General features: G+C 58.2%; 50 protein-coding genes, 1 tRNA gene and 2 pseudogenes (2 of these 53 running past the window's edge). 27 read left to right on the forward strand and 26 right to left on the reverse strand.

Annotation, left to right across the window (positions count from 1 at the left end):
• The 5 genes from topA to H8274_RS01625 form a co-directional block, all read left to right on the forward strand.
• On the forward strand, positions 1–1,977 hold the 3' portion of the coding sequence (topA, locus tag H8274_RS01605) for a type I DNA topoisomerase (RefSeq protein ID WP_185933659.1). It extends 840 nt beyond the left edge of the window; 1,977 of the gene's 2,817 nt are visible here — the last part of the coding sequence; its start codon lies off the left edge, out of view; its stop codon occupies positions 1,975–1,977.
• A 2-nt stretch (positions 1,978–1,979) separates the two neighbouring features.
• A complete protein-coding gene (gene tmk, locus H8274_RS01610) occupies positions 1,980–2,684 on the forward strand; it encodes a dTMP kinase (RefSeq protein WP_185933660.1) in 705 nt (234 codons plus the stop codon).
• On the forward strand, positions 2,681–4,120 hold the full coding sequence (locus H8274_RS01615) for a DNA polymerase III subunit delta' (RefSeq protein WP_244924490.1): 1,440 nt from the start codon (positions 2,681–2,683) through the stop codon (positions 4,118–4,120). The genes tmk and H8274_RS01615 overlap by 4 nt, the downstream gene beginning before the upstream one ends.
• 210 nt (positions 4,121–4,330) lie before the next feature.
• A complete protein-coding gene (locus H8274_RS01620; RefSeq protein ID WP_185933661.1) occupies positions 4,331–5,893 on the forward strand; it encodes an alpha/beta hydrolase in 1,563 nt (520 codons plus the stop codon).
• Between the two features lie 214 nt (positions 5,894–6,107).
• Positions 6,108–6,183 (forward strand) — tRNA-Thr (locus H8274_RS01625).
• A gap of 804 nt (positions 6,184–6,987) precedes the next feature.
• Here the strand turns inward: H8274_RS01625 and H8274_RS01630 are convergent.
• Entirely contained in the window at positions 6,988–7,230 is a 243-nt protein-coding gene (locus tag H8274_RS01630) for an IS30 family transposase (RefSeq protein ID WP_049618913.1), read from the reverse strand.
• A gap of 164 nt (positions 7,231–7,394) precedes the next feature.
• Here H8274_RS01630 and H8274_RS01635 point away from each other — a divergent pair, with 164 nt between their 5' ends.
• Positions 7,395–7,994: a 6-phosphofructokinase gene (locus H8274_RS01635; protein ID WP_185933662.1), complete on the forward strand. Its 600-nt coding sequence runs from the start codon at positions 7,395–7,397 to the stop codon at positions 7,992–7,994.
• Positions 7,995–8,298: 304 nt separating this feature from the next.
• On the opposite strand, the gene purH is transcribed toward H8274_RS01635, so the two are convergent.
• Genes purH through H8274_RS01650 form a run of 3 tightly spaced genes read right to left on the reverse strand, consistent with a single transcriptional unit; the run spans position 8,299 to position 13,137 of the window.
• Positions 8,299–9,867 (reverse strand): bifunctional phosphoribosylaminoimidazolecarboxamide formyltransferase/IMP cyclohydrolase, encoded by a 1,569-nt coding sequence (gene purH, locus H8274_RS01640; protein ID WP_185933663.1) that lies wholly within the window; start codon positions 9,865–9,867, stop codon positions 8,299–8,301.
• Between the two features lie 48 nt (positions 9,868–9,915).
• Positions 9,916–12,438 (reverse strand): ABC transporter permease, encoded by a 2,523-nt coding sequence (locus H8274_RS01645; RefSeq protein WP_185933664.1) that lies wholly within the window; start codon positions 12,436–12,438, stop codon positions 9,916–9,918.
• Positions 12,439–12,441: 3 nt separating this feature from the next.
• A complete protein-coding gene (locus H8274_RS01650; RefSeq protein WP_244924491.1) occupies positions 12,442–13,137 on the reverse strand; it encodes an ABC transporter ATP-binding protein in 696 nt (231 codons plus the stop codon).
• A gap of 462 nt (positions 13,138–13,599) precedes the next feature.
• On the opposite strand from H8274_RS01650, the gene H8274_RS01655 reads away from it, so the two are divergent.
• Together H8274_RS01655 and H8274_RS01660 are read left to right on the forward strand one after the other, a co-directional pair.
• Positions 13,600–15,132, forward strand: a complete 1,533-nt coding sequence (locus H8274_RS01655; protein ID WP_141670423.1) for a TFIIB-type zinc ribbon-containing protein — start codon at positions 13,600–13,602, stop codon at positions 15,130–15,132.
• Between the two features lie 98 nt (positions 15,133–15,230).
• The gene (locus tag H8274_RS01660; RefSeq protein WP_065419396.1) at positions 15,231–16,484 is read left to right on the forward strand and encodes an SPFH domain-containing protein; all 1,254 of its coding nucleotides are present in this window, start codon (positions 15,231–15,233) and stop codon (positions 16,482–16,484) included.
• A 196-nt stretch (positions 16,485–16,680) separates the two neighbouring features.
• Here the strand turns inward: H8274_RS01660 and H8274_RS01665 are convergent, their stop codons facing one another.
• The 3 genes from H8274_RS01665 to H8274_RS09845 all read right to left on the reverse strand — a co-directional run bounded on the left by H8274_RS01665 (position 16,681) and on the right by H8274_RS09845 (position 18,924).
• Positions 16,681–17,046: a DUF2207 family protein gene (locus H8274_RS01665; RefSeq protein WP_074662639.1), complete on the reverse strand. Its 366-nt coding sequence runs from the start codon at positions 17,044–17,046 to the stop codon at positions 16,681–16,683.
• The gene (locus H8274_RS01670; protein WP_185933665.1) at positions 16,947–18,425 is read right to left on the reverse strand and encodes a DUF2207 domain-containing protein; all 1,479 of its coding nucleotides are present in this window, start codon (positions 18,423–18,425) and stop codon (positions 16,947–16,949) included. Before H8274_RS01670 ends, H8274_RS01665 begins: the two co-directional genes overlap by 100 nt.
• A 121-nt stretch (positions 18,426–18,546) precedes the next feature.
• A complete protein-coding gene (locus H8274_RS09845) occupies positions 18,547–18,924 on the reverse strand; it encodes a LemA family protein (RefSeq protein ID WP_083078472.1) in 378 nt (125 codons plus the stop codon).
• Between H8274_RS09845 and H8274_RS01680 the strand changes: the two genes are divergently transcribed.
• Together H8274_RS01680 and H8274_RS09850 are read left to right on the forward strand one after the other, a co-directional pair.
• Positions 18,923–19,204, forward strand: coding sequence for a transposase (locus H8274_RS01680; RefSeq protein WP_049618923.1), 282 nt, complete (start codon positions 18,923–18,925; stop codon positions 19,202–19,204). The two genes, H8274_RS09845 and H8274_RS01680, sit on opposite strands and share 2 nt — an antisense overlap.
• 195 nt (positions 19,205–19,399) lie before the next feature.
• Complete coding sequence (locus H8274_RS09850) at positions 19,400–19,636, forward strand: integrase core domain-containing protein (protein WP_176700759.1); 237 nt, start codon at positions 19,400–19,402, stop codon at positions 19,634–19,636.
• On the opposite strand, the gene H8274_RS01690 is transcribed toward H8274_RS09850, so the two are convergent.
• Both H8274_RS01690 and H8274_RS09855 read right to left on the reverse strand, forming a co-directional pair.
• Positions 19,633–20,490 carry an IS3 family transposase gene (locus tag H8274_RS01690; protein ID WP_276330069.1) on the reverse strand — a complete coding sequence of 286 codons (858 nt, stop codon included), beginning with the start codon at positions 20,488–20,490 and terminating at the stop codon, positions 19,633–19,635. The two genes, H8274_RS09850 and H8274_RS01690, sit on opposite strands and share 4 nt — an antisense overlap.
• An 18-nt stretch (positions 20,491–20,508) precedes the next feature.
• A complete protein-coding gene (locus tag H8274_RS09855; protein ID WP_276330070.1) occupies positions 20,509–20,823 on the reverse strand; it encodes a transposase in 315 nt (104 codons plus the stop codon).
• 150 nt (positions 20,824–20,973) lie between these two features.
• Between H8274_RS09855 and H8274_RS01695 the strand changes: the two genes are divergently transcribed.
• The gene (locus H8274_RS01695; RefSeq protein ID WP_185933666.1) at positions 20,974–21,138 is read left to right on the forward strand and encodes a transposase; all 165 of its coding nucleotides are present in this window, start codon (positions 20,974–20,976) and stop codon (positions 21,136–21,138) included.
• Positions 21,139–21,285: 147 nt separating this feature from the next.
• Positions 21,286–22,063 (forward strand): annotated as a pseudogene (locus tag H8274_RS01700) (IS3 family transposase); the annotation flags it as partial.
• A gap of 31 nt (positions 22,064–22,094) precedes the next feature.
• On the opposite strand, the pseudogene H8274_RS01705 reads toward H8274_RS01700, so the two are convergent.
• From H8274_RS01705 to H8274_RS01765, 12 genes and pseudogenes are all read right to left on the reverse strand, one after another.
• Positions 22,095–22,667 (reverse strand): annotated as a pseudogene (locus H8274_RS01705) (transposase); the annotation flags it as partial.
• 21 nt (positions 22,668–22,688) lie between these two features.
• Positions 22,689–23,003 (reverse strand): integrase core domain-containing protein, encoded by a 315-nt coding sequence (locus H8274_RS01710; RefSeq protein ID WP_176764513.1) that lies wholly within the window; start codon positions 23,001–23,003, stop codon positions 22,689–22,691.
• Between the two features lie 36 nt (positions 23,004–23,039).
• Positions 23,040–24,196, reverse strand: a protein-coding gene (locus H8274_RS01715; protein WP_420807975.1) for an IS3 family transposase whose coding sequence is annotated in 2 segments (ribosomal slippage) — positions 23,040–23,917 and positions 23,917–24,196 — 1,158 coding nt in all. Because the reading frame shifts where the segments join, the coding sequence is not laid out codon by codon here.
• A 571-nt stretch (positions 24,197–24,767) separates the two neighbouring features.
• A complete protein-coding gene (locus H8274_RS01725; RefSeq protein ID WP_065415529.1) occupies positions 24,768–25,016 on the reverse strand; it encodes a hypothetical protein in 249 nt (82 codons plus the stop codon).
• Positions 25,017–25,688: 672 nt separating this feature from the next.
• Positions 25,689–26,842, reverse strand: a protein-coding gene (locus tag H8274_RS01730) for an IS3 family transposase (protein ID WP_185933668.1) whose coding sequence is annotated in 2 segments (ribosomal slippage) — positions 25,689–26,566 and positions 26,566–26,842 — 1,155 coding nt in all. Because the reading frame shifts where the segments join, the coding sequence is not laid out codon by codon here.
• 64 nt (positions 26,843–26,906) lie between these two features.
• Positions 26,907–27,263, reverse strand: coding sequence for an IS3 family transposase (locus H8274_RS01735; protein WP_185933669.1), 357 nt, complete (start codon positions 27,261–27,263; stop codon positions 26,907–26,909).
• A 41-nt stretch (positions 27,264–27,304) separates the two neighbouring features.
• Positions 27,305–27,586 carry a transposase gene (locus H8274_RS01740; RefSeq protein ID WP_049618923.1) on the reverse strand — a complete coding sequence of 94 codons (282 nt, stop codon included), beginning with the start codon at positions 27,584–27,586 and terminating at the stop codon, positions 27,305–27,307.
• 621 nt (positions 27,587–28,207) lie between these two features.
• The gene (locus H8274_RS01745; protein WP_065414615.1) at positions 28,208–28,963 is read right to left on the reverse strand and encodes a hypothetical protein; all 756 of its coding nucleotides are present in this window, start codon (positions 28,961–28,963) and stop codon (positions 28,208–28,210) included.
• Positions 28,963–29,631: a hypothetical protein gene (locus tag H8274_RS01750; protein ID WP_049619670.1), complete on the reverse strand. Its 669-nt coding sequence runs from the start codon at positions 29,629–29,631 to the stop codon at positions 28,963–28,965. Before H8274_RS01750 ends, H8274_RS01745 begins: the two co-directional genes overlap by 1 nt.
• A 47-nt stretch (positions 29,632–29,678) precedes the next feature.
• Positions 29,679–30,851, reverse strand: coding sequence for an ABC transporter substrate-binding protein (locus H8274_RS01755; protein WP_065414614.1), 1,173 nt, complete (start codon positions 30,849–30,851; stop codon positions 29,679–29,681).
• A 28-nt stretch (positions 30,852–30,879) separates the two neighbouring features.
• The gene (locus H8274_RS01760) at positions 30,880–31,644 is read right to left on the reverse strand and encodes an ABC transporter ATP-binding protein (protein WP_049619668.1); all 765 of its coding nucleotides are present in this window, start codon (positions 31,642–31,644) and stop codon (positions 30,880–30,882) included.
• On the reverse strand, positions 31,637–32,827 hold the full coding sequence (locus tag H8274_RS01765; protein WP_185933670.1) for a FecCD family ABC transporter permease: 1,191 nt from the start codon (positions 32,825–32,827) through the stop codon (positions 31,637–31,639). The genes H8274_RS01760 and H8274_RS01765 overlap by 8 nt, the downstream gene beginning before the upstream one ends.
• Positions 32,828–33,267: 440 nt before the next feature.
• On the opposite strand from H8274_RS01765, the gene H8274_RS01770 reads away from it, so the two are divergent.
• The 4 genes from H8274_RS01770 to H8274_RS01785 all read left to right on the forward strand — a co-directional run bounded on the left by H8274_RS01770 (position 33,268) and on the right by H8274_RS01785 (position 35,228).
• Complete coding sequence (locus H8274_RS01770) at positions 33,268–33,462, forward strand: hypothetical protein (protein ID WP_049619667.1); 195 nt, start codon at positions 33,268–33,270, stop codon at positions 33,460–33,462.
• A gap of 170 nt (positions 33,463–33,632) precedes the next feature.
• On the forward strand, positions 33,633–33,986 hold the full coding sequence (locus H8274_RS01775) for a hypothetical protein (protein ID WP_049619666.1): 354 nt from the start codon (positions 33,633–33,635) through the stop codon (positions 33,984–33,986).
• 219 nt (positions 33,987–34,205) lie between these two features.
• Positions 34,206–34,367, forward strand: coding sequence for a hypothetical protein (locus H8274_RS01780; RefSeq protein ID WP_156181431.1), 162 nt, complete (start codon positions 34,206–34,208; stop codon positions 34,365–34,367).
• Between the two features lie 123 nt (positions 34,368–34,490).
• Positions 34,491–35,228 carry a phosphoglyceromutase gene (locus tag H8274_RS01785; protein WP_049619665.1) on the forward strand — a complete coding sequence of 246 codons (738 nt, stop codon included), beginning with the start codon at positions 34,491–34,493 and terminating at the stop codon, positions 35,226–35,228.
• A 288-nt stretch (positions 35,229–35,516) separates the two neighbouring features.
• Here the strand turns inward: H8274_RS01785 and phoU are convergent, their stop codons facing one another.
• Positions 35,517–36,200, reverse strand: coding sequence for a phosphate signaling complex protein PhoU (phoU, locus tag H8274_RS01790; RefSeq protein WP_049619664.1), 684 nt, complete (start codon positions 36,198–36,200; stop codon positions 35,517–35,519).
• Between the two features lie 185 nt (positions 36,201–36,385).
• Here phoU and H8274_RS01795 point away from each other — a divergent pair, with 185 nt between their 5' ends.
• From H8274_RS01795 to H8274_RS01805, 3 genes are all read left to right on the forward strand, one after another.
• Complete coding sequence (locus H8274_RS01795; protein ID WP_185933671.1) at positions 36,386–37,855, forward strand: sensor histidine kinase; 1,470 nt, start codon at positions 36,386–36,388, stop codon at positions 37,853–37,855.
• Between the two features lie 70 nt (positions 37,856–37,925).
• Positions 37,926–38,618: a response regulator transcription factor gene (locus H8274_RS01800; RefSeq protein WP_185933672.1), complete on the forward strand. Its 693-nt coding sequence runs from the start codon at positions 37,926–37,928 to the stop codon at positions 38,616–38,618.
• A gap of 347 nt (positions 38,619–38,965) precedes the next feature.
• A complete protein-coding gene (locus H8274_RS01805; protein ID WP_049619661.1) occupies positions 38,966–39,517 on the forward strand; it encodes a CarD family transcriptional regulator in 552 nt (183 codons plus the stop codon).
• A gap of 99 nt (positions 39,518–39,616) precedes the next feature.
• On the opposite strand, the gene H8274_RS01810 is transcribed toward H8274_RS01805, so the two are convergent.
• Positions 39,617–40,969 (reverse strand): MFS transporter, encoded by a 1,353-nt coding sequence (locus H8274_RS01810; RefSeq protein ID WP_185933673.1) that lies wholly within the window; start codon positions 40,967–40,969, stop codon positions 39,617–39,619.
• A gap of 124 nt (positions 40,970–41,093) precedes the next feature.
• On the opposite strand from H8274_RS01810, the gene cysS reads away from it, so the two are divergent.
• From cysS to H8274_RS01830, 4 genes are all read left to right on the forward strand, one after another.
• A complete protein-coding gene (gene cysS / locus H8274_RS01815) occupies positions 41,094–42,521 on the forward strand; it encodes a cysteine--tRNA ligase (protein WP_065414612.1) in 1,428 nt (475 codons plus the stop codon).
• An 83-nt stretch (positions 42,522–42,604) separates the two neighbouring features.
• Positions 42,605–43,603: a 23S rRNA (guanosine(2251)-2'-O)-methyltransferase RlmB gene (rlmB, locus tag H8274_RS01820; protein WP_185933674.1), complete on the forward strand. Its 999-nt coding sequence runs from the start codon at positions 42,605–42,607 to the stop codon at positions 43,601–43,603.
• Positions 43,604–43,912: 309 nt separating this feature from the next.
• Positions 43,913–45,517, forward strand: a complete 1,605-nt coding sequence (locus tag H8274_RS01825; protein WP_185933675.1) for a hypothetical protein — start codon at positions 43,913–43,915, stop codon at positions 45,515–45,517.
• Positions 45,518–45,533: 16 nt separating this feature from the next.
• Positions 45,534–46,283 carry an ASCH domain-containing protein gene (locus tag H8274_RS01830; RefSeq protein WP_244924604.1) on the forward strand — a complete coding sequence of 250 codons (750 nt, stop codon included), beginning with the start codon at positions 45,534–45,536 and terminating at the stop codon, positions 46,281–46,283.
• A 136-nt stretch (positions 46,284–46,419) separates the two neighbouring features.
• On the opposite strand, the gene H8274_RS01835 is transcribed toward H8274_RS01830, so the two are convergent.
• On the reverse strand, positions 46,420–47,040 hold the full coding sequence (locus H8274_RS01835) for a LytR C-terminal domain-containing protein (protein WP_074663645.1): 621 nt from the start codon (positions 47,038–47,040) through the stop codon (positions 46,420–46,422).
• 200 nt (positions 47,041–47,240) lie between these two features.
• On the opposite strand from H8274_RS01835, the gene H8274_RS01840 reads away from it, so the two are divergent.
• Both H8274_RS01840 and H8274_RS01845 read left to right on the forward strand, forming a co-directional pair.
• Complete coding sequence (locus H8274_RS01840; protein ID WP_185933676.1) at positions 47,241–48,743, forward strand: uracil-xanthine permease family protein; 1,503 nt, start codon at positions 47,241–47,243, stop codon at positions 48,741–48,743.
• A 187-nt stretch (positions 48,744–48,930) separates the two neighbouring features.
• Positions 48,931–50,931, forward strand: coding sequence for an ATP-dependent DNA helicase UvrD2 (locus H8274_RS01845; RefSeq protein WP_244924494.1), 2,001 nt, complete (start codon positions 48,931–48,933; stop codon positions 50,929–50,931).
• Between the two features lie 141 nt (positions 50,932–51,072).
• On the opposite strand, the gene H8274_RS01850 is transcribed toward H8274_RS01845, so the two are convergent.
• Together H8274_RS01850 and H8274_RS01855 are read right to left on the reverse strand one after the other, a co-directional pair.
• Positions 51,073–52,356: a hypothetical protein gene (locus H8274_RS01850; RefSeq protein ID WP_185933677.1), complete on the reverse strand. Its 1,284-nt coding sequence runs from the start codon at positions 52,354–52,356 to the stop codon at positions 51,073–51,075.
• A gap of 279 nt (positions 52,357–52,635) precedes the next feature.
• Positions 52,636–54,360: a zinc-dependent metalloprotease gene (locus tag H8274_RS01855; RefSeq protein ID WP_083078477.1), complete on the reverse strand. Its 1,725-nt coding sequence runs from the start codon at positions 54,358–54,360 to the stop codon at positions 52,636–52,638.
• A 309-nt stretch (positions 54,361–54,669) separates the two neighbouring features.
• Between H8274_RS01855 and H8274_RS01860 the strand changes: the two genes are divergently transcribed.
• Both H8274_RS01860 and H8274_RS01865 read left to right on the forward strand, forming a co-directional pair.
• Positions 54,670–55,905: a YlbL family protein gene (locus H8274_RS01860; RefSeq protein WP_185933678.1), complete on the forward strand. Its 1,236-nt coding sequence runs from the start codon at positions 54,670–54,672 to the stop codon at positions 55,903–55,905.
• Between the two features lie 240 nt (positions 55,906–56,145).
• Positions 56,146–57,671 carry the start of a UPF0182 family membrane protein gene (locus tag H8274_RS01865; RefSeq protein ID WP_185933679.1) on the forward strand. It continues 1,576 nt past the right edge of the window, so the window shows 1,526 of its 3,102 coding nt (coding positions 1–1,526); the start codon lies at positions 56,146–56,148; its stop codon lies beyond the right edge, outside the window.

A 57,671-nucleotide genomic window follows, 5' to 3' on the forward strand; every position in this document is an offset into this window, starting at 1 on the left:
CGGCCTGCGGCACCGTTTACGACGTCGAGCCTGCAACAAGAAGCGGGACGTAAGTTGCGAATGTCCTCCCGGGAAACCATGCGCACCGCGCAGCGTCTCTACGAATCCGGGTACATCACGTATATGCGTACCGATTCTACGAACCTTTCCACGCAAGCGGTTTCGGCGGCGCGCAAGCAAGTCAAGGAACTGTACGGGCAAAACTATTTGCCGGAAAAGCCGCGTATGTATGCTTCGAAACAGAAGGGCGCGCAGGAAGCGCACGAAGCTATTCGCCCGGCCGGTGACCATTTCCGCACTCCTGAACAAGTACGCCGGGAACTGCGCGGGCAAGAATTTGCGCTTTATGAACTGATTTGGAAACGCACGGTAGCCTCGCAAATGGCAGACGCTACCGGGCACACCGATTCTTTGCGGATCGAAACCCCGCTGGGCGGGGCTGCCGGTGCACAAACCGCGGTTTTCGCCGCTTCTGGCACGGTGATTACCTTCCGCGGGTTCTTGGCTGCTTACGAAGAAGGTCGCGATAAAACACGGTACGACGACGGTAAAGAAACCCGCTTGCCCGAAGTCACGCAGGGTGAAGAGTTGGCCGTTTCGGAACCGCAACCTACCGGCCACGAAACTTTGCCGCCGCCGCGCTATACCGAAGCTTCCCTGGTGAAGAAGATGGAAGAGTTGGGGATTGGCCGGCCTTCTACCTATGCTTCTACGATTTCGACGATCACTGATCGGGGTTATGTGGAGCATCGCGGGCAAGCTTTGGTTCCTACCTGGACGGCTTTTGCGGTAATCCGTTTGCTGGAAGAAAACCTGCCGGAACTGGTGGATTATGATTTCACCGCCAAGATGGAAGAAGATTTGGATCTGATCGCGGCCGGGAAAGAAGACCGCGTGGATTATCTTTCCGCTTTTTGGCGCGGCGATGGGGAAAATAAGGGCCTGGAAGGCCGCGTGGAATCCCTGGGAGATATTGATGCGCGGGCGGTAAATACCACGCCGATTGGGGAAGGTATTAACCTGCGCAATGGCCGGTATGGTCCTTACCTGGAAGTGGAAGAAAGTGGCCAGCGGGCTTCGGTACCGCAAGGTATGGCTCCCGATGAGCTTACGGTAGAAGCCGCGCAGGAAATTTTGGAGAAGGCTGCGGCCGGGGATCGGGAACTGGGAATCGACCCGGAAACGAACCACGAAATTGTGGTGAAAACCGGGCGTTTCGGCCCCTATGTTTCGGAGATTATTCCGGAAGGGGAGGTGGCTTATACGCCTACCGGCCGGGTTTCGAAGAAGGCTCCCAAGCCGCGCACGGCTTCGCTACTGAAGAGTATGCAACCGGAAACGGTGACTTTGGAGCAGGCGCTGATGCTTTTGCGCCTCCCGCGGGAAGTTGGGAAAACTGCGGAAGGCGAACCGATTATGGCTACCAATGGCCGCTACGGGCCGTACATTAAGGCAGGTTCGGAGAGCCGTTCTTTGGAAAGCGAAGAACAGATTTTCTCCCTCACGGAAGAAGAAGCGCGGGCGTTGCTCGCCCAGCCCAAGCAGCGCCGCGGCCGGCAAGCTGCACCTCCGCTCAAAGAATTTGGGAACGATCCGGTAACGGGTAAACCCGTGGTCCTCAAAGACGGCCGGTTCGGCCCCTACGTAACGGATGGTTCCGTAAACGCTTCTTTGCGTAAGGAAGACAGCGTGGAGGATATAACCGCGGACCGTGCTTTCACTTTGTTGGTGGAGCGGCGTGAACGCATTGCCGCAACGAAGAAAACCCCGCGCGGCAAAGCCAAAAAGCCCGCCGCCAAGAAGACCACCGCGAAGAAGACCACCGCGAAGAAGAGTACGGCTAAGAAGAGTACGGCTAAGAAGACTGCTACCACGAAGGCGGCTACGGCAAAAGCAAGTACCACCAAGGAAACGGCAGCTAAGAAGCCCGCTGCGAAGAAGAGTACGGCAACGAAGAGCACCGCGAAGAAGGCATAACTATGGGGCAGGGCATCTTTATTTCTTTTGAAGGTGGGGATGGCGCCGGGAAGACCACGCAGGCCGCACTATTGGGCCAGTGGTTGGAAGCGGAAGGCTATAAAACGCTGGTGACCCGCGAACCGGGCGGTACCCCGCTGGGTAAAAGAGTGCGGCAGATGCTCTTGCATGGCGGGGAAGTGGCACCGCGGGCGGAAGCCTTGCTGTATGCGGCAGACCGCGCCCAACATGTGGCAACTTTGATCCGCCCGGCCTTAGCCGATGGTGCGATTGTGATCACGGATCGCTATATCGATTCTTCCATCGCCTACCAAGGGGCCGGCCGGGAGCTCAGCGGCATTCGCGAGATTTCCGAATGGGCTACCGGCGGGCTGTGGCCGGATATAACCGTGCTGTTGGATATGCCGGCAGATATTGGTTTGCGGCGCGCGAGCAAACATACCGGAGCAGACCGGATTGAAGCAGAAGGCTGCCAGTTCCACCAGGAAGTGCGCGATAAATTCTTGGAAATGGCGAAGGCCGAATCCGCCCGTTACCAGGTTGTGGATGCGGCTGGTACGCCCGAAGAAATCGCGCAAAAAGTACGTGAAGTGATCGCCCCCAAACTCGCCGGCTTGCGGCTTACCGGGACGCCAGGCCCCGCCGGTGCGGCGGGCCTAGGCGGCGCGGCGCGCCCGGCCGGGGCGGCAGAAAGCGGCCAGCTGTGAGCGTGTGGCAAAGCTTGATCGGCCAAGATGCGGCGGCACGCGAACTGTATAAAGCCGCGTGGGCGGCCCGGCTTACCGACGCCGCGGCAGGTACGACGTCGTACGCCACGCCCGCCGCGCCTACCGCTGGCCCCATCTCCACTACCGCTGGCCCCACCTCCGCTACCGGAGGCTCCGCCACCGCAATTTCTAGCGCGGCGCCCACCGCAACACCAACCCCGGCTTCCTCTGCCACCGCTGCGGTGCAGATTCCGGAGCAGGTGCGAGCCGCGTTCGGGGAGATTTCCCCGCAAGCTATGGCACAGGCCTGGCTGATTACCGGGCCACCTGGTTCGGGGCGTTCGCAAGCCGCCCGCGCTTTTGCTGCCGCCCTGCAATGTACCGGCACCGCGCCCGGATGCGGAACCTGCCGGGCTTGCCAAATGGTAATGGCCGGCACCCATCCGGACGTGGAATGGCTCTCCACCTCCGGCGTCACTATCACCGTGGAAGAAACCCGCAAACTGGTAGCTAGCTCGTACGACTATCCCACGGCGGGCCGGCGGCGCATTATCGTGATCGAAGACGCCGACCGCATGCTCGTACGCACCACCAATGTGATGCTCAAAGCCATCGAAGAACCGCCGCGCGATACGGTGTGGATCCTCATCGCGCCCTCACCGGAAGACATGCTTCCCACAATCCGTTCGCGCTGCCGCCACGTTTCCCTCGTAGTACCGCACGTGGAAGATGTTGCCCGCCTGCTTACCGAACGCTACGGTACCGACCCGGAAAGTGCGCTGCAGTATGCCCGCGCCGCCCAGTCGCATATCGGGCGCGCCACCGGGCTCGCTACGGACGCGAAAACCCGCACCAACCGGGAGCTTACTTTGCGGGGTGTGTTTTCCATGAAAACCGTGGGCGACGCCGTGCTCGCCGCCCAGCGCTTATATAACGACTACAAAGATTCTGCGGAAGAAAAACAGCGGGAAAACGAGCTTGCAGCGTACGCGAAAAAACATCCGGAAGATGAAGAAGCCCAAGTCAAAAATCCGTGGCTTACCGAACTGGAAAAACGCGAACGCAAAGAACTCAAACGCCAACTTGGTGTTACCCACAGCCGGGAACTGAAACCGGCGCAACGCGGCATGTGGACGGACCTGTGCCGCCGGCAAAAACAGCGGCAAACCCGCACCACGCGGGACCGGCTCGATATGGCACTCCTAGATCTGCTTTCCGTTTACCGGGACGTACTCACCGTGCAGGTGGGGGCCGGCGTGCCGCTCGTCAATGCCGATTTTTCTGCCCAGATCACCCAGATCGCGGCCAGCACCACGCCGATTTTGACCGTTAACCGGATGGACGCGCTCACGGAAGCCCGGCAAAGACTAAAAGCTAATGTGGCACCCCAGCTCGCCCTCGAAGCGGCCTACGTGACTTTGCGCCCACCGAAATAGGAAATAGTACGGCAGCGGGCGCGGGCGCCCGGTTGGCTGGTTAATGGCGGGAGGCTGGTGGTGGGCACCCGGTCGATCTGCTGGATGCAGTGAGAAGTTACGAGGCGCGAACGCTACCCGGGTGGTAAGGGCCGCGCGGAAACGGCCTTGTGGAAACGACGCTTTGTGGAGAACTACGCGGCGGGAACGAAAGTCTAATATCGTCTACGTATGAGGAAAAAAGCCGCCGCAGTAACCGCCCTTGTGTCCCTGGTTATGCCCCTCGCGCTCGCGGGTTGTGGCACGGGAGCCCTGTACGGGAAAGATAAGCAGGAAACGAGCGCTTCGGCGCCCGGCCCGCAAGCCGGAGCTGAATCGCCACAGATACCCGCCGGGCCGATCCCGGAAGGTCTCGAAGAGTTTTATAACCAGCCCGTGGAGTGGAAAGACTGCGGGCCTGCGGCACAGTGCACCGATATCCAAGTGCCGCTCGATTACGCCCAGCCGGAAGGTAAAACTATTACCGTGGCCATGAAGAAACGCGTGGCCTCCGGCAAGAAAATTGGCACTTTGTTCGTGAACCCGGGAGGTCCGGGTGGTTCCGGGATCGAAATGGTAGACGGGATCAACGCTTTCTTCTCGGATAAAGTATTGGCGGCGTACGACGTCGTGGGCTTCGACCCGCGCGGGGTGGGCAAATCTACCCCGGTGAAGTGCTTGAGCGATGCCGAACTAGACCGCGTACTTACCGCAAGCTACCCGGATGACGATCCGGAAACCCCGCAAAAACTTGACGCTGATCTGCAAACTCTCAGCAAGGGATGCGATGCGCAATCCGGGGAACTGCTACCTTATGTGGGCACTAACCAAGCCGCCCGCGATCTGGACGTGATGCGCGCGCTCACTGGCGAGGAGCAGCTCACTTACGTGGGGTACTCGTATGGTACTTTGCTCGGCACGCAGTACATGGAGTACTACCCGCAAAATGTGGGGCGGATGATTCTCGACGGCGCGGTGGATCCCAGTTTGGGCATTCAGGAAATGTCGGTGGAGCAAACCGCGGCATTTGAAACCGTCTTCCGGCGGTTCATGGCAGATTGTTTGACGCGAGAAGATTGCCCCTTCCACGGCACTGTGGATGAAGGCATCGCGCAAATGCAGGAACTTTTGGCCCGCGCGCAAACCCAACCCTATGAAGGTGAACCGGGCCGGCCAGTAAACGAAGGGCAAGTCATGACCGGGCTGGTCACTACCATGTATGACCCGGACTATTGGGCGATCGCGCGTACTGCTTTCGGCGCGATGCAAAAACACAATGACGCCTCCACTTTCCAGCTGATGAGCGATTTGACTGTTGGGCGTAAACCGGACGGCAGCTACGACAATTCTTCGGAAGCAAACTTTGCGATCAACTGCGCGGACTACCCGGCTGTTACCGAAGCAGAGTTAGCCGCGGGAGTAGAGAAAGCTAAAGACTTCCCAATTCTGGGGGCCATGTACGTGGGTAGTGACTCGTGCAAATTCTGGTCTTACCATCCGGATGCTGTGCCCGGGCCTTTCACCGGGAAGGGGGCTCCGCCAGTTGTGGTAGTAGGAACCCGTTACGATCCGGCCACGCCTTATCAGTGGTCGGAAAACCTGGCGAAGGCCTTGGAATCGGCAGTGCTCGTAACCTATGAAGGGGACGGCCACACCGCCTATAACCCGGACAACCAGTGCATTGCCGCGCCGCTCGATAAGTATTTGCTCGAGGGCACCGTGCCCCAAGACGGCCTAACCTGCCCGGCGCAGTAATGGCGCGGTAAGCACAAAGCACAGTAAGTGCAGTAAGGCAGTGAAGTTCGTGCCGCCCGCGCGGAAGGTGTCCATTGCGCGGGCGGCGGCTTCCCGCGTGGAGTTGTGAATACCACTCCAAAATATTTGCGGGAAGGGTGAACCTATCGCTAAGGTTATACGCGTGCTTTCGTCTAACCAACGGTATCTAGCCAACAGGTAAACGAGGCAACAGGCCACCTTAGCTCAGTCGGCAGAGCGATTCACTCGTAATGAATAGGTCGAGAGTTCGATTCTCTCAGGTGGCTCCATTTTCTTTTTGATATGAGCGCGTTTGTTGTGAGCACGTTCTGTTACAACCGCTTATATCTACCCCGCTTTTTGATATAACCCGCGTTGAAAATGGCGGATTTTGGGCGGTAATACTGCTGGGTCGTTACCATGCGTGGGCGCCGGTTTTACCAGTTATGTTCTCGGTACCAGTTTTATCCTCAGGCATCGGCTGCGCGGTTGTGCGGAAGCCGGCAGGAACATCCAGGTGTAGATCCGCAAGATAGCGCCGGCAATGCATGGGACGAAAGTTCTAAATGGGTGCGTACGGGCCCGTGCCTGAAATCTTGCAGTTTGAAAACCTCGCGCGAGGGGTCCGTCACACTTTTAGGATTGCGGTCTAGTGCTTTAGTCCGGGGTGAGGGCGCCGGAAAATCCTTGAGTATTCGCCAAACTTTGCATCGCTGAGAAGATGAATTGCAAGTTACTGTGCGCCAATTTGTGGCGCTAAAAAGGCAATTGCGAAAAATGTTCACAACCGCGATTGTTATGCTGAGGCAGCTGAATCATGCACAGTTTCGTCGGGAATGGATTCGCTACATGCTTGCAAATCTCTCCACTGTTCTGCGGCGTCCTCAGCGTGGGCGCCTTAACCACCCTGGCAAGCGAGCTTCACAAAAATTATGTGCTGCCGGATTAGCGGTAGCCGTGGCCAGCATGGCGCTGGTACCGGCCGCGATACCGCAAGCCGTTGCGGGGGAGGAGAGTACTAAAGCTTCCATAGTCAATATCTCTATGGGTACCGATGGCAGTGGGTAGGTTCAGGCGGTCAATGCATCATTTATTTATTCTGTTAGTTTCTCGTGTGGTGTCATGCCGTTGAGGACGACACGGGGTCGGTTGTTGATTTCGTCTTTTGCTTGTTGGACTTCTTCGTCGGTGATGCAGGTGAAGACGGTTCCTTTGGGGAAGTGCTCACGGATGAAGCGGTTGTAGCGTTCGTTTGGTCCGTGTTCCCATGGTGAATTCGGGTGAGCGAGGTACGCCTTGACTCTGGAGTCGATCTCGAAGTCATGAACTTCAGCCATTTACGCTCCTTGATCCCAGGTCAAGGTAACCATTTTCGCTGGCAGGTCTTTGATCATCACCTTCAACGCTTCGATCACGGTAGGTGAATCGCGACGGGCGGGAAGCCGGTAGATTAAACCGATGCTGCATTCACCCCGCGAACCTACCCACGGCGGCCTACGAGATGCAACGCGAACAAGACCGCTACCCGGCGTTCAAAATCCCGATGATGCTGGTACCCACGTCGATCGATAACAATCTGCCCGGCGCCGAACAGGTTTATCTTTACGAAGACGGCGTGACGCTCAGCCAGCTGACACGCGACACGAAGAAGATGATCAGCTCGTTTGAATCCGGACGCCAACTCTATCTTGTGGTCCGTAACGAGAACGCGTCAGAGCATTACAACGCGAACGTCATGGGCAACATTTTCGAACAGGAAGGCAACCAGCTGTTTGATGTGCGTTCGGTTGTGCTTGGGCACGCCCAGCAAGGCGGGAACCCTTCACCGTTCGATCGCACGCTAGCGGTGCGGCTCGTGGACGCGGCGATGACGAAACTTCAGGAGCTTCTTGACGCCGGCCGGCACGTGTCCTACCACGTGGGCATGATCGACGGCGAAATCGAAGCGCGGCCAATCGCGCACATGAGCGAACTGATCGACATGGACGACCGCCTGCCCTCCGACCCGCGGTATCTACCGCTGAAAGACATCGTCTACGTCGTCTCCGATTCAGCGGCTGATCTCGACTTGCGCCAGCTGCACCTCGTGGTGGACTACTAGCCGGCTACACCGGCAAAGTGTTTCCCAGCTGCCAAGCACAAACAGGAGCGCCGCGAAAACGAGGGCGATCCCGGCGTCGTTAATCTTCGAGAACGCACGCGTGGGATGGCTCCCGTCGGCAAGATTGCCCGAGCACCGGCGTAGGCGATAAGGGAGCCGCCCAGCACGTAGGCCGCGGTTTTCACGTCGACAGCAAACGCAAGCGCGACAATGATGCCCAACTACAGCAGACCGAGCGCGTAGACGCCCGCTGGCGGGAACTTGTTCGGTGTACGCGAATCTGAATCCATCGGGTCCCCGCTCATCAGTGCGCGAAATGCCTGGTGTGCGTGAGGTACATGGTCATGCCGGCCTCCTGTGCGAGGGCGATAACCTCGCCGTCGCGGATCGACCCGCCTGGTTGCACCACAGCTCGCACGCCATAGTCAGCCAGCGCTTTCACCCCGTCTGGGAATGGGAAGAACGCATCCGATGCTGCCACGCTTCCCCGAGCACGCTCGTGGTCGGTGAGAGTGTTCGCGCGCATGGCAGCAAGTAGGCAGGCGTCCACACGGCTTACTTGCCCCATCCCGATACCGACTGTTGCGCCGCCGTCGGCAAGCAAGATCGCGTTCGACTTCACGCACCGCACTGCCCGCCAGGCAAACTCGAGGTCAGCTCGCATAGCAGGATCAGCGGGTTGGCCGGCCACGAGCTCCCAGTCGTCCAGGTTCGCGTACGCCATGTCGCGTTCCTGGATGAGCGCGCCGCCGCTAATCGGCACGACGCCGTACCGCTCATAATTCGGGCCCGTCTGAACGATCCGCAGATTCTTCTTCGTGCGCAAGATCGCGAGCGCGTCGTCGTCAAAACTTGGTGCGACAATCACTTCGGTGAAGATGGGCGCGAGCTGCTCGGCCAGTGCTGCTGTGACGGGGCGGTTCGCGGCGACGACGCCGCCGTAGGCCGACACAGGATCGCAGGCGTGGGCGCGCTCGTGTGCCTCGCGAACGTCAGCACCGATCGCAACTCCGCACGGGTTTGCGTGTTTGACGATGGCGACGGCGGGCTGCTCGTGGTCGAAGACCGCGTCGACAGCTGCCTGCGTGTCCTGATAATTGTTGAAACTCATGGCTTTACCGCCCAACAGTTGGGCGTGCGCGAGCCCGACCCCGGAGGCGTCCCGATACAGCGCTGCCGGCTGATGCGGGTTTTCGCCATAGCGCAGGTCGGTTTCTTTGTGCCATGTGGTTGTAAGCGTCTGAGGAAGCGCGCATTCGTCGCCACCGGCTGCTTCACTATCGGCCACGTCTGGGTCTGCGAACCAGCGAGCGATCTGCTCGTCGTAGCTGGCCGTGAGCGCGAATGCTGCAGCGGCCAATTCGGCACGCAGGCCATCGCTGACCGTGCCGGACGCTTCCAGCTCCGCTGCCACTTGATCGTATTGACGAGGATCAGTGACGACGGCGACGTCGCGATAATTCTTCGCCGCCCCGCGAATGAGCGCCGGCCCGCCGATGTCAATCTGTTCAATACACTCGGCGTGGCTTGCCCCGCTCGCCACTGCCCCGGCGAACGGATACAGGTTGACGACGACGATATCGATCGGCTCAATACCAAGTTCGGTCATCTGCTCGCCGTGCACGTCACGCCGAGCGAGGATCCCGCCGTGAATGTGCGGATGCAAAGTCTTGACCCGCCCGTCGAAAGACTCCGGAAATCCCGTCACGTCTTCCACGAGCGTCACGTCGAGTCCTGCAGATTCGATCACGCCAGCCGTTGAGCCGGTCGAGACGAGCTCGTACCCCGCGCCGGCTAACACCCGGGCGAACTCGGTGATGCCCGTCTTGTCGAATACCGAAATTAGCGCACGTTTCGCCACAATAACCTCCAACGATCACTGCGCCCAGTCTATGCCCTCGCCACCAACACAACTGCGAGGCTAGTCCTCGGCAATCGCGTCCAACACGTCCAGTTTGGCGGCCTTGCGGGCCGGCAAGAACGCGGCCAGCGCGCCCACGATCAGAGCAACCACGATCACTACTCCGATCGCCTGCCACGGAATGACGTAGGTGGTGGCGACGTCGTCGGCCATAAACCGGGTGAGCCCAAGCCCTAGCGCCGTGCCGAACACGACCCCGACCAAAGTGCCAAGCAAGGTAATAATCACCGATTCTTGTAACACCATGCGCCGCACGCCCGAACGCTGCATGCCAACGGCGCGGAGCAGCCCGATTTCGTGTGTGCGATCCACCACCGACAGCGTGAGCGTATTGACGACGCCGATCACGGCGATCACCACCGACAGCGCAAGAAGCGCATACAACATGGTGAGCAGCATAGTGACCTGGCCGCCGGCAATATTCTTCATATCGCCCCGATCTGAGACAAGCCACACGTACTGGTCTTTCACCAGATCGTTAATCTCAGCTTTGATAGCTGAAACGTCAGCGCCGTCTTCGACGAACACGGCAATGAGCGGATTATGTGACTGGGCAGGCTGCAGATCTTGTGCAAGGCGCGCAGGCAACACGATCTGTGGCTGGCCGAAGGTGAGCGTGCCGGTTTCGATAATGGCACCCACCTTCACGACGACCATCCCATCTGGAGAGGTCAGCGCGATGTCGTCACCGACGCCGACGCCGATGCTCGCGGCCGTGTTATCGAACACCGCAGCTTGACCGGATTCCAACACGTCCGGTTCGCCCTCCACGAACTTCATACCCAATGACCCGATGGCCTTGGCCGACGACGCGCCCGCCATCACCGTCGCGGTACTTGGCTCCTGTGCGCTGACCGGGCTAGCTACGGCCCATCCGTTCGTCATCGACGCATCCACGGTTGCCACACCGGGGATCTTCTCGAATTCTTTCGCGATCTCCGGACCGTTTTGCACCTGCATGTGTGTGGTCACCAAAATGTCAGCAGAAATCTCCGTGTCGACGTTCTCGAAGATCGTCTCTTCCAGCGAGGCAGCCACCGAACTTCCCGCACACACGAGAGCCACGCCGATCGCGAGCGCCACCGACGTCGTGGCTGTCTTGCGCGGACTGGCAGTGAGCGAACGCGAAGCCAGAACACCAGTTGCCGGTGCGATCCTGCGAGCAATCCAGCCTGTCGCACCCGCAATCGGGTGGACGAGCGCAGGCATAACACCGATGATGCCGACAAACATAGCCGCCACACCCGGACCAAACAGCGCCGCTGTTCCGTTGACCGCACCGATGACCATGGCCACGGTGCCAGCCACGAGTAGGACGGCCGAGATAATCGTCCGCGTGGCAAGCGGTTTTTCTTTTTGTCCGCTACCTTCGCGCATCGCTTCAATTGCGGGCGTGAGCGCGGCACGCCGCGAAGGAAGCAGCGTTGCAAGCAAAGTGACAACAGTGCCAGCGATAATCGAGATGATGGCAGTTTTGCCGGTGACGAGCACCGAGCCACCCAGGGGCATGCCGACCGATTCCAGCCCGGATTTGATGAGTAGTAACAGACCTTGCCCGACAACCGCACCGATGATCGATCCGATGAGGCCAATGAGCAACGCCTGTAACATGACCGCCTGGAACACTTGCCTTGGCGAGGCACCGATCGCACGGAGCAACGCGAACTGGCGTTGGCGTTGACGCACTGAAATCGTGAACGTGTTCGTGATGATGAACGTGGAAATCGTAATCGCGATCACCACAAACACCAGCAAGAAAGTGTTGACCATGTCCAAGATTTCACCGACCGCCTCGTCGGTATCTGCCCGCGTCTGCTCTACGGTTTGGACGACGTAGTCGGCGGGTAGTTGGGCGGCGAGCCGGTCCTTGACAATCTCCCTTGTTTCCCCATCCTCAATCTTCACCGCGACCTCGGAAAACTCCTTGCCTATCCGGGCGACGAGATCGGCGTCGTCCATCAAGATCACGGAGGCGCCGGCCATCGGGGTGCCGTATTCGATAATGCCGACGACTCTTACCGCTGTCGGTTCGTCAATGACGAGGTGAACCTGGTCGCCCACTTCAATGCCTGCTCGCGTTGCGGCGGAACGTTCAATAATAATCTCACCGGATGTTGGGGCGCGCCCGTCCACAATTAGGGCGTCGTCCGTGTCTGGCTGATACGAGTATCCCAGCCCGGGTGCCCCCGGTATGTTCGCTTGGTTCCCGTCGTCGTCATAAATGTAGGCCATCGTCTGACGCACCGGATAGGCCACTCGCACCCCATCAACGCCCGTGATCGTCTCCAGATCAGCGGAGGTTAGGTTGCCGTGAATCGGCATTGGATCGGTTGCGATCTGCGGGCCAGACACGTAGACGTCGTCGCGGAATGTAGACGTCGTCAAGTTAGAAAACGACGCCGATAGCAAGTCGCGTAACGAGAGCGTGCCGCAGAGGAATGCCACGCCGATCGTCACGGCGATGACGGACATGAGGAACCTGCCGACATGCTCCTTCGCATCACGAAGGGTAACTTTCCACACGTCTTATTCGCCTTCCTTCAACGCGTCCAAGATCTGTTCCTTCGTGGGGTTCACAATCTCGCCAGAGATCTGGCCATCGGCAAGAAAAATCACGCGATCAGCGATCGCCGCGGATTCAGGTTCGTGGGTGACCATGATGACCGTCTGCCCGTCTTCATCAACCGAGCGGCGCAAGAACTCGAGCACCTGCTGGGTAGCCGTCGAGTCGAGGTTTCCGGTGGGTTCGTCGGCGAGCACGACGGCAGGCTTGCCTACCATCGCCCTCGCGCAGGCTACGCGCTGCTGCTGACCACCCGACAGCTCGGAGGGCCGGTGGGTGAGCCGATCTTCAATTCCTAGAGAGCGCACGACGTGGTCGAAAGCTGCTTGGTCTACTTTGCGCCCGGCGATCGTTGCCGGCAGTTCGATGTTTTCCCGCGCGTTAAGAGTGGGAACCAAGTTGAACGACTGGAAGATGAATCCCACTTCGTCGCGCCGAAGTGCGGTGAGCCCCTTTTCGTTCAGATCCGTGACCCGCTTGCCTGCAAGATCAACGGTTCCCGAGGTGGCCTCTTCGAGGCCGACCACACAGTGCATGAGCGTCGATTTTCCAGAGCCAGATGGTCCCATAACAGCGGTGAGCTGGCCTTGAGCAAAATCGACGTCGACCCCGCGTAGCGCACGGACCTGCGCCTGCCCGGTGCCGAATGTTTTCGTCAAGCCGCGAACGCTAATAATTGGGTTGGTGATGGGGGAGACCTCAGTTATCGCCGCAGTTGAAAGCATGAATAGCTTCAATGATGTAGCCAATGTGTGTTTTTAAGGTTACAGTTGGTTGGTTCAGGCGGTCAATACGTCATTTATTTATTCTGCTAGTTTCTCAGGTGGTGTCATGCCGTTGAGGATGGCACGGGGTCGGTTGTTGATTTCGTCTTGTGCTTGTTGGACTTCTTCGTCGGGAAGCCGGTAGATCAAACCGATGTTGCATTCACCCCGCGAACCTACTGCAGCAAACCCTAAATCCTTAATTATTAGCTCCGCGCTTGGTGCCGGGCCCAGTCAAACCCGCCCATCCGGCAAACTGTTCACCTGCCGTTTACCGAAATATTGCCGACTCTCCTCCTTGCGTTGCTAAATTAAAAGAAAAGGTTCGGCAACGGTAACGATGAGCTAAGGGAGACTGTGGCCTCTACTCCGCGATATATTGACTCGTTCTCGGGCCGCGATCACGGACTGAACAAGTGCCCGCGATGTGGTTCGGCTGAGGTCAAGGTCGACGCCGGCACGTTCACCTGCGCATACTGCAAGAACGCGTGGACCACCCGAACGGTCGCCGAACACTCATCCACCGACGTGCGGGAACTTACCGGCATGCACATCGGGCTGGGCGCCTCCGATATTGACAAGCACGCTTCCGACCTCGTTACGGTTAAATGCCAAGGCTGCGGCGGCGAGATCGTGCTCCACACCGACAATACTCTGCAAGCCCAATGTCACTGGTGCCGCCAAACCCTGTCGATTAACCGGCAGATCCCCAACGGCATCGTGCCCGACCTCATCCTGCCCTTCCAAGTCAGCCGCAAAGATGCAATCAAGTCGATGAAACGCCACCTGCGCAGCGGTGGCATCTGGGTCGATGGGCGTTTTCGCCGCCAATTCAACAAGGACGCCGTGCGGGCAGTGTACTTGCCGTATGTCGTGGTTGATGCGAATGCAACGATCACGCTCGAAGGACGCGGGGAACGTCAGCAAGGACGCGGGATGGAAGGGTCGCGGAGGTCATACGACGTCGATAGCTATCAGGTTGGGAGAAAGTTCAACATCGCAGTCGACGATCTGGCTGTCGAATCGTCTGCCGACTACAGCGTGTACTCAGAGGGCTACCACGAAAAGCGCCCGAGCCGGTTCAACATCCTGGCCACGTCTTTTAAGACGCTCGCCGCAGCCGTAGGCGTGGGAGCCAAGGGCGCCGTCAATATTCTCAACACGCTCCAACCGTTCGATACCGAGAACGCCGTCGCTTTCGACGCGAACCTCATGCGCGGCTACACGTCCGAACGGCGCACGCGCGACGTCGACGACCTCACCGACGTCGTCCTCTGGCAAGTCAGCACCATCGGCCGCCAGCGCATCCGCCCAACCCTCGCAAACTACGACCGGGGTGTAAGTTGGGACAAGCAGCACATCGACCTCGTGGGCTCGCGCTGGTTCGCCATCTACCTGCCCGTATGGCTCTATAGCGCGCGGTTCGCCAGCTCGAAGAAAGAGCCGGAGTTGGACTACCACGTGGCCGTCAACGGACGGACCGGCAAGGTCAACGGCTCGCTGCCGGTGTCCTATCGGACCCTCATGGCGTTCAGCGGCGGCCTCACGCTGCTCGCTTTCCTGCTCGGCCTGTTCCTCACCTACCTCGGATTCTTCCGCATGCCAGGCGAAACAAAGATCCTCGGCCTGGCCGCACTGTTGTTCACGCTAGCCGCACCGCTGCTCACCATGCTGACCTCGATCACGTGGGTGTATCGGCGGACCGTGAAACTCGAAGACACACACCCATTCGAAGACGAGGCCAACGCCCAGCTGTGGGACGTCACGCACCTCGACGAATTCGACTACAACGATCCGGACGTGTGGGAAAGCAAGATCAAAGATCGCAACGACCACCAACCCCGCATGCGTATCGAAGGCACAACAATCACCAGGCACACTCCCACATGACCCATCGCGTGTGAGCCCACGAAGGCGCTAGGCGCGAACCGACAACAGAACCTCAACCAGAATTTCAACCACTACCGACACCACGAAGAGGAAAGCACATGGGATTCATCAAAGCATTCGCCGGCGCGATTGGCGGCGCGTTCGCCGACCAGTGGCTCGACTTCCTCACCCTTCCCGCCGATCTTCTGCCGACGGCGGCGCTCGCCCCGGCCGTCATGCAGGAGCAGAACGCGGGGCGTGGCTCGAACACGCGGCACTCACGCGCGATCGTGAGTAACGGCTCGCGCGTAGTGGTCCCACAGGGCTACGGCCTGGTCACGCTTATCGACGGGCGGATCACCAGCTTCATCGCCGAGCCCGGCGGATACGTGTGGAATCCCGGCGACCAAAACGCGAAGACGCTATTCGTTGACGGCCTGATCTCACCCACGCTGACGACGTCGTGGCAGCGCTTCAAGTTCGGCGGCCAGCCCGGCGCACAGCACGTGGCAATCTTCGTGAACCTCAAGGAAATCACCGGGAATCGGTTTGGTACCCAGTCGCAGATCCATTGGGACGACGCCTTCCTAGGCACGCAAGTAGGCGCGGTGGCACGCGGCACGTATACGCTGCGCATCTCCGACCCATTCCTGTTCATCACAAACCTTGTGCCGGCCACCTACCTGCAGCCCGACGCGCCGGTTTTCGATTTCACCGATTCCGACAACCCGGTGGGCGAGCAGCTCTTCACCGAGCTGGTCGGTTCCTTGGCCGCTGCTTTCTCGCGCTACTCCAACGATTCAGAACGTGCCGGGCGGATCGCGAACCTGCAGGCTGACTCTGTTGGATTTGCCCGTTCGTTGTCTGCCGCGGTTGAGGAGAACTACCACTGGACGAGCCGGTTTGGCCTTATCATCCCGTCGGTCGCGATCGCTGCTATTGAGTACGACGCCGACACGACCAAGCTACTGTCCGACGTGCGCAAGGCCGACGCTCTAGCCGGTCAACGTGGCAATGCATTCTTGCAACAGTCTGCGGCTCGGGGCGTGCAGGCCGCCGGCGAGGCCGGCGGCGGCGGGTTGGCCATGTTTGGCATGGGCGCCGGAATGGCAGGCGGGCTCGCGGCGTTGCAACAGCCCGTTGGCGGCGCTGGTGCAGCTGGTACGGCTGCTGCTGCGGCCGGTCACTCTGGTGCCGGCGCTGGTGCAGGTGGCACTGCAGGCGGCGGTGCGGGCGGCACTGCTGGTGGTACTGCGGACGGCGAAGCAACCGATCCTGTGGCCGCTTTGACCCAGGCTAAGAAGATGCTCGAGATGGAGCTCATCACCGAAGCCGACTACGAGGCCCTCAAGAAGAGGATGCTCGGGCTCTAACGCGCTGGCGCGGCGCGGGCCGCCCGGAAAGCGTGGAGGTAAGAGCACCCATGCACAAAGCGGCACCAACACAAGCAAGGTGGAGGGTAGGTTCAGGCGGTCAATGCGCTATTCATTTATTTGGGCTTTGACCTGCGTAAACGCCGCTGTGCGAGCGCTCATAAGCGAGCACCCGCACAGCGATTCTGCTGGCGCATTATCGGATGCCGCCGCCTGAGCCGCCGCCGGACGAGCCGCTTCCGCCGCCAACCGACGACGATCCGCCGCGGCCCGACGAGGAACTACTACTCGAGCTGGAGCTGCTGGTGGTGGCGTCGGTGTAGACGCTGTCCATCCTGTTGGAGAAGTAGGTTCCTGTGGCGACGGCAGTGGGCGAGATGCTGGTTTGTTGCGCGTATGCGGGGTCCGTGATGTTGAACTGTTTGGCGACTTCTTCGGCGATGCCGAGGTAGCCTGCCCAGATCATGTATGCGTCCCATAGGAGCACGTTTGAGGCTGTACGCTCGTTGAGGAGCGAGAAGTCGCGCAAATAGTTTTTGAAGCCGTCGATTTTGTTGCGCATGTCTTTTCCAGCTTGTGTGAGCGGGAATTCCTTTTTGTGTAATTGATGAAGAATACTCGTTCTTTTTTCTCGACGACCGTGCGCAGTCCGAGTTCGATCTGGCGTTGGCGGGAATAATTGAATGCCGCGGTTTGCCATTTGGAGACTTCGGAGGTGTTCTTACGAGTGAATTTTTCGATTTCTTTGCGTTGTAAGATGCCGTCGTCGCGCGCGGCTCGGACGATGAAGTCCCAGTATGTGGCTTCGACGTCGGAATGCAGTTGGGGCATGTGCACGATGGCGAAGGCTGCTTCTTCGCGTTTGAACACCCATCCTGCTTCGTGTTGCACTTCGCGAAGTGCGCCTTCGTGAATCCACTTGAGTAATAGTGCGGTGGCGAGGTCTGGTAGCGCATAGCCGCGCAGGGTATAGATGTCTGTGATCGGGCCGTTGTAAGGGACTTCTCGCCAATACTCGCTTTCGGCTCTGGGGGTTCTTGGCCCACTGTGAACATACTCTGCCGACTTTGAGCGTTTCGGCCGAATCGCGCGCAAAAACGCCACCAAGAAGGCCCTGCCCACATAGCCGAGGATCCCGAAGATTGCAACCGCTCCAATCACTGTGATGGCCTTGGAAAAGAGGTCGTTGGTATCCCCATTAAGAGGGTTTGAGTCTTCCCAATCGGAGCCCTCTTTCGCGCGCTTTATTAATGACTCGGTGTCTTCGGGCCGATTGACGTTGGATGTGAAGAGAGGTTCGGGGAAGATGGCGAGCATCGTCATGTGGTTGTTGGATGTGATCGGCTTGGATGTGGCTAACCGTAGCGAGTTGGTAGTGATTACCGATTCGCCTTCGTATCCGAATCCCCATATTCGCGTGTTTTCGTGCGTATGCGTGACTCCCACGGTGTTGCGCAGCGAGATACTGACGAATTTTGTATCGGTCATGTTTCGCGGCAGGAACTGCCAGAAGACTGTTTGGGCGCCGTCGGAGAGCGTGTAGACGAAGTTGGTGACGGTGTACGTCATAACAGCTGTGTGGCGGCCGTATTCTCCGAAGCCGAAGCTTAGTTCGTAACCGTCACCCGTGTCGACGACGCCGGACTTGCCTGCCTTTTCTCGACGGCTTGCGTTCACGTCCCAGTCACCGATGTCGGTGAGTGGCTGGCCGTCGAGCACGACGGAGAAGCTGTGGACGTCAGAGTCACGCAGGTTGCCGAACGATATGTAGTGCTCGGTACCTTCCGTGGCTTCGAACGTGCGCGTGTCGGTAATGATGGCTGAGCCGTCTGCTTGGATTTCGGCGTCGATGTCGATCGTGTAGATCTCGGACGCTCCTGCTACGGGAGCGGTTGTGATGATGAGGAACGCGGCTACGAGGGCCGCCCACAGTGCTCTCATAACCAGGACACTGCTCTCAAGACCAGGTGGGCATTTCGGCTTTGCCGGGCTGGTTTGCGAAGTATTCTTCGCGGCGGAAGCCGAACAGTGCTCCGACGATCATGGATGGGAACTGTGACCGTTAGCGGTTAAGCTTGGTGACCGTGTCGTTGTACATCATGCGCGAGTAGCGGACGTTGTCTTCATACTTTTGCACCGCGCTCATAGCCGAGGAGTAGGTTTCTGACGCGCGTAGCTCCGGGTAGTTTTCGGCGAGCGCGTTTTCTTCATCGAGAGCTGTATCGAGCATCTCTTGAAGCGTTTCACGATATCGGTCGACACCCCCGAAACTTTCAATTTTCAACTCATCACGTGTCAATGCCCGGTACGAGCATAGGGAGATTAGTAACAGAAGTGGGAGAGCGTTGGGTCTCCGTGGCCTGGGCTGGATTAAATAGACCATGTGATTTGAGCGTGTCTTCCGTGACAGCCCCTGTTGGGCAGGAAGACTGGTAATCATGAAGAAATTCTCGAAGCACACCCCTGAGCAGATTGTGGCCAAGCTCGAGAAAGCCCGGGCCTTGAAGGCCTCGGGTAGTACTGTGGCCGAAGTCTGCCGTGACCTCGGCGTCAGCGAGGCAACCTACCATCGCTGGGTCAGGCAGTACGGCAACATGTCCCGCAGCGAAGCCCGCCGCTTTAAAGAGCTGCAGGAAGAAAACACCAAGCTCAAGCGCTTACTCGGGGAAGCCGAGTTGGAAAAGGCGCTGCTGAAGGAGCTTGCGGAGGGAAAATTCTGACCCCGGCACGCAGGTATGAAGCCATCGATTACGCTCTATCAGTGGGCTATTCGGTGCGCTTTGCCTGCCGGGTCGTCGGGGTATCCAGAGCGGCGTACTACAACGCCCGCAAACGCCACCAGAAGCCTAGCGCGGATAAGTACGCCGCTGTGCGTGGTGGTAGACCTCGGGTGTTGCGTATGGATGGTGTTGCGTATGGATAACGGCCCGGAGTTCATCAGCCAAGAGCTGACTCAATGGGCAGCCAAGCAAGACACTATCGAAGCGTTCATCCCACCGGGAATGCCCTGGCATAACGGGTTTGTGGAGTCCTTCCACAACCGGCTACGTGACGAGCTGCTAGAAGACGAGATGTTCGACGACCCTGCCCACGCGTCGCACTGCCTGCGACTGTGGTCTGGGCTTGCCCGCAAGTTGTTGACGTTTTTCTAAGCGGCTTCCACGAATGGTACCGCGGTTATTAATTCATATTCGACGGGTGTGTGACCGCCGATAGCCGTGTGGATCCGGGTCCGGTTATAAAACACTTCGATCCACTCTGATACTGACTCGTAAACTTCCTTGCGCGTGGCGAAGGCATACCGGTAGAAATGTTCTACTTTCAAGATCGCCCAAAAAGCTTCAGCCATCGCGTTATCCCAGCACACCCCGGTTCGTCCCATTGACATGTGCCCATCAATTCTCTCCATATACTCGCCCATTTCCTTAGACGTGAACTGAGCACCCCGATCCGCGTGCAACACCAATTTACGTGGCGCTTGCCCTCGTAGCCCAATCGCCATATCCAAGGCTTTTAGCACGGTTTGAGTGGTCTGCTTATCACTCATTGCATAACCGAGAACGCGCCGTGAATGGGCATCCCTAATGGCTACCAGATACACCCAACCTTCCCCGGAACGCAGGTACGTGAAATCGGTAATCCACACCCGGTCCAGGGCACCTTTATCCCACTTACGCTCACAGTGATCCGAATAGTCGCACTCTGTTTTTTCTCTGCGGCCCGGACGGCGAAAACTGCGGGCACTAATTGCTTGCAAACCCTGGCGTTTCATTGACCTGGCCACGGTCTTCTTATCCGCATGAATACCGCGCCGGCGCAGGGCTATTGCTAGACGCGGCGCCCCATAAGTTTGCCGGGAGTTTTCAAACTCTTTTGCTACCGCCTCATCAAAACGCCGCCGCTGCTGTGCCCTGGCCTGGCGTAGGGCGCTTCGGGAACGCCACGCATAATAACCCTGGCCAGTAAACCCCAAGAACTGCCGCCATGAATGTAACCGAGTATCCATAAGCCTTCTGCGCATCCATCAACTCGAACCGCTCCGTTGTTGTTGCTTGGCAGCGAAGAAGGCGGCCGCTTTTTCCAAGAAATCGCGTTCCATTCTCGCTTTGGCCAACTCCCGCTGAGTGCGAGCCAGCTCTTTTTGCAACTGCTCAATATCCGGCTTGCCACCCGATTCTACGAGCCGTCTCTTACGCTCTTGCCCAACCCATTTACCAAGAGTCTGCGCAGACAAGCCCAAAGCCTTAGCCACACACGCAATCGACTCGCCAGTATCAATCACCTGACTCGCAGCATCCTGCCGGTATTCAGGGGTAAACCGCCTTCCCTTACGATTCATAGCGAGCCAGAAGACACAACCTCCCAAGGAATCAACACCACAGGCAATCCCTCTAATCCAGTGTCAACAAAACAAGGGTAATCCCAACCGCAGATCTTCAGTGAAGCGTACTGAGTTTTGTTCCTACCTGTTTTTGAGAGGATTAGGAACATGGCGAAGAGGTATTCACCAGAGTTTAAAGATCGCGCGGTGCGGATGGTTGCGGATCGTCTAGGCGATGATCCGAGCGTGACGCAGTGGCAGGCGATTCAAAAGATCGCCCCGAAGCTTGGGGTATCGAATGAGTCATTGCGGCGCTGGTATGACCATGATTGATTCGGGTAAGAAAGGCGGAATAACACGTGAAGAACACGAAGAGAACAAAAGGTTAAAACGCGAGAACGCGGAATTACGGCGGGCGAACGAGATTTTGAAAACTGCCTCAGCTTTTTTCGCAGCGAAGCTCGACCGACCGGCCCGATAATGATTGCTTATATTGATGAGTATAGGGATCGTTTCGAGGTCGAGCCGATTTGCCGGGTATTGGGCGCGAGTCTGGAGGGAGGATTTATCACCTCCCGTGACTACCGGCTAGCTAAAAGCCGTCCTGCCAGCGCTAGGAGCATACGAGACCGGATGCTAACCGACGAGCTCAAGACGATCCATACTCGCAATTATGGCGTGTATGGGGTACGGAAAATGTGGCACGCAGCTCGCCGTGCCGGGTGGAATGTTGGCCGCGACCAGGTCGCCAGGCTCATGAAAATCGCCGGTATTAGCGGTGTTCGCCGCGGCCGGGTGCCGGTGACCACCCGGTCGGCACCAGCGCCAGATTCTCGCCCGGATCTAGTTGGCCGGCAGTTCAAAGCCGGCAGGCCCAACGAGTTATGGGTTGCTGATATCACCTACGTTCGCACCTTGTCAGGGTTCGTCTACACAGCCTTCGTCACCGACGTCTTTAGCCGCAAGATCGTGGGCTGGGCGACACGTTCATCCATGACCACCGGGGCTCTTCCACTGGAGGCACTTGAGCAGGCAATCATGGGCGCGAAAGAGGGTCTTGATGGTCTGGTTCATCACGCCGATCACGGCTCGCAATACACGTCAATTGCCTACAGCGATAAGCTCGCTGATTACGGGATTTAAGTCATCGACCGGTTCGGTCGGTGATTCCTACGATAACGCCCTAGCTGAAACAGTCAACGGTCTGTACAAAAGCGAGTTGATCTACTCCCAGTCCTGGAGTTCATGTACCGAGGTGGGAGTGTCAAGATTTTTGTGTATGGGGATGGTTATTGATATTTTTCAAAGCGCGCGGGATAGGCTACCATCATTTGGTTGATTGCCTGTCCCCAGCCACTAGCTCGTTCTCCTTCAATGTACCCGGTAGTGACCCGGGGTTTGCCCTTTCCCAGCTTCGCTGCTTGTTTCTCGCGTTTCCTGGCCCGCCGGTCCTCGATATGACCGATCATCAACCATAAGGCCTTGACCGCTGCTACATCGTTAGTGAACTGGATCCGATTCCGAGTAGCCTTACGTAACTCGCTGTTCATGGATTCAATAGAGTTTGTCGTGTATATAACCTTCCGCGCGGCGGGTGGGAATTGTAAGAACGGGATGAACCGATCCCACGCATCTAGCCATACCTGGGCTGATTGTGGATACTGCTTGCCTAGTTTGCTGCCCGCAAAGTCTTGCAAGGCCTGCCAGGCTTCTTCCTCACTGGCGGCGGTGTAAATACGCCGTAAGGCCCCGGCAACAGCCTTCCGGTCCTTGTATGAGACCCACCGGTTAGAAGCCCGGATCAAGTGCACCACACAGGTTTGGACGAGGGAATTCGGCCAGGTTGCCTCTATCGCATCCGGTAATCTGGGCCGGGCTAGTTGTTAGGACCGGTCGGTTTGAGTGCATTGCTGGGTTTGGTGCCATTGGTTGGCGTACTCAGTCGGTGGGATAAATCCTAGGCTCGAATGAGGATGATGCGTATTGTAACGCTCTGACCACAGTCGCAGGCAGTGCGACGCGTGGGCAGGGTCGTCGAACATCTCGTCTTCTAGCAGCTCGTCACGTAGCCGGTTGTGGAAGGACTCCACAAACCCGTTATGCCAGGGCATTCCCGGTGGGATGAACGCTTCGATAGTGTCTTGCTTGGCTGCCCATTGAGTCAGCTCATGGCTGATGAACTCCGGGCCGTTATCCATACGCAACACCCCAGGCCTGCTGGGCTGGGCTAGTTTTTAGGACCGGTTGGTTTGAGTGCCTTCCTGGGTTTGGTGCCATTGGTTGGCGTACTCAGTCGGTGGGATAAATCCTAGGCTCGAATGAGGATGATGCGTATTGTAACGCTCTGACCACAGTCGCAGGCAGTGCGACGCGTGGGCAGGGTCGTCGAACATCTCGTCTTCTAGCAGCTCGTCACGTAGCCGGTTGTGGAAGGACTCCACAAACCCGTTATGCCAGGGCATTCCCGGTGGGATGAACGCTTCGATAGTGTCTTGCTTGGCTGCCCATTGAGTCAGCTCATGGCTGATGAACTCCGGGCCGTTATCCATACGCAACACCCGAGGCCTACCACCACGCACAGCGGCTAAATTCTCCAGCAGGTCAATCACCGCAGTAGCGGTAATTGACCGAGCGACCTCGAAACCAACATGCTCACGGGTGAACTCGTCGATCACGTTGCAGATCTTGAAGGTTTTGCCCTGGTAGTCACTATCAAACTGGAAGTCCAGCGCCCACACTTGCCCCGGACACGCCGCTGGCTGCGTGCGGGGTGTTGGCACGGGCAAGCAGCGTCGCTTAGCAGCTTTGCGAGGAAAGACCCGCAGACCCTCCTGGCGCCACAGGCGGCGCACCACATCACGGCCACAGGTAAAGCCGGCCTGTCGGGCTTTCACCCAAGCGCGGCGATAGCCCCAGCGTCGGTACTCACCAGCGAAGGTGACCAGCCAACTGCGCAGAGCGGCGTACTTATCCGCGCTAGGCTTCTGGTGGCGTTTGCGGGCGTTGTAGTACGCCGCTCTGGATACCCCGACGACCCGGCAGGCAAAGCGCACCGAATAACCCACAGATAGAGCGTAATCGATGGCTTCATACCTGCGTGCCGGGGTCAGAATTTTCCCTCCGCAAGCTCCTTCAGCAGCGCCTTTTCCAACTCAGCTTCCCCGAGTAAGCGCTTGAGCTTGGTGTTTTCTTCCTGCAGCTCTTTAAAGCGGCGGGCTTCGCTGCGGGACATGTTGCCGTACTGCCTGACCCAGCGATGGTAGGTTGCCTCGCTGACGCCGAGGTCACGGCAGACTTCGGCCACAGTACTACCCGAGGCCTTCAAGGCCCGGGCTTTCTCGAGCTTGGCCACAATCTGCTCAGGGGTGTGCTTCGAGAATTTCTTCATGATTACCAGTCTTCCTGCCCAACAGGGGCTGTCACGGAAGACACGCTCAAATCGCATGGTCTATTTAATCCAGCCCAGGCCAAAAATACGAACTTGCCGTTGTCTCAAATTGCGCACTATGGGCTTAGGTACTGATCGGGCTGGGGTAATTTTGCGGATGAAAAGCTTACTCACTCCCAGGCGGGAATCACGTTCGGTTTAGAGTTGGAAACCGCAGACATGGGAGTGGACGAAGGTACCCCTGATTTCTTGGAGTAGCTACCTCTAAAAATGCTCCTCTGTCCTGATTATGCACCCGTTGCAGCGGGGATATGCCGGCCATCAAACCGCTAATTTGTGCATACCTAAATAATCCCTGATTGCGAACCAGGGCTAACGAATAAGCGGGTTTCTTAAGACGCCGGTTCGTAATGCGCAAAACATCGGACCTAGTTGCAGTAACTTGGCGGTGTTGGCTTTCGAAAAGCGGAGACGAATTATCGAATGGTGATTCAAAAACAGCCCTGCTTTTGAGTTTTTGGGAGCCTGCTCGTTGTGAAGCTCCCCTTGAATCTGTCGCCAACTAATCCGTACGTCACTCGGCAATGGTGGCGTCAAGTGATAGGTTTTCCCTTTCTACTATTGCTTGCAGGACGGACGCACTGTTTTCGAATGCTTGAATCTGATCAATGCCAATAATTGACATGTCGTAATCAACGTCGTCCCCTTTGACGGTGAGTTGGCTTGAGCACTCGGTGGCGTCGTCCGTTCGCACCAAATCTCCTATAGCTATTGTTGCCGTGACTGGGAGGTTGTTCTTCGAGAAGTATGTACGAGTGAACATGGCTCGACCTACCTGCCTCCTCGAGCGATGCAGAGCCCTAGCTTTGCGCTAATAGATGCCCAGCAAATCGCCCTTCCGCGAGCGCCGCCGGGGGCTCTTCTGCATTTTTTTGCATCGTTCTCATATTGACGGTAGCAAGATTGCTTCGAACTCGTGGGGAGTAGTGCTTGTGACTGTAGGGAAGCGAACGTGGGGCCGGCGTTAGCCGTGTTGAGTGGTGTCACTGCCCCGACATTCGGTGCGACGCAAGGTGCCTCACTCGATGAAGGGCTTTGCGGGAGTGCTGTGTTGGTAATTTGCGACTGTGCCGCACCTTGCTCAGCCGCGTGAGCTGAAAGGGTGCCGGAAAAAACCAGGCCGACGCTACAACCTAGCGCAACAAATACTTGCGCAAACCGTGATTTCATATGTTTTCTTTCGTTATGCCGCCATGTTTGCTGGCGGGCAGCGCGGAAAAGGCGGTAGTGCCTTGACCTCTTCGCGAGGACAGTTGGACGATAACCTTAAGGAATCGTTACTGTCAACGTGCTTTCGCGAAATTTTCGTGACAATAATTACTGGCGCGACTGAAGTGGGGTGGGCCTAGTCTCACAGTTGCTCATGATAGTTCGACTCGCATCAATAAGAGAGGAGCCGCCAGTGAATTCTTTGATAGGTGGGCCGGGCTAGTTTTTAGGACCGGTCGGTTTGAGTGCATTGCTGGGTTTGGTGCCATTGGTTGGCGTACTCAGTCGGTGGGATAAATCCTAGGCTCGAATGAGGATGATGCGTATTGTAACGCTCTGACCACAGTCGCAGGCAGTGCGACGCGTGGGCAGGGTCGTCGAACATCTCGTCTTCTAGCAGCTCGTCACGTAGCCGGTTGTGGAAGGACTCCACAAACCCGTTATGCCAGGGCATTCCCGGTGGGATGAACGCTTCGATAGTGTCTTGCTTGGCTGCCCATTGAGTCAGCTCTTGGCTGATGAACTCCGGGCCGTTATCCATACGCAACACCCCAGGCCTGCCACCGCGCACAGCGGCTAAATTCTCCAGCAGGTCAATCACCACAGCAGCGGTAATTGACCGAGCGATCTCGAAACCAACATGCTCACGGGTGAACTCGTCGATCACGTTGCAGATCTTGAAGGTTTTGCCTTGGTAGTCACTATCAAACTGGAAGTCCAGCGCCCACACTTGCCCCGGACACGCCGCTGGCTGCGTGCGGGGTGTTGGCACGGGCAAGCAGCGTCGCTTAGCAGCTTTGCGAGGAAAGACCCGCAGACCCTCCTGGCGCCACAGGCGGCGCACCACATCACGGCCACAGGTAAAGCCGGCCTGTCGGGCTTTCACCCAAGCGCGGCGATAGCCCCAGCGTCGGTGCTCACCAGCGAAGGTGACCAGCCAACTGCGCAGAGCGGCGTACTTATCCGCGCTAGGCTTCTGGTGGCGTTTGCGGGCGTTGTAGTACGCCGCTCTGGAAACCCCGACGACCCGGCAGGCAAAGCGCACCGAATAACCCACTGATAGAGCGTAATCGATGGCTTCATACCTGCGTGCCGGGGTCAGAATTTTCCCTCCGCAAGCTCCTTCAGCAGCGCCTTTTCCAACTCAGCTTCCCCGAGTAAGCGCTTGAGCTTGGTGTTTTCTTCCTGCAGCTCTTTAAAGCGGCGGGCTTCGCTGCGGGACATGTTGCCGTACTGCCTGACCCAGCGATGGTAGGTTGCCTCGCTGACGCCGAGGTCACGGCAGACTTCGGCCACAGTACTACCCGAGGCCTTCAAGGCCCGGGCTTTCTCGAGCTTGGCCACAATCTGCTCAGGGGTGTGCTTCGAGAATTTCTTCATGATTACCAGTCTTCCTGCCCAACAGGGGCTGTCACGGAAGACACGCTCAAATCGCATGGTCTATTTAATCCAGCCCAGGCCACAGCGCCCACACTTGCCCCGGACACGCCGCTGGCTGCGTGCGGGGTGTTGGCACGGGCAAGCAGCGTCGCTTAGCAGCTTTGCGAGGAAAGACCCGCAGACCCTCCTGGCGCCACAGGCGGCGCACCACATCACGGCCACAGGTAAAGCCGGCCTGTCGGGCTTTCACCCAAGCGCGGCGATAGCCCCAGCGTCGGTGCTCACCAGCGAAGGTGACCAGCCAACTGCGCAAAGCGGCGTACTTATCCGCGCTAGGCTTCTGGTGGCGTTTGCGGGCGTTGTAGTACGCCGCTCTGGAAACCCCGACGACCCGGCAGGCAAAGCGCACCGAATAACCCACTGATAGAGCGTAATCGATGGCTTCATACCTGCGTGCCGGGGTCAGAATTTTCCCTCCGCAAGCTCCTTCAGCAGCGCCTTTTCCAACTCAGCTTCCCCGAGTAAGCGCTTGAGCTTGGTGTTTTCTTCCTGCAGCTCTTTAAAGCGGCGGGCTTCGCTGCGGGACATGTTGCCGTACTGCCTGACCCAGCGATGGTAGGTTGCCTCGCTGACGCCGAGGTCACGGCAGACTTCGGCCACAGTACTACCCGAGGCCTTCAAGGCCCGGGCTTTCTCGAGCTTGGCCACAATCTGCTCAGGGGTGTGCTTCGAGAATTTCTTCATGATTACCAGTCTTCCTGCCCAACAGGGGCTGTCACGGAAGACACGCTCAAATCGCATGGTCTATTTAATCCAGCCCAGGCCAACTACCGAGGGGAAACTTGCCTGGTACTGTCAAACAATCGGATGGCACCGCCACATAGATCCCTGCCTAGGGGCAGACTTGTCTTTCGATTACAGGAGTGTAATTACCCGTCTAGGATGGGAAAGCGAGCCGCATGGTGGGTGGTTCCAGTGTTATCCGGCTTTGGTTGCTCCGCGTATGGTGGGTTTGCGCCGGCGCAATCCGGTGACACTCGGCGAAGCATTTTTGAATACACCGGGACTTAACCTGCAGTTGCGCAAGGAATTCTTCAAACGCGTCCCCTCACCAATCGCACCTCCGGCATACTACTTGGCCCAGCAGCCGCAGAAAATCGGTAGATTCCAAAGAATCCCCTGGTAAGGCGGTGCTGGTAGAACTTGGCCAGGCGCAGAGGCCGGGCCTGGTTGCACTCATATCCGAGCGGAAAAATGCGGGCCGAGGTGTTTTGCCTCGGCCCGCACCGGCGTCGTAGACGTACTCAACTTACGCGGAAGAAGGTACGCATAAAATTCGGCATTATGTGCGCCGAAGCTGCCGCTTTAATCTCGCAACCAGTCAAGCATGCGGTAAAGCAGCTGGGTGGCACCGGGCATAAAGCCCGAGCCGTGGTGATAACTGGCATCCATCGTGGAAACAACTATTTCCGCCGGGAAAGTACCGGCGTCGTAGTAGAGCAGCGCATTCGCGTGGCCCGGAATTGCACGGTAATCATGCCCCCACGGGTCAATGCCCGGCGGCGTGGCAGCCGGTTGCGCGGTGGATGATTGCGTTGCAACTGATTGCGCGGTGGCTCCTGCCGCGAGGGCGTCAGGTTGCGCACCCGCAGCAGACTCCGCGGCCGGGACCGGTTCGAGGATTACCAGGGGAGTAGCGGTAGCAGGGGGATCCAAAACGGCGTGGTAGTGCCAGTGCACGGATTCTTCGCTCAAATACTGCCAGAGCGGATGGTCTTTATTGACGGAAATCCGGCCGAGGTTTTCCCCGGTGCGCCAGGCCCAAAAGTTCGTACCCCGCATCACTTCATTAGTTCCCGGCAACCACTCACCAACCTGGGAAGAGCCATCCACATAAAGCTTGCGGCCAGCACCGTCCAGGAAACGCACCAGCTTTGCGGCATTACGGGAAATAACTGCGCGGTGGCACCGCGCGGCGAGGAACACTGAATCAAACTCGGTAAAATCGCCCGCATACTCCGGCCAGTAAACTGCTTCCACATTGCGGGCCCGCACTGCTGGGTCTGCCACCGTGGCAAGGTGGAAGAAAGAACCTGTATGAACGTACGCAATCTTCTTCATTAGTTCCTCCCCAGCAGATAGTTTTCGATATTCGTACGCAATTTATAGGTCGAGGGCCCCATCTCGGTGAAAGAATCCAAATCATTACCCGCGTGGACCACTACCTCGCCGGCCCCGAGCCGGTAAGCAATATCCACAGGCAGGCGGTAAGGCCCGATTCCCGTAATTATCACTGCCTGCTCGGGAAGGTCGCCCAGATAAGCATGCCCATAAAAACCAGCGACGCCGATTTTTTCCAATTCCGCAAAAGAATGTTTGCCGGGCACTCCGGTACGATAAAGTAATTCCTGCCGGCGCACGCCTTCCCAAATCGGATGCGCTTCTACCTCGCTGAGCCACACATCGGCAGCCCCATGAAAATCAAGTTTCCGAATCTGCGGCAACTCATCCACGTAGACCCGCCGCGGATGTCCATTTAGTAGCAACCGGCCGCCCCCGCGCACCCACGCGCTGAGCAGTTGCCGTTGCTTGGTCAATTCAATTTGATCGCAGGCCCCGCTAATGCTGATCCCCGAAACCTGTGAAAGATCGGTATTTGCTAGTTCGTAAATATCGATGTGTTTAACCGCAGTTTCGGTTTCCCGCGCCGGGCCTTGTGTTTGTGTTTGCGCCTGTGGCGCGCCGAGCGTGGTTGGCTTACCCGGTAGAACCTTGAGCATTGTAGCCACAAGTATCACCCCTTTTTTTTATTGGTTTTGTAGTGCAGTGCGAGCCCTTATGATTGCGCGCCCTTGGCAACGGCGTCGTAATTCGCACTCTCGCCATTAATATCGACCCGGAGAACCTGGGCGATATCCGCGTCGGTAAGTTCGTAGTTGTAAATCCACGAAGTGTTCTCCCGCATTAGTTGCGGCAAATCCACCTGGTATTCACCCGGGTAGGCCAAAGCGGCCACCCAATTCCAGTACAGCGGAGATTCCGCGCACGGCACTTGCCACCGGTAAACCCCTAGCGGCGCCCGGTAGACGCGCTTATTCTTCACCGCCGAAACTTCGGCCAGCCGCGGATCCTTATACAGATCTTCCGGGGTGGCAGCGTCAAATGCCGAAAGGAAAATAATCTCCGGATCCCAAGCAAGTACCTGTTCAGGGGAGACGACGCCGTCTTCCGTCAACGATGAACGGGCCATGTTTTCCACTCCGGCCAGGTTGAATACATGTTCCGCATAATTTGTTTCCGTGCTTACGGAAATCTTTTCCGCGCTATAGCTCATCTGCAGGCCGCGGACGCGAGGCTTACCCAGGGCCGCCACCTTTTCCGAAACTTCCTTTTGCGAATCGTGCATGTAGGAGATCAACTTGTTGGCCCGGTCTTCCTTGGCCAGGATCTGCCCGAAAATCTTGATCCAGGTTTCCAGGTCTTCCTGGGTGCCGTATTCCAGGCCAATAACCGGCAGGCCGGCCTTATCAAGTGGCTCAATAATGTCAGCAGAGCGATCACCCCACTGAATAAATACATCCGGCTCCAAACTCAAAATGGTTTCCATATTGGGAGTGAACTGACGGTCAGAAACCACCGGGGTCTCAACAGAAGCGGGGAAAATCTTGGAGATAATTCCTTCTTTATTAGCCTTGAGGAGGGAATCATTGATTCCCACGATCTTGTCCCAAGAACCATCGACGGCGGCGATAATGGTCGGTGCCGGAATAACCGCGGAAGCAATTTTATCCACGGGCGCCTCAACCGTAATCTGCTCACCGCGCTGATCGGTAACCGTTACCGTGGTTTTTCCGTTCGGAGCAGTGGCAGTTGCGGTGGAATCAGCCGCCGCGCTAGAACTATCCGCCGCTGGCTGCGATCCTCCACATCCCGTAAGGAAGAGGGCGAGCGCGGCCACCCCGGCCGCTATTTTTGTGCGAGCGCGGGTTTTTGTACGGGTGCTTTGCATATGTATTGTCCTTTCGGTTGGTTGTGAATTACTTGTTTGTGGAAATTTGGGATTCGGGCGCGGTGTAGTCCGGAAGGACCACGCGCTGCGTGCCCTGCGCGAACTGCACGGTAGAAACTTGTACCGGGGTGCGATACAGGGTAGATAGCCGGGCATTATCGAGCACTTCTTCCGTCTTTCCGATCAGAATCTCGGCATCCATCACCATGGTCCGGCCCGCAATAAGGAAGGCATGGGAGGGATCATGAGTGGTGAACAGGCAAGCAATGCCGTCATCACGCAGGCTTTGAATAATTTCCAACACCCGGCGCTGATTGCGCAGATCGAGGGCGGAAGTAGGTTCATCCAAGAGCAACGTCGTCGGCTCTGCCACTAAAGCTCTGGCAATGAGCACCAACTGGCGTTGCCCGCCAGAAAGATAGGAATAATCGCGGGCCCCAAGTTCGGCCATCCCCACTCTTTCCAGGGCGGCCCAAGCCGCTTCGATATCTTCTTCCTGGGGAGTGGACCACGGGCGCAGGTTCCGCGCGCGCCCCATAAGCACCATGTCACGCACCGAAAAATGGTGCGAGGCCGCTTGTGATTGCGGTACGAAACCCACCGGCCCGTCTGTTTGAACATGCCCTTCTCGCGGTACGCGAATACCCGAAAGGCAGGAAAGCAGCGTGGTTTTCCCCCGCGCATTCGGCCCTAAAATGGCCAAACAATCACCGTTTTCCACGGAAAAAGAAACCTTGCGGAAAAGGAAATCATCACCCTGGTAGGCGTGCCCCAGATCTGTAGCTTTAAGCAATGGACTGTCCCTTCCGTGCTCTTTGCACCAGCAGGCCGATGAAAACTGGCGCCCCAATAGTGGCAGTGAGGATGCCGATCGGAATTTCTACGGTGGTAGCGCAGCGCGCGATCGTATCGATTACCAACAGGTAGAAGCTGCCCGCTAGGAAAGATTCGGGGAGCACCACTCGGTTATCGTGGCCCACAAGTAAACGCACCAAATGGGGAATTACCAGACCTACCCAGCCGATCACCCCGGAAACCGAAACTGCGGCGGCGGTTAGCAAAGACACCGCGAAGATTAACGTCCACCGCAACAGGCCCGGGTTGAGGCCCAAAGCGCGCGCTTCTTCATCCCCCAAACTCAAAATGTTTATGCGCCAACGCAACGCGAAAACTACGAGGCAACCCACCAAGACGGGCAGCAAGACCACCGTCACTTTCTGCCAGGTTGCGGCAGCAAAAGAACCCATGAGCCAGAAATTGATCGAGGGTAGTTTTTCGTACGGATCAGCCACGTAAGTCATGAGGGAAACCATGGCGTTAAAGAACGCGGAAACCACGATGCCGGCCAGCACGATCGTCAAAGTGGGCGAACTGGTGCGGATTTTGCCAATGGAAAGCACAATGCACACCGCTAGCAAGCCGAAAAGGAAAGAGCTCCCCATCAAGAGCAGGCTGGAAGTGCCAAGTAGAATCGCGAGCACCCCACCAAAGGCAGAAGCCGAGGAAACTCCCACAATGTCCGGGGAAACCAAAGGGTTGCGGAACAAACTCTGCAGCACCGCACCGGAAATTGCTAGCGCCCCGCCGATCAGCATCGTCAAAATGACGCGGGGCAGGCGAATCTGCAACACCGCGGTGAGATGGGCCGGGCTTACAGATATGTGGTCGGTATTGATTCCCACTAGCGGCGCCGCGGATTTCCACAAAATCCGTACTACTTCCGCGGGAGAAATCGCCAGCTGGCCCATACCAATAGCCACGATTGCGGCGCCAAGCAAGAGTAGCGCGGTGGCGGCGATCGTTATCCGGTGCCGGCGCTGAAAACCAGCCAGTACTTGATCTGCGGCGCGGCGCGGTTTGCGGACGGGTTTGCCGGGTTTGCGCCGGGCGTCGGCAGCGAGGCTGGTGCCGGCAGCGAGGCTGGTGCCGGCAGCGAAGCTGGCGCCGGATTTGCGCCGGGCGTGCCGTTTATTCACATAATTCCTTCCCAAGGTTTTGTGCTCCGCGCCGCAGGTGTGCTATCTGGGCAACGGAGTGACCGTGCTTCCAAACTGGATTCACCGGCCACAGGTACGGCCTTCCATTTGGAGGTAAAACGTTCGCAAATTGGCCGGGCCACAGTTAGGTGACCCTTACCCCCAAAGTGGTAAGGCATCCCTAACCGTATAGCCCGAAAGTCCCAGGAGCAATAGTGCGTCGCTATCCAGACAGAAGTGAAACGTTGAAAACTCAACGGCGGGGCTGGGTTCCGTAGCGCAAAAACAAAAATGCAATCTAAGAAATCACCGGGAAAAGGGACGTGTGGGTGCTTCTTGCGCGCGCGTGGCGAGGCCTACAATGGAAGGCGAAGAGGCGTGAAGGGGCGGGCGGCCGACCTTCACAAGACACGAATGCTCAGGAAGGAAGAGCAACCAAAATGCGGAATTTTCAGGTAAATCTACGTAACGAGGATGGAGCTTGGACGGCCCAGGGCTATCACCTGCCCGAACTACAAGCACAGGGTTCTACTCTCACCGAGGTACGGCAAAACATTGAAAAAGCGCTCCCGGAAGTCGCAAAGATTGAGCCGGGAGAGGGCTGGCACGTGATTTATCAGATGGCGAAAGACTAAACATAGATTCGGGGCTTCGGTCCTGAGCTCTGGCGTGGTGTGGGCCGGCGCGGAATCACTCCCGTATTTTATGGCGACGCCGGCGCGGGTGGGGCGGCAATGTGGCCGCCCCACCCGCGCGGTTTGCTAACGAAGTAGGGGAAGTAGGGAAAGGAAAAGAAAGGAGAGGCATGGAGGGTAATCGCCGCGGATCGCGAGAGGACGCTGTGCGCTCATTGCCCGGCGTGATTTGGGCTTTATGTCTCATTATCCTGGCCAAGCAGTTTCGCGAAAACCCGGAATACGCCAGCACTTCGCCGCTGATTTTCTGGTTACTCGTGGCCGGCATGGGGCTGGCGCTATTGGGCGGTGGCATCGCCCTCTATTTGAGTGAATACGACGTGCGGGAAGTTGTGGTGCTCGCCATTTTCGCCTTGCTCACATTTGTCCTGCTCTGGTTGGCCAATACGGAAACCATGCGCCTGGTGGTAATCGTTATGGCAGTGGTCTACACCAGTTTCTATTCCGCGCTCGCACGCAGTTAGTTCAAGCTGGGCGGCCGACGCCGGCTCACAACCCATCCGTTCCGCTCTCGCGCGTAGCTAGCAATCGTAGTTGGTGCCGGCAGTTTGCTCCTGTAGCGGGCACGCGCAGAGGGTTCTCGCGGCCAGCCACAAAATTCATGCCGAGCCGCACGCGGCGGTAGCGGCGCCGGCTATAGCGCCCCACAAAACCATTTCCGTGCAAGGCGGTAGGCTGGACCCGTGAAGAAATTATTAGCAGCAGCCGCCCTCACTTGCGCGGCGATTTTCATGACGGGATGTTCTGGTACTCCGCAGGAATCCCCGGCCACTCCGAGCCCCACGGCTGTCCAGGATGAGTGCGCGCCCGGTAGTGACGCCAGCGATACCGTTCCGGGTTGCTAAGCTCTCGCAACTTACCCGGGCCAGGCAAACCGGGCCAGGCAAACCGGGCCAGGCCGCTAGTTACCCAACGTCCTGTTGCCCAACGTCCTGGAAGCAAGAGCGTTCACGTGAAAGAATGTAGGCATGACGTACACCCTCGTACTGCTCCGCCACGGCGAGAGCGAATGGAACTCGAAGAATCTGTTTACGGGTTGGGTTGATGTTCCCCTGTCTGAAAAGGGACGGGCGGAAGCGAAGCACGGCGGCGAACTGCTCAAGGAAAATAACATTTTGCCGGACGTTGTGTTCACCTCGCTTCTGCGTCGCGCGATTACGACGGCGAATATCGCGCTGGATGCCGCAGATCGGCATTGGATCCCGGTACACCGCGATTGGCGGCTCAATGAACGCCACTACGGTGCTTTGCAGGGCTTGAACAAGAAGGAAATTCGTGATGAATACGGCGAGGACCAGTTCATGGCCTGGCGCCGTTCCTACGATGTTCCGCCGCCCAACATTGAACTCGGCTCTACTTGGTCTCAAGATCAGGATCCGCGCTATGCCGGCCAACCGGTACCGCGGGCCGAATGCTTGAAGGACGTTATTGAGCGCATGCTTCCCTACTGGGAATCGGAAATTGTGCCCACCATCAAGACTGGCCAGACGGTTCTCATCGCCGCGCACGGTAATTCCCTGCGGGGCATCGTCAAGCACCTTGATGAAATTTCGGATGAAGCGATCTCCGGTCTGAATATTCCTACCGGGATTCCGCTGGTCTACGAATTGGATGAGGAAACGCTCAAGCCCGTCAAGAAGGGCGGCACGTACCTCGATCCAGAAGCACAAAAGAAGATCGACGAAGTTGCCAACCAAGGCAAGTAGGGTTGCCAACCAAGGCAAAACAAATTAGTTCTTGCTAAAAAGCCCCGGAGTAGCCGCAACACACAAGCGGCTTACCCCGGGGCAATTATTATGTAGCGATCTTTCGCGCGGCCGAGCTTTCGGGTCGGCTAGCTTTCGCGCGGCCGAGCTTTCGGGTCGGCTAGCTTTCGCGCGGCCGAGATTTCGGGTCGGCTAGCTTTCGCGCGGCCGAGCTTTCGGGTCGGCTAGCTTTCGCGCGGGCTCGCTTCGCCAAGGCCTAGTTTTGCCTAGGCCCAGCTTTCGCGCGGCCTAGCCGAGCATTTCTTCTTCAGTGCTCGGGCGCGGTTCCACATCAACATGCAGGCCAGTAATCAAGAACCGCATATTCCGGGCCGCATTCACGCCCTGATCGCCGTAGCGTTCCAGGAAACGACCCAGAAGGATCACGTCCACCACGGTTTGCCGGGACAGATCGTTACTCTCATCCAGAACCAAATCGAAAGTCTGGCGGTGCAGTTCGTCGAGCTTGTCGTCGTCGGCCTCAAGCTGCTTCGCCAACTCGATATCTTGGGTTTCGATCATCTTGGCCACTCGCTGGCCTTGCTTCGCGGCGGCTTCACCCATTTTCACGATCAGATCGTAGGCATCGCCATCAACGGCAGTCTGCGGGAAGCGACCGCGGGCGATATAGGCCACGTGGCGTGCCAAATCACCCATGCGTTCCAAAATGGTAGCGATCCGCAAGGCGGTAACCACCGTACGCAAATCGGAGGCAACGGGCGCCTGCCGCGCCAGCAAGGAAATCGCCATTTCTTCGATTTGCCGCTCCAAATGATCGATATGCGAATCCGCATCAATCACGCTTTCAGCCAGGCCCAAATTGGCATCGCGGAGCGATTGTGCTGCCTGATCCATGGCTTTCGAGGCGCTACGGGCCATTAAGGTGAGAGTTTCTTCAAGCACCCTCATTTCATTGCGAAATTCTTCGCGCATACATGCTCCTTTATTTTCCTGAATGCAAATGCAGGCACGGCATAAGGCGCCGGGAGGCGCACTCGGCGTCTATAACACCAGCTTATGATGAACTGGAAAATACGGGCGGGTAAACGCGCGGTAAATCGCGGCTCGCGCTGCCTCACGCATTTCCCGCAATCCAAAATCCTCGCTACTCTGAGGATATGCACGGAATGCTTCCCGCGGCGAATCTCGACCTTGGAGTGCCGCCGCAGATGATGATGCTTTTACTTATCGCGGCTTTGCTCGGACTGGCCGTGGGAGTTACGGCCTCGCTTGCCTACATGCATTCTCAACGCACGTTCAAAGACGGCGCTAGTGCCCGTTCCGTGCAAGCCGAATCCGAGCTCAATGCGAGCAGAATCCTCGATACGATTCCCGAGTTCCATATTCTCGTGGGCCCGGCAGACGTCGTCGAACGTGCCTCTACGCAGGCGTACAGTTTCGGGATCGTAAAGAACGGGGCCCTGGACCGCCCGGAATTCAAACAGCTGGCCGCGGAGATTCGGAGCACCGGGGAAATCGTGCGGAAAAGCTTGCGTATCCGCCGTTCCGTGCTCAAAGACCAAAGCGATATTCGCCTCGCCTTGTACGGCGCGCCGCTTTCTAATGGGCGGGTGCTCATTCTGTTTGAAGACAATACGAAGAAAATTCGGGTGGAAGAAACCCGGCGCGATTTTGTGGCGAATGTTTCCCACGAACTAAAAACTCCCGTGGGTGCTATTTCCTTGCTTGCGGAAACGATCGCGAGTGCGGCAGACGACGCCGTAGCAGTACGCCATTTTGCGGGCCAGCTGAACCTAGAGGTGGAGCGGCTGCGCGGGCTGGTTATGGACATGATTGAGCTTTCGCGGGTACAGGATAAAGACGCGCTTTCGGTACCCGAACTCGTGGAAGTGGATGCGGTAATAGCGGAGTCTGTGGCCCGCATGAAAGTGGAAGCCGCTGAACGTGACGTGAAAATAGTCACGGGCGGTACATCGGGGCTGCGAGTATATGGGGACCGAAAAATGTTGGCCACCGCGATTCGTAACCTTTTGGATAACGCGGTGCGTTACACCCGCCCGCACGGCCGAGTTTCCGTGGCTACCAGCCTGGAGGAAAACCAAGTGCGAATAGCGGTGATCGACCAAGGGGAAGGTATCCCGCCAGAACTGCATGAACGTATCTTTGAACGCTTCTACCGTGGGGATCACGCGCGGGACCGGAACTCCGGCGGATCCGGGATCGGCTTGGCCATCGTCAAACACGTGGTGCAAGACCACGGTGGGCATATCCGGTTGTGGAGCAAAAAGGGGCAAGGATCTACTTTCACGATCGTGTTACCCGAGCCGTATATTCCGGATTCGGCCGGCCCAGCTACGGCCGCCGCTGCCGAGCTTGCCGCAGCTCCGAGCACAGCCGCCGCTACCGGGCCTGGTCCGAACGCTGCGGCCCCTGCCTCAGTCACAGCTACGGCTGGCCCGGCTCCCGCGCAACTTCCGCAAAGTCGCGCGGGAGCTCCGGAGCGTGCCGCGCAACTTCCCGCGGGAAGCAGAGATAAAACCGCAAATAAAGCCGCGTCGCTGGCGGGCAGTACCACTAAAACTGGCGCCACTGAGGCGAAGGAAACTTCCCGTATCAGCAATAAGTAGTAGAACGTCGGCGAAAAAGCGCCGCACTACCCGCGCTAGCGAGTAGAGAAAACGAAGGGATAGATACTAGATGACACGGATTCTCGTGGTTGACGACGAACCTGCGTACCGCGATACGTTGGCGTTCAATTTGGAACGTGAAGGCTACGAGGTGGAGACGGCGTCGAATGGTAATGCGGCGATGGAGAGCGTGCGGGCCCGCACCCCGGATCTGATTCTTTTGGACCTCATGCTGCCCGGCCTTTCCGGGGAAGAGATTGCCCGCCGGGTGCGCCAAGAATCTAATGTGCCGATCATAATGCTCACCGCCAAGGATTCGGAGATCGATAAAGTGGTGGGTCTGGAAGTTGGCGCCGATGATTACGTGACTAAGCCCTATTCGTATCGGGAACTCCTGGCCCGCGTGCGGGCGGTATTGCGCCGCGTGGAAGGTGGCGGGCCGCTGGAAGAAGAGGAAGAAGTACTGCGGGTGGGTCGGGTAGAAATGGACACCGAAAAGCATGAAGTGCGGGTGGCGGGCGAAGAAATTCAGATGCCCCTGCGCGAATTCGAATTACTGGAGCTGTTTATTCGCAACCCGGACCGAGTGCTCACGCGGTCGCAGATTTTGGACCGGATTTGGGGCGTGGACTACATGGGGGATTCAAAGACCCTGGACGTACACGTGAAGCGTATTCGTTCCAAGATCGAAGAAGAGCCGCGGAACCCGAAAATGTTGGTGACCGTGCGCGGTCTGGGCTACAAGCTGGTTTCTACGGAATAGCCCGGTTGGCCCGGTTGGCCAGGTAATCCCGGTTGGCCCGGTTAGCCCGGTTGGCCCGCTTAGCCCGGGAACTGCTTGGGGTGCGCGCGGGGCGCGCTAATCGCAGCAGTTGGCGCAGGGCGCACTAACCACAGCGGTGAGCGCGGGGGGAGAAGTGCTGCCGTTGGCGCGGTAGGTGCGCGCGGGGTGCTCTAACCGCGGTAGGTGAGTGCGAGCCATAACCGCGGCAGATAATCGCGGAGAGTGGAAAAGAAGGACTCGCGCGTAATATAGCCCAGATGGTAGAATGGCACCTTGTATAGCGCGAGTTTAGTCGCGGTGGGCAAGCTTGGAAGGGTAGTTGCTCGATGCCGTTTAAGGTTGGCGAAACCGTTATTTATCCTCATCATGGAGCCGCCGAAATTATTGATATTTCGGACAAGGTGATTAGGGGTGAGAAGCGGCGCTACCTCACCTTGAATGTGACCCAGAGCGACATGGTTATTCAGGTTCCCGAAGCCTCCCTGGAAGAGGTCGGGGTGCGCGATGTTTCCAATGAAGAACAGTTGCAGAAGGTTTTCGATGTGCTTCGCGCCGTCGATATTGAGGAACCTTCTAATTGGAGCAGGCGTTACAAGGCGAACTCGGAGAAGCTTTCTTCCGGTGACGTAATGAAGGTAGCGGAGGTAGTGCGTGATTTGACGCGCCGCGATCGCGATCGGCATCTTTCTGCCGGAGAAAAGCGCATGTTGCAACAAGCTCGCGGAATTCTCGGTTCGGAAGTAGCTTTGGCCCGGGAACTTTCCGAAGAAGATACGGACGCCTTACTAGACGAAATCTTAGAAGAAGGTGCCCAGGCCGCCGCCAAAGCCGCGGCGGAAAAGAAAGCTAAGAAGAAGTCGAAGACCGCCAAGAAGTAACTACTTTGATTTGGCCGGCCCCGGTAACTTTTGTGCTGTTACCCGGGCCGGCCAAAATTATGCTCGGCCGCAGCTCGATTATGCTCGGCCGCAGCTCGATTATGCCCGGCCCAGCGCCGGAGTTTCCTCGCGATCCACGCGCAAGAAGAACAAAAGCCCGGCAAATAATACGATCGCGATGCCAAGCACGCCGAAGTGTGCGGCGTCGGCCCGGGAAACCCCGGTGAGGGCAGCACCGGCAGCGATAGAAACCCCGTACAACAGCGGGGAAAGGAAAGAGATCGCCCGCCCGGTAGTGGCATACAAACCGAACATTTCCCCGCTCAGTTCCGGAGGAGTAATCCGCGCCAGATAGGTACGCGAGGAACTTTGTACCGGGCCCACGAAAATACAGAGCAGCAACCCACATACCCAGAAAGCGGGTTTACCGGCACCGCGCAATAAGAACACGCCTAAACCAGCCACCAACATGAGCGAAAGCGAAGCAATAATCAGCCGGCGCGAACCGATACGGTCGTCGAGCCGCCCAAAAATAATCGTAGCCACCCCGGCCACCAGATTCGCGGCGATCCCGAAAACCATCACCTCCCCGGCAGAAAAACCGTAAGCAGCGGCCGCTAAAGTCCCACCGAAACTAAAAACGCCAGCCAAACCATCCCGGTACACCGCGGAAGAAATAAGGAACCACACTACAGAACGGTTCGTACGCCACAAGGTAATAATTTGCCGCACAATTTGGCGGTAGGCACCAATAATTCCCAGCCGGGCAACGTCTTGCGGTTCCGTATCGGCAGAAGTGAGCATCAAAGGCGCCGAAAACACCAGCGTCCACACCGCACAAGCCAACATGCACACGCGAATATCGAGACTTTCGTGGGAAGTAACGCCAAACCAACCCACATCCGGCCCAATGAAACCCACGTACAAAAGCAACAGCAATACGATGCCGCCCACATAACCCATACCCCAACCGAAACCGGAAACTCTCCCCACGTTCCCCGGCTCCGAAATGTCGGTAACCATGGCGTTATACACCACCGAACCGATTTCGAACACAATATTGCCGATGGCTAGGAGCAATACGCCGAGCCACACTAGGGAAGGGCCCGGTTTCACCCAAAACATGCCGATCATGCAGACCACCGTGGCCAAAGTGGTAATCGTCAAAAGCGTGTTCTTCTTGCCCGTACGGTCTGCCCACTGCCCAATAGCCGGAGCCAGTAAAGCCACAATCACGCCGGCGGCAGAAAGCCCCCAAGCTACGTGCGTATTAGCGTCTTCCCCGAAAAGCCTGGCAGTGGTGAGATACGGGGTGAAAACAAAAGTAGTCACTACCGAGTTAAAAGCGGCAGATCCCCAATCCCAGAGCGACCATGCCATAACTTTGCGTGTAATAAAGCCGCCGCGGCGCTTGCGGGACGCAGTTCCGGTAGCTTCAAGTTCTTCGGCCATACGCACCAGAATAAACGTTCGGCATGGATTTCGGGTTGGCAAACAGTAAACGGGACAATATCGCACGCAACACGATATCTGAGCGGTTTAGGTGCCGGGCGCCGAATACGACTAAGCTGAAGGGGTGAGCTTAGAGATATACGACTCGTTGTACAGGACCAACCGGAAGTTCGAGCCGCTCCACGCGGGGCAGGTTGGAATCTATCTGTGTGGGGCCACGGTACAAGGCTCCCCACATATTGGGCACATGCGTGCCTCCGTAGCTTTCGACGTGCTGGTGCGCTGGTTGCGCCGCCTCGGCTATAAGGTAACGCTGGTCCGTAATGTCACGGATATTGACGATAAAATTTTGGCGAAGTCTGCCGCGCATGGCGAACCCTGGTGGGCTTGGGGCTACCACTACGAACGCGAATTTACGCAGGCCTACGAAGCGCTCGGAGTATTGCCACCTACATATGAACCGCGCGCTACCGGCCACATTCCGCAGATGCTGCAGCTAGTGCAAGACATTCTCGATAACGGGCATGCCTACCTGGGTGAAAACGGGAACGTCTATTTTGACGTAAAATCCCTGCCTGATTACGGTTCGCTAACCCGGCAAAAGCTTTCCCACATGGTGGCAGACGAAGGTGAAGCGGAACCCGATAAGCGCAATCCGCACGATTTCGCGCTGTGGAAGGGGAGCAAACCGGGCGAGCCGGAAACCGCTTCCTGGGATGCGCCGTGGGGGCGCGGCCGGCCGGGCTGGCACTTAGAGTGCAGCGCGATGGCCACCCACTATTTGGGTAACGAATTCGATATTCACGCCGGCGGGATCGACCTGCGTTTCCCACACCACGAAAACGAACAGGCCCAGGCCCACGCAGCCGGCCGGCCCTTCGCCCGCCTGTGGATGCACAATGCGTGGGTTACCGTGAAGGGCGAAAAGATGGGCAAGTCCCTGGGGAACGCCCTCGAAGTGAAAAATATTTTGCGGGAGGTACCGGCAGTGGTACTTCGCTTCGCCCTGGGTACCGTGCATTACCGTTCCACCGTCGAATATTCTCCGGAAACTTTGGCGGAAGCGGCGGCCGTGTGGGAACGGCTAGCCGGTTTTGTGGAACGTTCCGTGGATGCGGTGGGCGAAGTAGATGCCGACGCCGTAGCTACCCTCCCGCTTTCTGAACTACCGGCAGCTTTCGTGGATTCCATGAACGATGATCTCAATGTGAGTGGCGCGCTCGCGGCTATCCATGAGGAAGTGCGGCACGGAAATAATGCGCTCGCGGAACGCGATGACCCGGTAATCCGGCAAACCCAAACCAAGGTGCGGGCCATGTTGGATGTGCTCGGCCTGGATCCTTTGGCCGCGCCGTGGCGCGATCGGGCAGGTACCAACGCTTCCGGGGAGGCACTGAGCAAGATCGTGGAAAGTCTGCTTGCCCAGCGGGCCGAAGCCCGGGCAGAAAAGGATTGGGCGCGAGCCGATTCACTGCGCGATACTTTGACGGCAGCGGGTGTTATTGTGGAAGACTCTCCGGATGGGGCGCGCTGGCATCTGGAAACAGCCTAGGGTTAGCAGGCGCGAGCACAACTCCGGCACCGGAAACAGAACCAATCCACGTAAAACACGTAAAAGCAGTGAAGTGAGGACGTATGGCGGACGGACGTACGCGGCGCCCGCGGGGCAAGAAAGGCCCCACGAAGGGTAGCGGCGGTAAAGGCAAGCGCAGGTTACAGGGCCGCGGCCCCACCCCGAAGGCGGAGGACCGCGTTTACCACAAGGCCTATAAGGCCAAGCGGGAAGCAGAAGAACGGGCCCAGCGGGAAGCGGCGCGAAAGGCCGCGCGGGTACCGAAATTGCGCAGCATCCTGCACTTGCAGGAAGACCACGAACTAATTTGTGGCCGCAATTCTGTACTCGAAGCAGTGCGGGCCGGTATACCCTTAGCGCGAGTTTTCCTCGCCGCTTCCATGACGGGCGATAAGCGACTCACGGAAGTGGCACAAAAAGCAACGGCTTTCGGCGCGCCCCTCATCGAGGTTTCGCGCACCGAACTCGACCGCATGGCGGGTAACGAAAACCATCAAGGGGTGGCCATTGAGGTGCCGCCATACACCTATGCGAATCTGGAAGATCTTGCGGATAAGGCGGATGACCGCGCCTCGGCCCGAGATGAAGCACCATTGTTTATCGCCCTCGATTCGATTACAGATCCGCATAATCTGGGCGCGATAATGCGCAGCGCGGCGGCTTTCGGAGCGGATGGGGTGATCATTCCGGAGCGGCGCGCAGCCGGCGTTACCGCCACCGTGTGGAAGGTGAGTGCCGGTGCGGCTGCTTTCATGCCGGTAGCGCGGGTAACCAACTTGGTGCAGGCACTTACTACGTTGAAGTCGCGCGGCTATTTCGTGGTGGGGCTCGACGGCGGGGGCGAGGTCTCCATTGAAAACTTGCATTTGGCGGATGCTCCGCTGGTTTTGGTCACCGGTTCGGAAGGTCGTGGCCTGGCCCGGCTCACGCGCGATACCTGCGATCAAATCGCTTCCATTCCGATCTCGGAACGCATGGAATCCCTCAACGCTTCGGTAGCTACTGGGATTGCCCTGTTCGAAGTGGAACGCGTGCGGCGGGCCCGCCGTGCAGAGACTTAGTCTGAAGCTTGGACCGAGCTTGAGGCTTAGCCTGAGCCCTGGCCGATCCTGAGGCTTAGCCTGAGCTTGAGGCTTAGCCTGAGCCTTGGCCGATCCTGAGGCATAGCCTGAGTTTTAGCTGGGCGGAGCTCGCAAAAAGGCATAGCCTGAGTTTTAGCTGGGCGGAGCTCGTAAAACAGTTGGCTAGGCTGGGTGGGTTTTGGCTGCCGAACGGCTACGCTATTACGTGTATGCAGATGCGGTAGCCGCGCTTGGCGCGTACCGCCGGCATTACCTCGCAAGCCCTTAACATTGGAGAGGCGGTAAGGCATGGAAAATGCGGAGAAGCGTTATCCTTGGCGGCCGGTTCGCGGAGAAATTCTGCGTAATGACCAATCGCTGACGAGCCCGGCAGATATCGAAAACTTCTTTGCTGAGCAAGGTGTAGTAGCTCGCGGGGAGCACGAAGGTGCCCTATTCCGGTTCGAGATCGCGGTTACCGGCCGGCGCCGACGCATCGCCACCATCGAAACTGGTGCGGACGGCACGGAGACCATTGTGCCGGGGCAACATCTCACGGATTTCCTGGAAGCAGCTTATGCCCAGCTTAGGAAAATCCGGGTGGAGGCCGACGCCGAAATCTATGGGGACACCATCGACCTAGGCGAAGTACCAATCACCGAAGACGATCTCAAATACGCCGATCCCACTGCCTTAGTAGCGGAGGGCATAGCTGTGGGAGAAAGTGCGCCCGCGGAAAGCATGCTCGCAGAAGACGTGACCGCGAGGGAGAGCGCGCTCGCGGAGGATAGCGTGCCCGCTGGGGACAGTGTGCTCGCTGGGGACAGTGTGCTCGCGGGGGACAGTGTGCTCGCGGGGGACAGTGTGCTCGCGGGGGACAGTGCGCCCGCCGGGGGAAACCCGCCTGCTGCAACGAAGATACCGGCGGCGGCGTCGGCCCCGGTACCGTTGGAAAATACGGCGCCGGGTTCGGAACCGGGTGAGGCTTTGTTAGCTTCCGGTGAAGGGAAAATCCCGACGCTAAATTATGGCCCCATGCTGGTACTTTCGGATGTGTCTTTCGCGCGGGTGCCGGGAGTGGCCGCTAATATTGGCGAGCCGGTCGCGGTGTTGAAGGCTGCCGATGGGGCGAATGCGATGATTGCCAATGTGCCAATTTCGCGGGATGCCCGGATTGGGGGCCGGCCCGGTTTTGTGCTTATTTTGTCTGTGGATCCGAGCGGGCAGCGCAACCCGGTCCTAGTGATTCGGCAAGAATCGGGGATCGCTTCCTGGAAGTGGATCGACACTCTTTCCGATATGCGGCACACGGAAGCTTCCGCGGTGGCGTCACAATTTTCGCGGCAAGAACTTGGTTCGGGGGCGCGCGTACAAAGAATCTTGCGGGATTTTCCGAGCGTTGCCACCGGTGATCTGATCGATGCACTAAACGCGCCCGCCCGCGAAGGGGTCGAAAAGTTTGTGGCCGCGTTGGGGTTGCCGGAAGAAATCACGCAGGCCCTGGCCGGGGAACTCGATCCGAGCGAAGTGCCGGGGGCAACTGTTTTCCAACCGGAAGGTTTTGGGAAACGTTTCCAGGCGAGCATGGCCTACGAGGTTTCCGGGGAGGGCAGCCGGCCCGGGTTCTGGAAACTTTACCGCAAGATCTACTTGCAACACCCGCGGCTCATGATCGGGGCCGCGCTGGGGCAAGTCGGCGCCGGGGTGGTACTCACCGCGCTAGGGGCGCGCCGCTGGGAAGAAAAGCGCGGCAAAGTGATGGCCATAACCGGTACCGGGATTATCCTCAGCACGAGTTTCCGCATGATAACCGCCCAGTGGATTCGCAATGCCTTGGAAAGCACCGGACTGGCAGAAAAACTACGGCAAGAACAAGAACGTTTGCGCCAAGCCCGGGAAGCAGAAGCAGAATAACGCAAGGAGAAGCGTGATGGCCTGGAATATTTTCGGTATCCCCGAACCATGGAAAGACGCCGGCGCGGCAAACGCTGGCGCGGTAAACGCTGGCGCGGCAAACGCTGGCACGGCGGAGGTAAATGCTGGCGCGCAGGGTGGCGGCGCGCAGAATAGTGCCGCGCAAGGTAATGGCGTGCAAGACGGCGCGGGAGTAGATGCTGGGGCCGGCCAGTTATTTGATGCGAACTGGGTACCAGAACCGGTGGACGCCGATGTTGAGGCTTTCTGGACGCGGGCGATTACGCGCGCCAAGCTCAATCCTTTGGAAGTGCTTACCGGGGCGGAAGATCTCACCACTTTGCGCCCGCCCGCCTTCGCTTTTGGTGGTACTGAGGAAATGGCTGATGAGCTTGCCCAATTGGTGGTCGATGGTAAAAAGACGGTCACCAGTTCCTTGCGGGAGACCTATACCGCCGAAGGAGAAGAGTTACCGCAGGCCGGAGAGCTTGCGATCGTGACCGATGGCCGGGGAGTTCCGCGGGCACTAATTGCCATCACCAAAGTGGAAGTCATTCCTTTCCGCGAGGTAGACGCCGAAATTGCGCACAGCGAAGGGGAAGGCGATCTGAGCTTGGAGTACTGGCAGCGCGTGCATGCCGAGTTCTTCGCGGCCGAAGCTGCCGAAGTTGGTATTGAGTTCGATCCGGAAACGTGTCACGTCGTCGTCGAACACTTCACCACGCTGTACACGGACGCCACCGATAAACTCACCTCAGCAAACTAGCGCACGCGGCAAAGCCCCCGAACCCGGCAAAGCCGCGCGGCCGGTAAAACCGCGCGTCCGGCAAAGCCACGCAGCCGATAAAAAACCGCGCGTCCGGCAAAGCCGCGCGGCCGATAAAACCGCGGGGCTGGGCATGCTACTTATTGCGGATCCGTTCCTGGGCTTCTGCGGTGGCCGCTTCGGTGTCTATGCATTCCGGGAGCGAGGTGAGGGTGGGATCCGGGTATTCCTGGGCCACTTGCTCGGCGGTGCGAATACCGTCGTAGTTATCGCCAAGCACCACGGTAAGGGATTCTCCGCTCATATCGTTCGAAAAAACGATCGTGGAATCGGGGATATAACGCGCTACCGTGTAAGCGCCAGGCAGACCTTCCGGGCCGGAAATGATTTGCGCGGTGCCTTCCACCGTGTCGTTCCAATTACCGGTATTAGAAACGTTCATGCCTTCGGCGGTGAAGGACTTCGCAGCGCTACTGGCCAGGCCGCCCCGGTTAGTCGAGTTGTAGACCAGCAGGTTGATGGTCGCCGGATCGACGGCGGTAGCTCCCGCCGGCGCGCACGGAACCACCGGTGGGGGTGGGGCCGCGGGCCGCGAAAACGGCTTATTGATCGGCGAAGGTAACACTCCCACCCAAATCAGCAGAGAAAAGGCGAGGAGCACCAATAAGATCCCACCGAGCGTGCCAAACACGATGGTTTGCCGCTGCTGCGTCTTTTTCCGATAGGCGCGGCGCGCCTCTACAATTCCCTGACTCACGCTCTCAACGGTAATTTATTTTGCCGGCGAATGGGGAATTGACGCGGCCCGCGGGCAAACAGTATCGCGCGCCCCGCAAAACACTGAAAGACACTTGGCGAACAATGCGAATTACCTCGCATTCGCTCACCGCTAAAACTGCCGGGTGTAATATCGCGGAGGCGCTTTGGCCAATCACTCACACAAACAAGGAGTAAAGCGTGGCAAGAATCTGGAAATTGCACGGGGATGGCGTACATATTGCCCCGGGAGATGTGGTTCAGCCTAATGAACGGCTAGCATGGCCGGCCACGATAGGAATCGGAATACAGCACGTGGTTGCAATGTTTGGGGCCACGTTCCTAGTTCCATTGCTTACGGGTTTCAATCCTTCGACGACATTGTTCTACACCGGGATTGGAACCCTTCTTTTTATCCTCATTACCGCCGGAAAATTGCCCAGTTACCTGGGCTCTTCTTTTGCCCTCATTGCGCCAATTAGCGCGGTAACGGGATACGTGCAGGGCGGGACGATGGACGCGCATGGGCAAGCTCTCGCACAGGGTGGGATCGTGCTCACGGGCGCCTGCCTGCTCCTGGTGGGTGCCATTGTTATGGTTTGTGGTTCGAGCTGGATCGATAAACTCATGCCGCCGATCGTGACGGGCGCGATCGTGGCGCTCATTGGTTTCAACCTGGCGCCTTCTGCCTGGAACTACGTGAAGCAAGCGCCGGTTACAGCGGTGGTGACGATTGTGGCGATCTTGTTGGTCACGGTGTTGTTCAAGGGGCTGATTGGGCGGCTGTCGATCCTTATCGGCGTGCTTATTGGTTACTTGTGCGCGGTGGTGCGCGGGGAAGTGGATTTCTCCCCGATCGCGGATGCGGGCTGGGTAGGTTTGCCGCATTTCCACGCCCCGGCTTTCGATTTCAGCACGGCTGGCCTGTTCGTGCCGGTGGTGCTCGTGTTGATCGCGGAAAACGTGGGGCACGTAAAATCGGTTTCCGCGATGACGGGCCACAACCTTGACGGTTTGACGGGCCGGGCCCTGTTCGCCGATGGTCTTTCTACCATGTTGGCCGGTACCGGTGGGGGTTCGGGTACGACGACGTACGCCGAGAATATTGGGGTTATGGCCGCAACGCGCGTCTATTCGACGGCGGCCTATGTAGTTGCGGCGGTTACGGCACTCGCGCTTTCTATGTTCCCGAAGTTCGGCGTCATTATTGCGACCATTCCGGCGGGTGTGCTGGGCGGTGCGGCCACGATTCTGTACGGCATGATCGGCATGTTGGGCGTGCGTATTTGGGTGCAAAACCGCGTGGATTTCTCCGACCCGGTAAACCTGAACACGGCGGCTATCTCCATGATCGTGGCAATTGCTAATTACACCTGGGTGATTGGAGATATGACCTTCTCCGGGATTGCGCTCGGCTCCTTTGGTGCGATCATTATTTACCATTGCATGCGTTGGATTTCCCGCTGGCGTGGCACTTCCTTGGAACCTGCCACCCCAGCTTCGGCCCCGGCCGGCGCGGAAGTGGAAGGCGAGGAACTGCAACGTTCCTGGGAGGAAGACCAAACTGGCGAAAAGGCCAAGCGTATCGGCCACCGCCGCCAAGCCGAACCGGAAACCGCGGCAGGTAGCGGCCAGTCCGCGAATGCGGAAGCTAGCACGGCCGAACCGGAAACCGGCCCGGCCGAAGCTCCGGCTAGTAAATAACTAGCCGAGCGTAGCAGCAAGACGAATACATTAGCTGGCAGGGCAATCCTGGCAGGGCAATCTCGGCAACGGTGAATATGACTCCAGCGAGGGGCGCGGCGCCGGCCGCACCCCTCGCCGTTTTGCTAGTTAGTCGGTTGTCCTAGCTAGTCTGTACTAATAGGAAAGGCTAGCGAGGGAGGAAATAGTGGTGGAAAATCCCCAGGAACTACTCGAATTCTTGGATCCGGAACAGCGGCGCGTGGCCACGACTTTGCGGGGCCCGGTAGTGGTGCGGGCAGGTGCCGGCACCGGAAAAACGCGGGCGATCACGTACCGGATCGCGTACGGCGTCGCCACGGGAGAGTACCACCCGAATAATGTGCTCGCGGTAACTTTCACTTCGCGTGCGGCGGGGGAGATGCGTTCTCGCCTGCGTGACTTGGGAGTTGGTGGTGTGGCGGCACAAACTTTCCACGCGGCAGCTTTGCGTCAGCTGTCTTATTTTTGGGGAACGGCCGTGGGTGGAAAAATCCCGCCAATCAGCGAATCGAAATCTCCCTTAGTCTCCCAGGCAGCCGCACAATTGGGGATGCCAACAGACCGGGTTTCGGTGCGTGATTTGAGCGCCGAAATCGAGTGGGCGAAGGTTACTTTGGTGACGCCCGAAAAGTATGCGGAACGGGCCACCGCCGCCGGGCGTACCGATATTGCGGGGCAAACTCCGGAAATGATTGCCCGGCTGCTCCATAAATATGAAGACGTAAAAACTGAACGCGGCGTGATCGATTTTGAAGACGTTATCCTCCTGCTCATTGGCGTGCTCTTGGATCGTGCGGATATTGCGCGGGAAATCCGCGCCCAATACCGCTATTTCGTGGTGGATGAATATCAGGACGTTTCGCCCCTGCAACATCGCCTGCTCCAACTTTGGTTAGGCGGGCGGAAAGACATTTGCGTGGTGGGGGATGTTTCCCAAACGATTTATTCGTTTACGGGTGCTTCGAGCTGGTATTTAGCGAATTTTGTGAAGGAGTTCCCGGAAGCGAAAGAAATCGAGTTGGTGCGTGATTATCGTTCGACGCCGCAAATCGTGGAAGCGGCCAATACGATCATTGCCGATGATGAAAGCGAAGGTGCAGTACATCTAGTTTCCCAAGTGGCTTCCGGGCAACCAGTGGAATACCGCGAATATGAGGATGAAGAAGCTGAGGCCACAGAAATTGCGGAACAGATTGCGCGCGCCCAACAAGATGGCACGCTGCTTTCCGATATTGCGATCCTGTATCGGACCAATGCGCAGTCGGCACAGTTTGAGACCGCGCTGGGCCGGGCCGGAATTTCCTACCAGGTGAAAGGATCGGAGAAATTCTTTTCCCGGCGGGAAGTACGCGAAGCCATGGTTGCTTTGCGGACGGCCGCCCGGGCCGGCGTAACCGGGGAACTGGCGGAAAATGTGCGAAGCGTGCTGCGGCAAACGGGGTGGCGGGATGAAGCTCCCGAAGGTGGCGGTTCGGCCCGGGAACGTTGGGAAGCACTGCATGCCTTGCTGGTGCTCGCGCAAGATATGGAAGAAAAACGCGGGGCCGATTTGCGCGAATTTGTGGCTGATCTAGAAGAACGCTCCCAGTTGCAAAACGTGCCGGAAATAGAAGGGGTCACGCTTTCTTCTTTGCACGCCGCGAAAGGTTTGGAGTGGGAACGGGTATACCTGGCGGGTATGAGTGAAGGGCTCATGCCGATCTCCTTGGCAAAAACTCCGCGCGCCTTGGCAGAAGAACGCCGGCTTCTTTATGTAGGGGTTACGCGGGCCAAGGATTTCTTGCAAGTGTCCTATGCGAAAGGGCGTAATAGTCGCGGCCGGAAGGCTTCCCGTTTCCTAGACCAACTGTGGCCAAAACCGGAAAGCCCGGCTACGGAATGGCGGCGGGGCCGGCGGGAACGGCGCGCCGCAGCAGATAAAGAGTTCCGCGAAAACTATGCCGCAGACGTACCCCTGTTTGAGGCCCTCGTGCAGTGGCGTGCCGATATGGCCCAAGCAATCGATAAACCCGCATACACGGTTTTCCATGACACCACGCTCCGCGCCCTCGCGATAAGCAAACCGGCCAGCATGGAAGAACTCGGGAAAATTCGTGGCATCGGGCCAGCCAAACTCGCCCGCTGGGGAGAAGAACTCCTCCGCGTCCTCAGCACCGGGCAGCCCTAAACACGGAGCGTGGCCGTGAACGCGGGTAGCCCTGAACACGGCGCGTGGCCGTGAACGCGGGTGCCCTGAACACGGCGCGTGGCCGTGAACGCGGGTAGCTCTGAACGCGGGTAGCTCGGGATTCCCGCCGGGGCGATGGAACTATCGGTCCGCAATCACGGTGGGTGATTCGGATACCAGTGGAGCAGGCTGCGGAATGTCCAGGGGAGGGAAATCGGTGGCGGTGCAGGCGCAGGTAGCGCCGGGGCGGATCGCGGCCAGGCCCGGGATGCCCGGCGGGGGCGGAATTCGCAGTTGCTGGTCGCACAGCTCTAGGCAGCATAGGGCCCGCGCGGCCAGCAAAGCGGCATGCTGCAGTTCCAAAAGTGGGGCAAAACCGGGCGGCCGCGTAAAAAGCTGCGGGCTAATATAAGCCCACTCCGGATCGGCATCAACGCGATGCTCATACACGCACCGGGCACAAGCACTCTGGCCCGGCACCACATACGGCCCGACCGTTACGTCCACATCTTCGGAACACACCAGTAAATGCGGGATACCCGCCTGGAAGAAAACATCGCATTCCAAAGGATTGATCGCCCCGGCCGCAGTCACCACCGCGGCGTCCGCCACAACCTCCGCTGCGGTGGCCCGCCCCCGCGTAGTAGCAACCGCTTTCGTTTTCGTGTTTAGGGGATCGGTAGTCACCGTGATTTCCAGTTGCAAATCGCGCATCCCCAAAGCTCCGCGCATAGCCTCCACGCGCGTACCAGTGCCTATCTGGCTCACGTTTAATAACGCCGGATGGTCCGCAAAACCCGTGGGTGCGGCGTCGAAAGTAACCACACTGGCCGCACCGGCAAGCGCCAGGGCAAACACGATTTCTACGCCCAAAGGATCTAAGCGCGGCACGCAAATATGCCTTCCCGCAACCGGTGCCAGCATGCCAGCTGCATCACCAGTTTCAGCTTGGCTCTCGGCGCCGCCCGTTTCCAGATTATCCGCCGCGCTCACGGCCTTCGCTTCACTGCTTGAGGCGGTACCAGGGAGTGAATTAGGGACGGTCCCGGGGAGCCTGCTGGAGCCGGTGCCAGGAAGAGAAGCGGAGGCAGTGCCGGGGCGGGGACTGGAGCTGGTATCGGGAAGCGAATTGGAGCCGGTACCGGGAGACGAATTAGAGCCGGTACCGGGAAGTGAGAGCGGGTGGTCAATTACGCGGGCACGGTGCAGTAGCTCTAATAATTCGTAGAGGCGGTCTGTATTGAGGCCATGTTGTTGGGCGAGCCGAGTTATTTCCGGTAGTGATCTATCGACGGTTAGCGCGGAAATGAAATCTTGTTCGCGCGCCGAAAGGCCAGCTATCACCACTCCGGCGCGCGGGTCGGTACCGATCTGCAAGGCCGCGCGGTTGCGCCAATAAACACCCAAACGAGATTTGATCTTCATGGGCGCAGACTAAACCGCTTGACCACACCCGCCAACTCCCAATCCACAGGTCAGCTACCCACGGGCAGGCTTGCAGGTGTGCCAGCGGTACCAATCCCGCCAATCCTGCGTAAGTAGCGCATGCGTAAGTGGTGCAACCGCGCCAATTCGTTATTTCAGTGCAGGCTAGGCTTCCAAGCTGCGCCACGCTGTGCCAAGTGGCAGCCCGCTGTGCCAAGCGGCAGCCCGCTGTGTCAAGCCCCGCTAAACTGCGCAAAGCTGTGCCACGTCGCCGCGCGTTTAGGAAGCGGGCGGTGTATTTTCGGGGCCGGAACCCGCGGTCGTATCTGTAGCCGGACCTTCGGCGGAGCTCCCCGCAGCGCCTTCCGCGGAGCTTCTTCCCGCGGTATCTTCGGCGGAGCTTGCCGAGGAATCTTCCGCGGAATCTGCAGCGGAGCCGGCCGCCTCCCCTGGGGCAGAATTGGCACCGGCATCGGCACCGGCATCGGCACCGGCACCGGCATCAGTATCGGCACCGGCCGCGGTGGCCCGTGCATTGGCATCGCCGGTCACGGTTTCGCCCCAGCTGGGCTCATGCGGAATTGCGGGGTTGGAACCGGAAGTGCTATCCGCGTTACCGGGAGCGGCGGCGTTATCCGCGCCTTCCAACAGTTCAGCCAGGAAAGCATCGAGTTCCTGTTCGAGCGAAGAATCGGTCTCTTCGCTAAAGAAAGCATCAGGGTTGTCCAAATCTTCGGGCGTGGGCAGCAGATCCGGATGGTTCCACAGAGCATCACGGCCGGTAATATCCCGTTCGGCTTTGGCACGCCGCCAAAAAGCGGTGGCTTCCCGCACGCGGCGCGGCGCCAATTCAAACCCTACGAGCGGGCCGAAAGCCTGGTTGAAAGGCGCTTCGGTAGCGTCCCGGCGCACGAAAATTTCGGCGAGTTTGCGGGCGGAAGGCAAGTGGGCAGCTACGGCGTCGGCAGTTACCGCCGCAATCCAGCCCACCACCAAAGAAATCAAGTGTTCCAGGCTGGCTAGCGAAGCTTCCTGTTCCGGGTTCAGTTCGAAAGCAAACACGTCTGTGAGATCGATTTCGGGCACTTGGCCTTCCATCATGTGTTGCGGATCCAAATCCATTTCCCGCACGCTGTTTTCGATCGCTTGCGTATCAATAGAAATTTCGGAAGCAAAAGCGGCCACATTATCCAAAATGCGGGTACGCAACCACGGGACGCGGGAGAAGAGCCGGGCCGCCGCGGTCTCTCGCACCGCGATATACAGCTCCAGTTCGGAAGCCTCAATATCGAGCCCCTCCCCGAAGGCCTCAATATTTTCCGGTACCAAAGCACAAGTCTCGCCCTCGACTAGCGGGAGGCCGGCGTCGGTAGTACCAAAGGAAATTTCGGCCAACTGTGCCAAACCGCCACCGTATTGCACGCCCAGGATGGAAGAAACAATCTGGTCCGTCATGCTGCCAGACTCTTGGCCGCCCAACATGGATTCGATTATGGCGCGCATTTCTTCGGGGGCGTGCTCCAACTGTTCGGCCATTACTTCGCGGAAAGCGCGCGCAATATTTTCCCCTACCGGTTCGGTGAGTTTCTTGAAGGTAGGCAGGCAGTGGGCCACGAAGTCAAGGCGGCTCCACACTTGGGCCGGGCCGGAAACCGGGCCGATCTCGATCACCGGGTCTAGCCACAGCGAAGCCGTATCCAAAGCGGATCGTGCACTTTCCCCTTGCAAAGCAGAAGGCGTGGAAGAACCATTGTGGATCACAGTTTGCCGCGCCACTTGTTCACCCACATGCCAGTTCACCGGGCCATCCCCAGCACTGCCCAGCATCGAACGGATTTGGTTCGTCACGATCTGGAAACTTTGCGGATCGGGCATAGCAGCACCGCCGCCGGGCATACCGCCCGGATTATTGCGCATAGAATCCAGAATCTGCTCGGCGGCTTCGTCTCCTAAAACCGCTCGCAACATCTTCTCGAATTCGTCATTCGGGTTGGCGTCGGCCATTGCTCCTCCTTCATCGCTCGGTTCACACTATTCCAGATTGCGTGGCCAAAGCGAGCAATTTCAGCTTCACGCAACGCCGCCGGGCCGCGGTTTATTCCCTCGCGGGTGGTTCGCGGGCAGCTCGCGGGTGGATAATCCGCGGGTAGCTATTCCGTGCGGGGACGGTACCCGCGCGTTCGTTCCGGGCGTGCCCGTTTGCGGGGGCGTGTTTCGCACGTTTCCGCACGCGTTTACCTTTACCTTCCCAAGGTACTAGGAAAGGTATGGGAAATTATCCTATTTTCCAGACTCGTGGTGCATGATGGGCAGGTGGCTAAAGGAACTTTGAGAAGTGGCACGGCTTTCGCCGTCGCCTCCGTTATCGCACTCGTCACCCCGGGCGCATACCTGGTTGAATCTGCCGGGCCCGCTATCGACACCGTGGGGGAGATCGACGGCGTCAAACTCGTGGACATTTCCGGTGCCGAGACTTACCCAACAGAATCAAACTACTACATGACCACGGTATCTGCCGCGGGAAACCCGGATGTGGGTGTGCCCGGTGCCCTGGCCGCGGTGGCCCTGCTCGATAAAAACTCGCAGCTCCTGCCCATTCGTGCCCTCTACCCGCGCACCTATACGGCCGCGGAAGACGAAGCCCAAAACGAAGCTGCCATGCAAGATTCGCAAACCGTGGCCGCAGATGTTGCTGCTGAACTGGCGGGCCAGCCGGTGCGCATGAAACTCACCGTTACCGGAGCCCTGGAAGGAGGCCCGGCCGCGGGCAAGCTCGCCGCCGGCGATGTGCTCACCTCGCTTAGTGTGCCGGGAAGCGCCGCTGGGAACGCGCCTAGCACCGAGCCGGGCGGCGAGTCTGGTACCGCGGGTGCCGCGGCCGACGGCGCACAACCGGGCGCCACGAAGTCCGTAGAAACTACTAGTTTCTTGCAAATGGCGAAACTGCTTGCACAAACAGCTCCGGGCACCCCCGTTCAGGTGGGATATTTGCGCGAGGGCGAGCCCGGGGAAGCAACAATTGTGACCTCCGCCTACAATCCTGATCCTTCCGGCTGGGTGAAACCCGGTTCGCAACTGGGCATCGGCGTGACGGTGAGCGACGTCGAATCGCCGGTGCAGGCAAAGTATGCGGTAGAAGATATCGGTGGGCCGAGCGCCGGTTTGATGTTCACGCTCGCTATTTATGACGAGCTCACGCCCGGGTCGCTTGCTGGTAAGGCCACGATTGCCGGGACTGGCACGATGTCTTTCAACGGTGAAGTGGGGCCGATTGGCGGGATTCAACATAAATTGCGCGGCGCGGCGGCGGAAGGGGCTACGGATTTCTTTGCCCCGGCTTTAAACTGCCCGGAAACTGTGGATTGGGAACCGGAAGGCATGAACGTGTGGGCGGTGCGCAATATTCAGGAAGCGATAGCGGCGGCCACACAAATTGGTGCGGGCCAGCGCCCGCAGCTACCCACCTGCCGCGAGCTTGTGGAAGCTGCCCCGCACGTGCCAGATGCCCCTCCTGCGGATGATGCCTCTCCTGTAGCGGACGCAGAATAAAACCTGCCGGGCAAAAGCGGGCAGGTGCGGGTAGGGGGCGTGCAGGGGCGTGCAGGCCCTTCCCGCGGCGGACGCAGAGTAAACCCCTGGTGGGCATAGGCGAAAATATTTTTCGCTGAAGAAAAGTTTTGCCCACATATCTAGCGTGGAAACTGGTTCCGCTGCCTGCGGTCGGTTATCGTTTAACAGATTGTAGGAAAAGCCGTGTGCGAAAGAACACGGAAACGTTAGGACTTCAGCTTGACTACTTACCAGACTTCGACGCGCACGCGCCGATCAGGGGGATTAGGAGCATTCATCCCCACGCTGGTGATCCTTGCTCTTATCGTGGCGGCGCTTGTGGTTACCGCAAACGTCTACACGGAAGTGCAATGGTATTCCCAGCTCGGTGCAGTGCGGGTTTTCTTCACCCAGTGGGGGTGGGCGCTGGCGCTCGGCGTTATCGGCGTCGTACTGACGATGGCCACGGTGATCGTCAACCTTCGCGCTACGAAACCAAAACAGGCAGATTCGGTTTCAATTCCGGCGAATGTGCTGCGCTACCGTAACCTGGCCGAAAAACACAAGTGGCTTACGTATTTGATTTTGCCCTTTGCGATTGCCCTGCTTTTTGGGGCGCCGCTGGCCGGGGAATGGCGCACTTATCTCACGTGGATTAATCGCACACCCTTCGGTGAGGTGGATCCGCAGTTCGGCCGCGAGGTTAGCTTCTACGTTTTCACTTTGCCGGTAATTCAGTCGATTCTGACCTTCTTCACCACGCTGATTATTGTGGCGGCCGCGGTGGCTGCCATCGGGCACTACCTGTATGGCGGAATTAGCGTGGAAGATGGCAAGTTCCGCACCACGAACCGGGCGCGCGTACATTTGACGATCCTCGGCTTCCTTCTCATTTTGATTTTCGCGGCGCAGCTGTGGATTTCCCGGTACAACCTATTGCTGGGAGAAAATGAACGTTTCTCGGGTGCTTCTTACACGGATATTAATGCGGTCTTGCCAGGCCGAACGATCCTGGCGATTCTGCTGCTGATTATTGCCGTGCTTTTCGTGGTTTCGGCCTTGCGCGGCATGTGGCGGTTGGTGACTACGGGCGTGATCGTGGCGGTAGTTTCCGCGCTAGCCGTGGGTTGGGCCTGGCCGCAGCTCGTGCAAAGCTTCCAGGTACGGCCGAACGCAATCGAAGCTGAATCCCCGTACATTCAGCGCAATATTGATGCGACTTTGAAGGCCTACGGGATGGACGATATTGAGACCAAGTCCTACCAGGCCCGTACGGAAGCCGAGTCTGGGCTGCTTGCGGGGGATGCGGAAGCAACCGCACAAATTCGGCTCCTCGATCCGAATATTGTTTCCCCCACCTTTAACCAGATGCAGCAAAACCGGCAGTACTATGCCTTCCCGCAGCAGTTGGCGGTAGATCGCTACCAGCTGCCGGATGAAAAAGAAGGGGTTTTGCGCGATACCGTAATTGGCGTGCGTGCCTTGAACTTGGATGGCTTAGATCCCAACCAGCGCACCTGGATTAACGAACACACGGTGTATACGCACGGTTTCGGTGTAGCGGCCGCTTACGGTAATACGACGACGACGCAAGGCCAGCCGCAGTTCTTCCAGGCTGGTATTGCGGCCGATGGTCAGGCTTCCATCAACAAGCTGGGCGACTATGAGCCGCGCGTGTACTTCGGCCAAAACTTGCCGGAGTATTCGATCGTGGGCGCCCCGGAAGGTACGGAACCGTGGGAAATTGATTACCCTTCCGATTCTGC

Source organism: Actinobaculum suis, assembly GCF_900618115.1.
GTDB lineage: Bacteria > Actinomycetota > Actinomycetes > Actinomycetales > Actinomycetaceae > Actinobaculum > Actinobaculum suis.

Bases quoted from the DNA above. Each gene is read 5' to 3' on its own strand.
- H8274_RS01795 (WP_185933671.1), top strand. From the start codon at position 36,386: ATGCACGGAATGCTTCCCGCGGCGAATCTCGACCTTGGAGTGCCGCCG.
- H8274_RS01635 (WP_185933662.1), top strand. From the start codon at position 7,395: ATGCAACGCGAACAAGACCGCTACCCGGCGTTCAAAATCCCGATGATG.
- H8274_RS01810 (WP_185933673.1), bottom strand. From the start codon at position 40,969: ATGGCCGAAGAACTTGAAGCTACCGGAACTGCGTCCCGCAAGCGCCGC.
- H8274_RS01740 (WP_049618923.1), bottom strand. From the start codon at position 27,586: ATGAAGAAATTCTCGAAGCACACCCCTGAGCAGATTGTGGCCAAGCTC.
- H8274_RS01825 (WP_185933675.1), top strand. From the start codon at position 43,913: ATGGAAAATGCGGAGAAGCGTTATCCTTGGCGGCCGGTTCGCGGAGAA.
- H8274_RS09855 (WP_276330070.1), bottom strand. From the start codon at position 20,823: ATGAATCGTAAGGGAAGGCGGTTTACCCCTGAATACCGGCAGGATGCT.
- H8274_RS01670 (WP_185933665.1), bottom strand. From the start codon at position 18,425: ATGAGAGCACTGTGGGCGGCCCTCGTAGCCGCGTTCCTCATCATCACA.
- H8274_RS01620 (WP_185933661.1), top strand. From the start codon at position 4,331: ATGAGGAAAAAAGCCGCCGCAGTAACCGCCCTTGTGTCCCTGGTTATG.
- H8274_RS01805 (WP_049619661.1), top strand. From the start codon at position 38,966: ATGCCGTTTAAGGTTGGCGAAACCGTTATTTATCCTCATCATGGAGCC.
- H8274_RS01770 (WP_049619667.1), top strand. From the start codon at position 33,268: ATGCGGAATTTTCAGGTAAATCTACGTAACGAGGATGGAGCTTGGACG.
- tmk (WP_185933660.1), top strand. From the start codon at position 1,980: ATGGGGCAGGGCATCTTTATTTCTTTTGAAGGTGGGGATGGCGCCGGG.
- H8274_RS01855 (WP_083078477.1), bottom strand. From the start codon at position 54,360: ATGGCCGACGCCAACCCGAATGACGAATTCGAGAAGATGTTGCGAGCG.
- H8274_RS01800 (WP_185933672.1), top strand. From the start codon at position 37,926: ATGACACGGATTCTCGTGGTTGACGACGAACCTGCGTACCGCGATACG.
- H8274_RS01725 (WP_065415529.1), bottom strand. From the start codon at position 25,016: ATGTTCACTCGTACATACTTCTCGAAGAACAACCTCCCAGTCACGGCA.
- phoU (WP_049619664.1), bottom strand. From the start codon at position 36,200: ATGCGCGAAGAATTTCGCAATGAAATGAGGGTGCTTGAAGAAACTCTC.
- H8274_RS01775 (WP_049619666.1), top strand. From the start codon at position 33,633: ATGGAGGGTAATCGCCGCGGATCGCGAGAGGACGCTGTGCGCTCATTG.
- H8274_RS01690 (WP_276330069.1), bottom strand. From the start codon at position 20,490: ATGGATACTCGGTTACATTCATGGCGGCAGTTCTTGGGGTTTACTGGC.
- rlmB (WP_185933674.1), top strand. From the start codon at position 42,605: ATGGCGGACGGACGTACGCGGCGCCCGCGGGGCAAGAAAGGCCCCACG.
- H8274_RS01785 (WP_049619665.1), top strand. From the start codon at position 34,491: ATGACGTACACCCTCGTACTGCTCCGCCACGGCGAGAGCGAATGGAAC.
- H8274_RS01630 (WP_049618913.1), bottom strand. From the start codon at position 7,230: ATGGCTGAAGTTCATGACTTCGAGATCGACTCCAGAGTCAAGGCGTAC.
- H8274_RS01850 (WP_185933677.1), bottom strand. From the start codon at position 52,356: ATGAAGATCAAATCTCGTTTGGGTGTTTATTGGCGCAACCGCGCGGCC.
- H8274_RS09845 (WP_083078472.1), bottom strand. From the start codon at position 18,924: ATGATTACCAGTCTTCCTGCCCAACAGGGGCTGTCACGGAAGACACGC.
- H8274_RS09850 (WP_176700759.1), top strand. From the start codon at position 19,400: ATGGATAACGGCCCGGAGTTCATCAGCCAAGAGCTGACTCAATGGGCA.
- H8274_RS01695 (WP_185933666.1), top strand. From the start codon at position 20,974: ATGGCGAAGAGGTATTCACCAGAGTTTAAAGATCGCGCGGTGCGGATG.
- H8274_RS01660 (WP_065419396.1), top strand. From the start codon at position 15,231: ATGGGATTCATCAAAGCATTCGCCGGCGCGATTGGCGGCGCGTTCGCC.
- H8274_RS01830 (WP_244924604.1), top strand. From the start codon at position 45,534: ATGGCCTGGAATATTTTCGGTATCCCCGAACCATGGAAAGACGCCGGC.
- H8274_RS01710 (WP_176764513.1), bottom strand. From the start codon at position 23,003: ATGGATAACGGCCCGGAGTTCATCAGCCATGAGCTGACTCAATGGGCA.
- H8274_RS01665 (WP_074662639.1), bottom strand. From the start codon at position 17,046: ATGCGCAACAAAATCGACGGCTTCAAAAACTATTTGCGCGACTTCTCG.
- H8274_RS01680 (WP_049618923.1), top strand. From the start codon at position 18,923: ATGAAGAAATTCTCGAAGCACACCCCTGAGCAGATTGTGGCCAAGCTC.
- H8274_RS01745 (WP_065414615.1), bottom strand. From the start codon at position 28,963: ATGAAGAAGATTGCGTACGTTCATACAGGTTCTTTCTTCCACCTTGCC.
- H8274_RS01755 (WP_065414614.1), bottom strand. From the start codon at position 30,851: ATGCAAAGCACCCGTACAAAAACCCGCGCTCGCACAAAAATAGCGGCC.